This window comes from Betaproteobacteria bacterium (genome assembly GCA_016720925.1).
Lineage (GTDB): Bacteria > Pseudomonadota > Gammaproteobacteria > Burkholderiales > Usitatibacteraceae > UKL13-2.
The window spans coordinates 115,343-173,013 of the sequence record JADKJR010000003.1 but is presented as its reverse complement, the minus strand read 5'-3'; the positions used below and the strand labels follow the sequence as shown (position 1 = coordinate 173,013).

Annotated in this window: 50 protein-coding genes and 3 pseudogenes (2 of these 53 running past the window's edge); 29 read left to right on the top strand and 24 right to left on the bottom strand. The window is 57.2% G+C overall.

The window, feature by feature from the left end:
• A protein-coding gene (locus tag IPP88_04915; GenBank protein MBL0122081.1) for a ribonucleoside-diphosphate reductase, adenosylcobalamin-dependent crosses the window boundary here: on the top strand, window positions 1–3,900 show its 3' portion. It extends 81 nt beyond the left edge of the window; only the last 3,900 of its 3,981 coding nucleotides appear in the window; its start codon lies beyond the left edge, outside the window; the stop codon is at window positions 3,898–3,900.
• 266 nt (window positions 3,901–4,166) lie between these two features.
• Complete coding sequence (locus tag IPP88_04910) at window positions 4,167–4,508, top strand: hypothetical protein (protein MBL0122080.1); 342 nt, start codon at window positions 4,167–4,169, stop codon at window positions 4,506–4,508.
• 171 nt (window positions 4,509–4,679) lie between these two features.
• On the opposite strand, the pseudogene IPP88_04905 reads toward IPP88_04910, so the two are convergent.
• The 3 genes and pseudogenes from IPP88_04905 to IPP88_04895 all read right to left on the bottom strand — a co-directional run bounded on the left by IPP88_04905 (window position 4,680) and on the right by IPP88_04895 (window position 6,856).
• Window positions 4,680–5,038: pseudogene (locus tag IPP88_04905) on the bottom strand (ATP-binding protein).
• A gap of 38 nt (window positions 5,039–5,076) precedes the next feature.
• Complete coding sequence (locus tag IPP88_04900; GenBank protein MBL0122079.1) at window positions 5,077–5,340, bottom strand: hypothetical protein; 264 nt, start codon at window positions 5,338–5,340, stop codon at window positions 5,077–5,079.
• A gap of 81 nt (window positions 5,341–5,421) precedes the next feature.
• A pseudogene (locus tag IPP88_04895) lies at window positions 5,422–6,856 on the bottom strand (IS21 family transposase).
• A 589-nt stretch (window positions 6,857–7,445) separates the two neighbouring features.
• Between IPP88_04895 and IPP88_04890 the strand changes: the two are divergent.
• Complete coding sequence (locus IPP88_04890) at window positions 7,446–7,952, top strand: hypothetical protein (protein ID MBL0122078.1); 507 nt, start codon at window positions 7,446–7,448, stop codon at window positions 7,950–7,952.
• Between the two features lie 146 nt (window positions 7,953–8,098).
• On the opposite strand, the gene IPP88_04885 is transcribed toward IPP88_04890, so the two are convergent.
• From IPP88_04885 to IPP88_04840, 10 genes and pseudogenes are all read right to left on the bottom strand, one after another.
• On the bottom strand, window positions 8,099–8,497 hold the full coding sequence (locus IPP88_04885) for a VapC toxin family PIN domain ribonuclease (GenBank protein MBL0122077.1): 399 nt from the start codon (window positions 8,495–8,497) through the stop codon (window positions 8,099–8,101).
• Between the two features lie 57 nt (window positions 8,498–8,554).
• The gene (locus tag IPP88_04880; protein ID MBL0122076.1) at window positions 8,555–8,773 is read right to left on the bottom strand and encodes a CopG family transcriptional regulator; all 219 of its coding nucleotides are present in this window, start codon (window positions 8,771–8,773) and stop codon (window positions 8,555–8,557) included.
• 135 nt (window positions 8,774–8,908) lie between these two features.
• On the bottom strand, window positions 8,909–9,466 hold the full coding sequence (locus IPP88_04875; protein MBL0122075.1) for a hypothetical protein: 558 nt from the start codon (window positions 9,464–9,466) through the stop codon (window positions 8,909–8,911).
• Window positions 9,467–9,553: 87 nt separating this feature from the next.
• Window positions 9,554–9,821, bottom strand: a pseudogene (locus tag IPP88_04870) (GlsB/YeaQ/YmgE family stress response membrane protein).
• A gap of 292 nt (window positions 9,822–10,113) precedes the next feature.
• Complete coding sequence (locus IPP88_04865) at window positions 10,114–10,719, bottom strand: hypothetical protein (GenBank protein MBL0122074.1); 606 nt, start codon at window positions 10,717–10,719, stop codon at window positions 10,114–10,116.
• Window positions 10,720–10,738: 19 nt separating this feature from the next.
• A complete protein-coding gene (locus IPP88_04860; GenBank protein ID MBL0122073.1) occupies window positions 10,739–11,704 on the bottom strand; it encodes a Tim44 domain-containing protein in 966 nt (321 codons plus the stop codon).
• 121 nt (window positions 11,705–11,825) lie between these two features.
• Entirely contained in the window at window positions 11,826–12,179 is a 354-nt protein-coding gene (locus tag IPP88_04855; protein MBL0122072.1) for a hypothetical protein, read from the bottom strand.
• Entirely contained in the window at window positions 12,176–12,946 is a 771-nt protein-coding gene (gene ubiE, locus IPP88_04850; GenBank protein MBL0122071.1) for a bifunctional demethylmenaquinone methyltransferase/2-methoxy-6-polyprenyl-1,4-benzoquinol methylase UbiE, read from the bottom strand. The genes IPP88_04855 and ubiE overlap by 4 nt, the downstream gene beginning before the upstream one ends.
• Entirely contained in the window at window positions 12,939–13,337 is a 399-nt protein-coding gene (locus IPP88_04845) for a nuclear transport factor 2 family protein (protein MBL0122070.1), read from the bottom strand. The genes ubiE and IPP88_04845 overlap by 8 nt, the downstream gene beginning before the upstream one ends.
• Complete coding sequence (locus IPP88_04840) at window positions 13,252–13,722, bottom strand: DUF971 domain-containing protein (GenBank protein MBL0122069.1); 471 nt, start codon at window positions 13,720–13,722, stop codon at window positions 13,252–13,254. Before IPP88_04840 ends, IPP88_04845 begins: the two co-directional genes overlap by 86 nt.
• A 159-nt stretch (window positions 13,723–13,881) precedes the next feature.
• On the opposite strand from IPP88_04840, the gene phoB reads away from it, so the two are divergent.
• The 8 genes from phoB (at window position 13,882) to IPP88_04800 (ending at window position 20,695) form a co-directional block, all read left to right on the top strand.
• On the top strand, window positions 13,882–14,568 hold the full coding sequence (gene phoB / locus IPP88_04835; GenBank protein ID MBL0122068.1) for a phosphate regulon transcriptional regulator PhoB: 687 nt from the start codon (window positions 13,882–13,884) through the stop codon (window positions 14,566–14,568).
• Between the two features lie 51 nt (window positions 14,569–14,619).
• Window positions 14,620–15,984 carry a phosphate regulon sensor histidine kinase PhoR gene (phoR, locus tag IPP88_04830; protein MBL0122067.1) on the top strand — a complete coding sequence of 455 codons (1,365 nt, stop codon included), beginning with the start codon at window positions 14,620–14,622 and terminating at the stop codon, window positions 15,982–15,984.
• A gap of 72 nt (window positions 15,985–16,056) precedes the next feature.
• On the top strand, window positions 16,057–16,467 hold the full coding sequence (locus IPP88_04825; GenBank protein ID MBL0122066.1) for a PTS fructose transporter subunit IIA: 411 nt from the start codon (window positions 16,057–16,059) through the stop codon (window positions 16,465–16,467).
• Window positions 16,461–16,730, top strand: a complete 270-nt coding sequence (locus IPP88_04820; protein MBL0122065.1) for an HPr family phosphocarrier protein — start codon at window positions 16,461–16,463, stop codon at window positions 16,728–16,730. The genes IPP88_04825 and IPP88_04820 overlap by 7 nt, the downstream gene beginning before the upstream one ends.
• A 114-nt stretch (window positions 16,731–16,844) precedes the next feature.
• Window positions 16,845–18,584, top strand: a complete 1,740-nt coding sequence (gene ptsP, locus IPP88_04815) for a phosphoenolpyruvate--protein phosphotransferase (GenBank protein MBL0122064.1) — start codon at window positions 16,845–16,847, stop codon at window positions 18,582–18,584.
• 89 nt (window positions 18,585–18,673) lie between these two features.
• Window positions 18,674–19,042, top strand: coding sequence for a hypothetical protein (locus IPP88_04810; GenBank protein MBL0122063.1), 369 nt, complete (start codon window positions 18,674–18,676; stop codon window positions 19,040–19,042).
• Window positions 19,043–19,249: 207 nt separating this feature from the next.
• Window positions 19,250–19,789, top strand: coding sequence for a DUF1439 domain-containing protein (locus IPP88_04805; GenBank protein MBL0122062.1), 540 nt, complete (start codon window positions 19,250–19,252; stop codon window positions 19,787–19,789).
• 60 nt (window positions 19,790–19,849) lie between these two features.
• Window positions 19,850–20,695 (top strand): undecaprenyl-diphosphate phosphatase, encoded by an 846-nt coding sequence (locus tag IPP88_04800; GenBank protein MBL0122061.1) that lies wholly within the window; start codon window positions 19,850–19,852, stop codon window positions 20,693–20,695.
• Window positions 20,696–20,715: 20 nt separating this feature from the next.
• On the opposite strand, the gene IPP88_04795 is transcribed toward IPP88_04800, so the two are convergent.
• From IPP88_04795 to IPP88_04770, 6 genes are all read right to left on the bottom strand, one after another.
• Window positions 20,716–26,766 carry an Hpt domain-containing protein gene (locus IPP88_04795; protein ID MBL0122060.1) on the bottom strand — a complete coding sequence of 2,017 codons (6,051 nt, stop codon included), beginning with the start codon at window positions 26,764–26,766 and terminating at the stop codon, window positions 20,716–20,718.
• A gap of 57 nt (window positions 26,767–26,823) precedes the next feature.
• Window positions 26,824–29,136 carry a type IV pili methyl-accepting chemotaxis transducer N-terminal domain-containing protein gene (locus IPP88_04790; GenBank protein ID MBL0122059.1) on the bottom strand — a complete coding sequence of 771 codons (2,313 nt, stop codon included), beginning with the start codon at window positions 29,134–29,136 and terminating at the stop codon, window positions 26,824–26,826.
• 42 nt (window positions 29,137–29,178) lie between these two features.
• Window positions 29,179–29,757 (bottom strand): chemotaxis protein CheW, encoded by a 579-nt coding sequence (locus IPP88_04785; protein MBL0122058.1) that lies wholly within the window; start codon window positions 29,755–29,757, stop codon window positions 29,179–29,181.
• A 12-nt stretch (window positions 29,758–29,769) separates the two neighbouring features.
• A complete protein-coding gene (locus IPP88_04780; protein MBL0122057.1) occupies window positions 29,770–30,135 on the bottom strand; it encodes a response regulator in 366 nt (121 codons plus the stop codon).
• Window positions 30,136–30,187: 52 nt separating this feature from the next.
• Window positions 30,188–30,574, bottom strand: a complete 387-nt coding sequence (locus tag IPP88_04775; GenBank protein ID MBL0122056.1) for a response regulator — start codon at window positions 30,572–30,574, stop codon at window positions 30,188–30,190.
• 260 nt (window positions 30,575–30,834) lie between these two features.
• Window positions 30,835–31,017, bottom strand: coding sequence for a rubredoxin (locus IPP88_04770; protein MBL0122055.1), 183 nt, complete (start codon window positions 31,015–31,017; stop codon window positions 30,835–30,837).
• A 118-nt stretch (window positions 31,018–31,135) separates the two neighbouring features.
• Between IPP88_04770 and IPP88_04765 the strand changes: the two genes are divergently transcribed.
• From IPP88_04765 to IPP88_04750, 4 genes are all read left to right on the top strand, one after another.
• Window positions 31,136–32,005, top strand: coding sequence for a hydroxymethylpyrimidine/phosphomethylpyrimidine kinase (locus IPP88_04765; protein MBL0122054.1), 870 nt, complete (start codon window positions 31,136–31,138; stop codon window positions 32,003–32,005).
• A gap of 78 nt (window positions 32,006–32,083) precedes the next feature.
• On the top strand, window positions 32,084–32,752 hold the full coding sequence (locus tag IPP88_04760; protein MBL0122053.1) for a thiamine phosphate synthase: 669 nt from the start codon (window positions 32,084–32,086) through the stop codon (window positions 32,750–32,752).
• Complete coding sequence (gene hemL / locus IPP88_04755) at window positions 32,745–34,034, top strand: glutamate-1-semialdehyde 2,1-aminomutase (GenBank protein ID MBL0122052.1); 1,290 nt, start codon at window positions 32,745–32,747, stop codon at window positions 34,032–34,034. The genes IPP88_04760 and hemL overlap by 8 nt, the downstream gene beginning before the upstream one ends.
• A gap of 62 nt (window positions 34,035–34,096) precedes the next feature.
• Window positions 34,097–35,281, top strand: a complete 1,185-nt coding sequence (locus IPP88_04750; protein ID MBL0122051.1) for a diguanylate cyclase — start codon at window positions 34,097–34,099, stop codon at window positions 35,279–35,281.
• 25 nt (window positions 35,282–35,306) lie between these two features.
• On the opposite strand, the gene IPP88_04745 is transcribed toward IPP88_04750, so the two are convergent.
• On the bottom strand, window positions 35,307–35,918 hold the full coding sequence (locus tag IPP88_04745; GenBank protein MBL0122050.1) for a cytochrome c4: 612 nt from the start codon (window positions 35,916–35,918) through the stop codon (window positions 35,307–35,309).
• A 110-nt stretch (window positions 35,919–36,028) separates the two neighbouring features.
• Between IPP88_04745 and IPP88_04740 the strand changes: the two genes are divergently transcribed.
• The gene (locus tag IPP88_04740) at window positions 36,029–36,631 is read left to right on the top strand and encodes a YihA family ribosome biogenesis GTP-binding protein (GenBank protein MBL0122049.1); all 603 of its coding nucleotides are present in this window, start codon (window positions 36,029–36,031) and stop codon (window positions 36,629–36,631) included.
• Window positions 36,632–36,969: 338 nt separating this feature from the next.
• On the top strand, window positions 36,970–37,971 hold the full coding sequence (hemB, locus tag IPP88_04735) for a porphobilinogen synthase (GenBank protein MBL0122048.1): 1,002 nt from the start codon (window positions 36,970–36,972) through the stop codon (window positions 37,969–37,971).
• Between the two features lie 60 nt (window positions 37,972–38,031).
• On the opposite strand, the gene IPP88_04730 is transcribed toward hemB, so the two are convergent.
• Window positions 38,032–38,718, bottom strand: a complete 687-nt coding sequence (locus tag IPP88_04730; protein MBL0122047.1) for a hypothetical protein — start codon at window positions 38,716–38,718, stop codon at window positions 38,032–38,034.
• A gap of 8 nt (window positions 38,719–38,726) precedes the next feature.
• The gene (locus IPP88_04725; GenBank protein MBL0122046.1) at window positions 38,727–41,072 is read right to left on the bottom strand and encodes a penicillin-binding protein 1A; all 2,346 of its coding nucleotides are present in this window, start codon (window positions 41,070–41,072) and stop codon (window positions 38,727–38,729) included.
• A 269-nt stretch (window positions 41,073–41,341) separates the two neighbouring features.
• Between IPP88_04725 and IPP88_04720 the strand changes: the two genes are divergently transcribed.
• The 7 genes from IPP88_04720 to aroB all read left to right on the top strand — a co-directional run bounded on the left by IPP88_04720 (window position 41,342) and on the right by aroB (window position 48,269).
• Window positions 41,342–42,439, top strand: coding sequence for a pilus assembly protein PilM (locus tag IPP88_04720; GenBank protein ID MBL0122045.1), 1,098 nt, complete (start codon window positions 41,342–41,344; stop codon window positions 42,437–42,439).
• Window positions 42,436–43,044, top strand: a complete 609-nt coding sequence (locus tag IPP88_04715; GenBank protein MBL0122044.1) for a PilN domain-containing protein — start codon at window positions 42,436–42,438, stop codon at window positions 43,042–43,044. The genes IPP88_04720 and IPP88_04715 overlap by 4 nt, the downstream gene beginning before the upstream one ends.
• Window positions 43,041–43,703, top strand: a complete 663-nt coding sequence (locus IPP88_04710) for a type 4a pilus biogenesis protein PilO (protein ID MBL0122043.1) — start codon at window positions 43,041–43,043, stop codon at window positions 43,701–43,703. The genes IPP88_04715 and IPP88_04710 overlap by 4 nt, the downstream gene beginning before the upstream one ends.
• A complete protein-coding gene (locus IPP88_04705; GenBank protein MBL0122042.1) occupies window positions 43,703–44,233 on the top strand; it encodes a pilus assembly protein PilP in 531 nt (176 codons plus the stop codon). The genes IPP88_04710 and IPP88_04705 overlap by 1 nt, the downstream gene beginning before the upstream one ends.
• A gap of 74 nt (window positions 44,234–44,307) precedes the next feature.
• Window positions 44,308–46,347, top strand: a complete 2,040-nt coding sequence (locus IPP88_04700; GenBank protein ID MBL0122041.1) for a type IV pilus secretin PilQ — start codon at window positions 44,308–44,310, stop codon at window positions 46,345–46,347.
• Between the two features lie 202 nt (window positions 46,348–46,549).
• Window positions 46,550–47,131, top strand: coding sequence for a shikimate kinase (locus IPP88_04695; GenBank protein ID MBL0122040.1), 582 nt, complete (start codon window positions 46,550–46,552; stop codon window positions 47,129–47,131).
• Between the two features lie 19 nt (window positions 47,132–47,150).
• Window positions 47,151–48,269 carry a 3-dehydroquinate synthase gene (gene aroB, locus IPP88_04690; GenBank protein ID MBL0122039.1) on the top strand — a complete coding sequence of 373 codons (1,119 nt, stop codon included), beginning with the start codon at window positions 47,151–47,153 and terminating at the stop codon, window positions 48,267–48,269.
• Between the two features lie 209 nt (window positions 48,270–48,478).
• On the opposite strand, the gene IPP88_04685 is transcribed toward aroB, so the two are convergent.
• Entirely contained in the window at window positions 48,479–48,790 is a 312-nt protein-coding gene (locus IPP88_04685; GenBank protein MBL0122038.1) for a hypothetical protein, read from the bottom strand.
• 113 nt (window positions 48,791–48,903) lie between these two features.
• Between IPP88_04685 and IPP88_04680 the strand changes: the two genes are divergently transcribed.
• Window positions 48,904–50,511, top strand: a complete 1,608-nt coding sequence (locus IPP88_04680) for an ABC transporter substrate-binding protein (GenBank protein ID MBL0122037.1) — start codon at window positions 48,904–48,906, stop codon at window positions 50,509–50,511.
• A gap of 64 nt (window positions 50,512–50,575) precedes the next feature.
• Here the strand turns inward: IPP88_04680 and IPP88_04675 are convergent, their stop codons facing one another.
• Window positions 50,576–52,117: a M81 family metallopeptidase gene (locus tag IPP88_04675; protein MBL0122036.1), complete on the bottom strand. Its 1,542-nt coding sequence runs from the start codon at window positions 52,115–52,117 to the stop codon at window positions 50,576–50,578.
• An 81-nt stretch (window positions 52,118–52,198) separates the two neighbouring features.
• On the opposite strand from IPP88_04675, the gene IPP88_04670 reads away from it, so the two are divergent.
• The 4 genes from IPP88_04670 to IPP88_04655 form a co-directional block, all read left to right on the top strand.
• Entirely contained in the window at window positions 52,199–53,758 is a 1,560-nt protein-coding gene (locus tag IPP88_04670; GenBank protein ID MBL0122035.1) for an ABC transporter substrate-binding protein, read from the top strand.
• Window positions 53,759–53,990: 232 nt separating this feature from the next.
• The gene (locus IPP88_04665; protein MBL0122034.1) at window positions 53,991–55,640 is read left to right on the top strand and encodes a SulP family inorganic anion transporter; all 1,650 of its coding nucleotides are present in this window, start codon (window positions 53,991–53,993) and stop codon (window positions 55,638–55,640) included.
• A gap of 353 nt (window positions 55,641–55,993) precedes the next feature.
• Complete coding sequence (locus IPP88_04660; protein ID MBL0122033.1) at window positions 55,994–56,476, top strand: hypothetical protein; 483 nt, start codon at window positions 55,994–55,996, stop codon at window positions 56,474–56,476.
• A 68-nt stretch (window positions 56,477–56,544) separates the two neighbouring features.
• Window positions 56,545–57,671, top strand: the 5' portion of a protein-coding gene (locus tag IPP88_04655) for a hypothetical protein (protein MBL0122032.1). Its footprint extends 76 nt past the window's final position; the window shows 1,127 of its 1,203 coding nt (coding positions 1–1,127); the start codon lies at window positions 56,545–56,547; the stop codon falls past the right edge of the window.

Here is a 57,671-nt window from a genome sequence, read left to right as displayed (position 1 = left end):
TCGATACGCGACGTACAACTCCGCGTCGCACGCGCGCTCGCGGCCAACGAACCGGTCGAGCGCCGCGCGCACTGGGAGCAGCAATTCCTGCGTGCCCAGGAGCGCGGCTTCATTCCTGCCGGCCGCATCAATTCCGCAGCGGGCACGCCGCTGACGGCAACACTGATCAATTGCTTCGTCCAACCTGTCGGCGACTCGATCACCGAGGTGGTCGATGGCTGCCCGGGTATCTACACTGCGCTGGCGGAGGCGGCCGAGACCATGCGGCGAGGCGGCGGCGTCGGCTATGACTTTTCGGCGATCCGTCCGGAAGGCGCGATGGTGCGTGGCACCCAATCGCGCGCCAGCGGGCCGGTGTCGTACATGAAAGTGTTCGACCGCTCCTGCGAGACCGTGGAATCAGCGGGTGCCCGGCGCGGCGCACAGATGGGCGTGCTGCGTTGCGATCACCCTGACATCGAGGCATTCATCCACGCCAAGGACAAGGGCGGGCTCACCAATTTCAATATTTCGGTGGGCGTCACGGATGCCTTCATGCAAGCCGTGGAGAACGACACCGCCATTGAACTGGTGCATCGCGCCCAGCCGGCACCGGATATTGTCGGCGTTGGCAGCAGCGCCGGCGGGTACCAGCGCGACGATGGGCTGTGGGTCTATCGCAAGCCACCCGCTCGCGAACTGTGGGCACAGATCATGGGTTCGACCTACGATCACGCCGAGCCGGGCATCCTGTTTCTGGATCGCATCAATCGCGACAACAATCTCAATTACTGCGAAACGATTGCGGCGACCAATCCATGCGTCACCGCCGACACCTGGGTCATGACCACAACGGGCGCGCGGCAAGTCGCGGAACTGATCGGCAAACCCTTCGACGCGGTCGTCGATGGCAAGCCCTATCCGACCACCCGCGCGGGTTTCTTCCCGACTGGAACGAAGCCCGTACTTCGTTTGACGACGCGCCAAGGCCGGCAGCTCCGATTGACGGCGAATCACCTCGTACGCCGCGTGGCGAAGCAGACCCGCTGGATCCAGGAATTCGAGTGGGTCGCCGCCGGAGAATTGAAATGCGGCGATAGCGTCGTCCTTAACAACCATCGTGCGTTGGCCGCATGGGCGGGGCAGAAGACTGAAGCCGAAGGCTATCTGATCGGCCTGCTGCTCGGCGATGGCACATTAAAAACCGACAAAGCGGTACTCAGTGTCTGGGGAAGTGCCCGGCAAATGAACGGCACGGATAGTGCCTGCTGCACGACCGGTGCAGATGGCATCATGGCGAACGCGGAGGCCGCTGCGCGCACACTTCCGCACCGCCGCGATTTCGATGGCTGGATGCACGTCGCGGGCCGCAATGAGTGGCGTCTCGTTACCGCCGCCGTGCGCGATCTGGCGCTTGAGCTCGGCATGGCGCCGGGTGCGAAGACGCTGACGCCCGCCATCGAGCGCACGTCGAGTAACTTCTACGTGGGCTTTCTGCGCGGCCTGTTCGATGCCGATGGATCGATTCAGGGCAGCCAGGAAAAGGGCGTTAGCGTGCGGCTCAGCCAATCAAGCCTCGACACGCTGCAAGCCGTTCAACGCATGCTGCTGCGGCTTGGAATCGACTCGACAATCTATCAGGAGCGTCGGCCCGCAGGAACCCAACTCCTGCCAAACGGGCGTGGTGGCCACCAGCACTATCCGACACAGGCCAACCACGAGCTGGTGATTGCCGGCGCCGACATCGCCATATTTTCCGAGCGCATTGGCTTTGCGGACACCGACAAAGCGCGGCGCCTCGACGTGAGTCTGAAGAATTTCCGCCGTGCGCTGAATCGCAGCCGGTTTACGGATACGGTCGAAGCCATTGAAATCGGTGGTGACGAAGCCGTCTATGACGTCACCGTCGCGGACGTGCACGCGTTCGACGCCAACGGCTTGTACGTTCACAATTGCGGCGAACAGCCACTTCCGCCGTACGGCTGTTGTTGCCTTGGCTCGATCGATCTCACGCATTTTGTCAGTGCGCCGTTTTCGACCGGTGCTGCGTTCGATTTCGGGGACTTCGGCGAAGTCGTGGCCGTCGCCGTACGAATGCTCGATAATGTTCTCGACGTCACGCAATGGCCGCTGCCCGCGCAGCAGGCCGAAGCCAACGCCAAGCGCCGTATCGGTCTCGGTTTCACCGGACTCGGCGATGCGCTGGCGATGCTGACGCTGCGCTACGACGCGCAGCCGGCCCGCGATATGGCCGGAAAGATTTCCGCCTGCCTGCGCGATGCGGCCTATGCCGCCTCGACGGCGCTCGCGAAAGAGCGCGGTGCGTTTCCGTTGTTCAACGCCGACCTGTATCTCTCCGGTGGCAATTTCGCCTCGCGCCTGCCCGATGCGCTGCGCAAGTCGATACGCGAACACGGCATCCGCAATTCGCACCTGCTGTCGATCGCGCCGACCGGCACGATTTCGCTGGCGTTCGCCGACAACGCCTCGAACGGCATCGAGCCGCCGTTCTCGTACACCTATACGCGCAAGAAACGCACCGCCGACGGCATGCACAAGGAATATGCGGTCGAGGATCACGCGTGGCGCCTTTACCGGCATCAGGGTGGCGACGTAAGCAATTTGCCCGACTACTTTGTCACGGCGCTGAACATCTCCGCCGACGCGCATCTGCAAATGGTCGCGGCCGTCGCGCCGTACATCGACACCAGCATATCCAAGACGGTGAATGTCCCGGAGGATTATCCGTACGCCGATTTCGAGAGCCTCTATTTCAACGCCTGGAAATCGCAGCTCAAGGGCCTCGCTACCTACCGGCCGAATAGCGTGCTGGGTTCGGTGCTGTCGGTCGAACCGGCGCAATCAACACCCACGCGCCAGCCCGAGGCCCCCACGCTCAGCCACAATACGCGCCTGTTGCTGGATACATTGCCCGCGCCGGTGCTCGCCTCGCTGCGCTGGCCCGGCCGTCCCGAACTGCCCGACGGCAACGACGCCTGGACCTACATGATCGAGTCCCCGCAAGGGCGCTTTGCCTTGTTCGTCGGCCACATTGCCGAGAATGGAAAAGCATTTCCGTTTGAGGTCTGGGTGAACGGCACCGAGCAGCCGCGCGGTCTCGGCGCGGTGGCCAAGACGCTATCGATGGACATGCGCACCAACGATCGCGGCTGGCTCGCGTTGAAGCTCGATGCCATGACCCGCACCGTCGGCGAAGAAGCCTTCGACATGCGCTTCCCGCCCAGCGGTGAGACGCGGCGCATGCCGAGCGTGGTCTCGGCTATCGCGCAGATCATCCGCTATCGCTGCGACCGGCTGCATGTGTTCGACGATGCCGGCGGCACCTCGGTGATCGATGCCATGTTCAGCGTCGATGAGCCGCGTACCGGTTCAGATGGCACGCTGTCGTGGACCGTTGATGTGGTGAATCCCGCCGCCGGCGATGAATTTGTCGTGGGCTTGAAAGAAATCACCCTGCCCGACGGGGTGACACGGCCGTATTCGCTTTGGCTGTCCGGCCACTATCCGCGCGCGCTCGACGGCCTCTCGCGCATCCTTTCGCTGGACATGCGGGTGATGGACCCGGCATGGATCGGCATGAAATTGCGCAAGCTTCTCAACTACGCCGAACCGCTGGGCGATTTCATGGCTTTCGTCCCCGGCGAACGCCGCCAGCAGAACTGGCCCTCCACCGTCGCCTACGTCGCGCGACTGTTGATCCATCGCTACATGATGCTCGGCGTACTGGACAAGGACGGCTATCCGATTCGCGACATGGGCATCCTGGAAGCACCGCGGCAGCGCGAGGAGCCGCGGCTGATGAAGGGCAAGCTCTGTCGCGAATGCGGCAATCACACGGTGATTCGCAAGGATGGCTGCGATTTTTGCAGCGCGTGCGGGTGGGTGGGGATGTGTGGGTAGCCGTCGATTCCCACAGTTAACTCCTACCTTTTCTAAAGGAAGGCCGGGAGGGATTTTCGCTGGTACATGTTGCGATCATTCGGTCGGACACGACCCGCCGCGATTGAAATCAAACGTAAGCACTGGCGAGGCGTTCCGGACGCTTTCAGTCGGTGAGGCTCGCCAATTGACGATCTACGATATGCTGCATTGGGTAAATTGAAGAAAATGAATCGTTTCTACATCTGACGCGCTGTGTTTACAGATCAATCTAATTGAGGGTGTCCATGACAATTTCACAAATCCGCCGGAAAAATCTAAGCTTCATAGTTAGCAATTACGGTACCGAAACCGAAGTTGGCCGCCAGCTAAAAACATCTCATCTCACCCAGCAGCATATTAGTGCTCTACTTAATAAGCGCTACATGAGAGGTGACGAAGCACGGATTATTGAAACTAAATTGGGAATTCCCAATGGATGGATGGACCAGCTCGGCTGGGTTAACGCCGGCTGGCCATTGATTGAGCGAGTGAGACTACTTGACGCCAATGCTAAATCTCTTATCAATGAAGTTGTGACATTTATGCATAGTCGTTATCCAAATCCCAAAAGTCAACCAAGCTCGTGAAACAGTAGTTTTTTTCTTCTGCTTCGCGTCAGAAGCAGCGGGGCCAAAATAACCGGGCTGCGCCTTGCATACTGACACCCGTTGGTTAGCATGCGTCAAAGAGAGCTTGTCAAAGTGTCGGAAAAGCACTTTCGTGTTGATTTCAACGTCGGACGCTGCCACGGTTTTCATTTAAAACGAGGCCACCCTATTTTGGCATAGGGGACTACGCTGTGGATAAGTCGTTGGCCGAATTGGCTTAGCCTTTCGCTTTGGTGTTGGCCTTGCGTTTTTGATCCTGCCGCATCGAGCTAGGCTGAACCGCCAGGACTCGTTGCCGGTTTCGACGATAGCAGTGGGAGTGAGTCGGTCGAGCAGTGCCGTCGTCATCTTGGCATCGACGAACACGCTGCTCCACTCGCCGAAACTCAGATTGGTCGAATCATCACGCTGGTGCGTTCATAGAGTTTCGACAACAGGTGGAACAATAGTGCGCCACCCGCTTGGCTAAACGGCAGGTAGCCCACTTCGTCCAGGATCACCAGATCAACGTGCAGGGCGGGGCAACAGCACTGTTTTTCCAGCTGCGCTACCGTTCACGTGAAAGAACCCACCCTTGGATGGCGGGCACACTTCTTCCAAACGTAGCTGGTGCGTTGCACTTCGACTGAAGTAAGCCGTGCCGGAACCCACGCCCATCTGGTGACCACCCAAGGCACCATCCGCTCGCCTCTCGGCGTTGTTTCATGAACTGGTTTGAATCGGTGGCGGACTTCGCCACCAGTTCTGGATAGCAGGAGGCCATGCCATTGAGCTTCAGTTGCTTCAGTTCGGCGATGATCTCAGCGGACATGCGCGCCTCCATTCATCATCAGCGACGCCAATACCGGCTTGCGAGCAATACCGATTGAATCGCCGGGGTCAGGCGCATGGTCTAGCGATCGACGTCAGCCTTGGGTTCTTCGGTGAGCGTCAGGCCGTTTCCACCATTGGGGCCTGGGCCGCCTGGTCCCTTCAATTGCGCCAGGAGGTACAGCACATGCTCGGCACTGGGCTTGCCGACAGCCAGCTGCCTCGGTGGCGGCAAGGATGGAATCAGGCCATGCACGGGAACGGGGCGAGCACCTGTCATCACCCGGTCACCCGCCCGGCCGATGGATCAACGGTGTTGCAGCAGGCGCAGCGGTTTCCGGCATGGCATTGAAGGGCGCGCCGTTACGGAGCGCCCCGGCTTCTGGACGACCGGATCGATAATGGCGCCAGTCATAGAATGTCTGGTCACGTCAAACGAGCGGACGTGGCTGGCCACCTTCACGTCATCGACGACGATGTCGATGGTGGCGATGGTGGACCCGCACACTGACGATGCGGTGCGCATGTTCGGTTGGCACGCCAGCGGTTGCTCCAGATGAATCAACCCAGTCGACGATACGCGTGGGGATGCTCGACGTAACCATCGAAAGGCTTTGGGGGGGCATTAGCTTGGGCAACTCGTCCTGCAGCAGTTCCGGCCTGACTGTTTCCGGCCACTCGGATGCTTCGTCTCCGTCCACACCATCCGGCATTGTTGCCGAGCCATTCGTTGGGCGACTCAAGATCCGTCCAGCGGGTTTCCATCGCCTCGCGCCAGATGTTGCTCGCGATCAGGTTCTTCTCCACGATCCCTTTCTCCCAGCCCGAGCGACATTGCAGAACCGGGTTCGAACAGGTAATGGAGGCCATGGCCTCGAAGCGTGCGTTGATGGTCCGCCTTGCCCGCGACCGGCCTATCCAACGCCGTCTTCATGTTGTCGTAGATGCCACGCGTGGGGATGCCGCCAGGGCGGCGAAGGCGCGGGCATGGGCGTCGAACAGCATCTTGGGGTCTGGGTGGGATAGGCGGTGAGCCAGAAGCACGGCTCGCACAGAGCTTGGTGTGGGCCAGATCCAGCCGTCGACGCAGGCCGCCCACAAAGGCGTACTCGGTGCTCCAGTCGAACTGGAAGGCTTCGCCCACTGAAACTTGAGCGGCACAAAGGCGCGGCCACTGCCTGCGATGACAGCTCCTGTCGAAACCGACGAACGTAGGCGGCGACACGGCCATAGCCGCCGCGATAACCCATCGCCGTGAGCTCCTGGTACATTGAGTGCGCCGTCCGCCGGTCGCGCTTGCCGCGATGTTGAGTGCTCTTCAGCCAGCCAGACAACGTTTCGGCATAGGCATCGAGCTTGGTCTCCACGCGACGGCCCGGGTACTTCGGCTCCAGTACATCAGGACGCTGATCCCCACCGATCAATGGTGCTGCGGCAAGACCTGTTCTTCTCGCGATCTCTCGCTTGGGCAGGCGCTCCCGATAAAACATCCGCCTGACTTTGGCTAACATGGCCACTGTAATCACTCCTCAGTTCTCCCCGCCTAAAAAATAAGCAGGGTAGTTGATTCATGTGGCCTCGTTTTGGTGAAAAACCCTTCAGAATTGGTAGCGATTTACGCGGAAATCAACAACTTTCGAGATGATCCAACGTAGCCTTCATTTTCTTGTTTGCGTACAAGTCCGCAAATGGCGCCAATGAAACCAACTCAGGTGGTTCATTCAATTGCTGGAAATAGTCAACAATCCAGACAAATGTTGCAGCCATCGGAGAAATATTGAGACTATGTGGCCACAGTGTCGCTGGTGTTCTTACTGCTGATGCGTAAACAGTGACGAACAGTTGAAAATTATTGAAATAGGACTCGCCCCGCTTTTTTTATGTGCGGCCACCCAGTGCGCCCTCGAACCTTAGTGGGTTCCGCTGAGACGTGATCTGCCGACTATTCGAGCAGCCGTCTTACTCCCGCTCGCAGGCGAAGTGCCGCAAGGGAGAGCTAAAAGGGTCAAGATGAATAGTTTTGAAATAGTCGAGCATTGCGAAAGACAATTCACGCGGACCCTTTGAATTCTCAAATATGAACATCGGCGAAGAACTCGTTTCTGCATCTTCAGCACAAACTCAAGTGAGTTTGTACAACAGCACCTGTACACAGTTGAGGTGCAGGGAGAGATTGATGTGGTCGGCATCAGTCTAGCCGGCCCCAAGCTCTACGTTTGCGAAGTCGCGATTCACCTTTCAACGGGGCTGCAGTATACGAAGGAGAAGCGGCCGAACAATATTCAGAAGCTAACCGAGAAGTTCTCCAAGGACATCGAGTACGCGCGAGCACGATTCAAGGACTACGAACACCATTTCATGCTTTGGAGTCCGATTGTCAAACGACGATCAAACCCGGTGTATGACCAAATGGGCCACTTGGAGCAAGTGTCCAAGGTGATCGAAGGCAAGTACGGAGTAAAGCTAGATTTGGTGGTGAACAAGCGATTCCAGGATTGCCTCGAAGAGCTAAGAGACTTGGCGGCAGTCGCTGGTGCCGAGCTGAAATCTCCGGTGATGCGTCTGCTCCAGATCGAGGAACAACTTGAGCGCCATCTTGCGAAGCAAGTATAAAGGGCCGGGTTTCCATGGCAATACCGTAAGCATAAGTTGAACGGGCGCGCCTTATCTCGGTACGGGCCACGTCCCGAGGCACAATGAAGAACCTCGCGGCAAGCCGAATGTGGCGAATGGGGTCAAGTCTTGCCTTTTGCCTACGATCATCGCAGAACAGCAAGATGTTTATCCGTTGCGCCCTTCACCGCCGTCAAGGCGATGTGCTGATCGAACGTGACAAGCGCCCCACGATGCGCAACCGCAAGCGCCAGTAGATAGACATCGGATATCTGGCTGTGCCCGAAGATCTTGCTGAAGTCGATGCGTTTGTCATCGAGCATGGAGACATCGTCTGGCCAGAATTCGTGGTCAAGTTCGGTGGTCGCGTGCTTTAGTTGCTGTCGAACCTGGTCAATGCCGACGGCGCCGCGCATGGCGTAGTTCGGCAGGTTCAGCACGCGAATGACCCCGTTCTCCACCAACGGACAGGTCGCTATCTTGATGCCACGCTTGCCGATGAAAGCATTGGCGCGCACTGAGTGCGTGTGCGCATCGTCGAACAATGCAATCCAGACATTTATGTCAGTAAATGGCGCATGCGCTCATGCTTTCCTGTTCCATCAGCTTTCGAACATGCTCGGGAGTAATGATTTCATCACGGGGCGGAAGAATGGCGGGCGCCCGATGGTCGCTGCCGGCCGTGCCGAAACGTCGGTTCCCGCACGCAAACCGGCACGGATCAGATCGGTGGCGACCTCGCTTAGGGACGCGTTTCTTCGCAGCGCCTCATGTTTGGCCGCATTGAGCACATCGTCATCGATGCTAAGAGTGGTGCGCATAGAATTTTGGCTGTTTGATGTTAATGCATCATTTTAACATCTTTGCATCAAATGCAAGGGGGGCAGAAGATAGAGGGAAATGGTGCACGCTTTTGGCGCTTCGGTGCGAGCAACAGCAAATGCGTAAGCCGACTGCTACCCCGCCCCGCCAAACATCTCCCGCCATTTTGCCTTGATCGCAACCTTCATCGCCCGCGCCAGTTCGCGAATGCGCTGATACGCAGGCAGCGCGCGCACGTAGGCGTATAGCCGTTCTTTCCAGCCGGTGATCGCGAGATACGCGCGGTTGAACCAGCCGATGGTGAGCAGCGCCGGTTTGGTCAGTGAAAAAATGCGCGCGAGGAACGCGGTGCCAATGACTTTCGCGATCACGAATACCCACAGGCCGTACACGCCGTGACCGTGCGCGATCAGCCAGAACGCGGCGAGTTTGAACGGCAGCAGGATGGCGCCGGGAATGACAAACGCGATCAACGCGGCATAGGGCGGCAATTTCGCGATCTGCGTCTCGGCCCAGTGGATCGGCGGCAGCTTGCCCAGCCACGCCATGAAGGCGAGGATTTCATCCCACACCCACTCTTCGAGAAAGATCCACAGCGCGAGGGGAATGGTGACGAGGGTGCGCAGGACGCGGCGGTGCCAGGTCGGCACCGTGCCGGGAGTTGGTTCGTCGGGTTCAGAAGGAGAAGACATACCCGGATCGGATGACGATGGTGGGTGCGAGTTCAATCATGCGCGGGTCGCGGCATTGGCAAGGCGCGGGACGATGTGTGTAGCCGATTACGATCCGCCTTCACTGCCACCAGGCTTCTTCGCCACCATGCCGTAGATGACCAGCAGCACCACCGCGCCGATCACCGACATGATGAATCCTGCGCTTTCGCCTTCCTTATAGAAACCAACCAGCCCGCCAAGAAAAGTTGCGAGCAATGAGCCGGCAATACCGATCACGCGTCAGCAAAAAGCCCATGTTGTCCTTGCCGGGGTGAAAAAATTTGGCGATGACGCCGACGATCAGGCCGATGATGACCATCCAGACATAGTGCATATATGTTCCTTTGTGAGCGCGGTGGTGCGTCAGTCTAGCATCGGGGTTCAAGAGGGCGCTGCGTGACGACAAACGCACGCGTCGATAGTGAACGTTTAAAAAAACGTCATTCCCGCGCCGGCGGGAATCCAAGGTTTCCTGAGTTAGCGTATCGCGACGAAATTGGATTCCCGCCTATGCGGGAATGACGGTGATTTGAGGATTCGAGCAATTGCCGATGCGGAAGTCCAGCACTGGCGCGGCGTTCAAAGCAAAAATGCCCTGAAAGGCGCGCCGAATGGCGATCTTCGTGTTACGGCGCGGTAGCTTTGGCCACCAGATTGGCGACGCGCGCTTCAAGCCGCGCGACATCATCGCGCAGCGTTTCATTGGCACGCGCCAGCGTTTCCAGATCATGCCTGGTCATGAACACGCGTTTTTCTTCGGTGAGATACTCGGCCACGTTTTCGGTGAATCGCTGTGTGGCATCCAACCGCCATTCATGCGTGCGCTTGACGGTATCGACGACGCGGTGCGCGGCGATGTCGCCGATCCATTTGCTCAAGTCTTCCTCGATATCCCATTCGACTTCACGGGCGAGACTGGCGAGCAGCGCGGCGAATTCGCTGTCGCCGGTGAACACGACTTCGCGGAAGGCGGCTTCTTCCTTTTGCGCGAGTCGCGGGAGTAACGAGAGCGGGATTTGGAAGGAGACATCGGGTTGGATATCGGCGCCCTCGCCGATCATCTCGGTCGCGCCGTCCGCTGTCACGCGCACGCGGCTGTCGATAGGCCCGACGCTGGCCGCCACGACTTTGCCGGCGTGTGCGGCCAGTTGTTCGCGCGCCATCGGGTAATCCGACAGCACGCGATTGAACAACTTGACGAGCGGATAATTCAGCGCGGTGGCGACGTTCAATTCACACGCTCAAATCACACTACTCGACTTGCTGGATACCAGCCAACAGCCAGGTCGATTGCGGATCATCGAGCCGCTTGGTGACATGCCAGACTTCATCGAGCGATTCGACCGGGCCTTGCGTATCGCGGAAGGTGCCGGTGAATCGCACGCTGGCGATCATCTTTGTACCTTCGGTGACGACTTCCAGCAGCTTCGCGTCCATCGTGACGATTTCGGTGCGCTGCGCGACATTGCCGCGTTCCTGGATCTGCATCGCGAGTTCGGCGTACATTTCGGGCGTGGTGAAATCGCGGATGTCGTTCAAGTCGCGCGCATCGTTGGCGGCTTGCAGGCGCGTGAAGGCAACGCGACCCTGGCGCAGGAACGGCTCAATTTCAAAATCTGCGGGGATGCGCGGTGCGACGGTAGCGGCTTCGATGGTCGCGACCGAGGCATGGCCATCGGCGAGGCGGCTGCCGATTTCCGGTGTGACCACTGAACCGGACGATGCGGGAAAGCCTGCGCTCGGCGGTGTGTATGCAGGCGCGGTGGCCGGCGCGGCACCCGTGCCGGCATATTGCATGGTGTTCGCGCCAGCGCCGCCCTCAGCAGCCTTGCGGCGCGACATCGCACGCCAGATCATGAAGGCACCGAAGGCGAGCCCGGCGAACAGGAGGATATCGAACATCTTGATGCCGCCGAATCCGCCGCCGCCCATGAACATGGATGCGAGCAATCCGCCTGCCGCCAGGCCCGCCAGCGGGCCGAGCCACTTGCTCATGCCGGAAGGTGCGGCGGCCGGCGTTGCCGGCGTCGCGGCGGGGGCGGCCGATTTGGCGGGGGCCACGGCATTCTGCGATGGAGGCGTCGCGGGAGTCTGTTGCGCGGCGTCGCGCTTCATGCCAATGGATCTTTTTCCACCCAGCGGCCGGGCGTCGGCGTCAGCCACAAACAGAATGGTCGACGTGAATGCAATAAGGATGCTGATCGCAAGGGATTTCATGGAAGCCTCAACTTTCGGTGCGGATAAGGTGCGGATGTTGCAAAAGGAAACACGGAACAATGTCAGCAAATGGGGACGAAACGGCAATTTACACCACTTGTGAGCCAACTTTCTTACCAGCTCATTTGCCCACTTTGTACGAGTAATTCAGTTCGACGTCGGCATCGGTACGGTTTTCCCACACCAGGCAATATTTTTCGCGCGATTTGGCTTCGTACAAACCGGATTCCCCTTTGGTGCGATCGAGCTTTACCGGGAAGTACATCGCATCACCTTTGTTGTAATGCAGGTTGAAATTTACCTTGGCGCTGGATTCAAAGCGGTACTCGATCTTTTGCGCGGAATCGAGAACCATGCACTTTTCATGGGGCTTGCCGGGCTTGAGGATAACCGGCTTCGCGGCCGATTGCGCACCCGCGAGCGACGCGGACAGCAGCAATGTGCCCAATGCGCTGAACACGATCAGGCGCTTCATAGCTTGACCCCTTTGTGTACAGCCACCACACCAGCCGTGAGGTTGAAATACTCGACCCGCGACAGGCCGGCGGTTTCCATCATGCGTTTCAGCGTTTCCTGATCGGGGTGCATGCGGATCGATTCGGCAAGATATTGGTAACTGGCTTCGTCTTTGGCGACGTATTTGCCGAGGAACGGCAGCAAGTTGAACGAATAGACGTCGTAGGCTTTACGCAGCGATGGATGAACCTGCGAAAACTCCACCACCAGCAGGCGGCCGCCGGGTTTCAGCACCCGCGTCATTTCCGCGAGCGCCTGATCTTTGTGCGTCATGTTGCGCAAACCGAACGCGACCGTCACCAGATTGAAGGAGTCATTCGCGAACGGTAATTTTTCGGCGTCGCACAGCGCGCCCGGCAACATCAGTCCCGCATTGATCAGGCGGTCGCGGCCGACTCTCAGCATCGCTTCGTTGATATCGGTTTGCCAGACCTGGCCTTTCGGGCCGGCGGCCCGGGCAAACGCCAGCGCCAGATCACCCGAGCCCGACGCGACGTCCAGCACCTTTTCACCGGGCCGCACATTCGCCAGATCCACCGCGAATTTCTTCCACAGGCGGTGCATGCCGCCGGACATCAGGTCGTTCATCAAGTCATAAGAAGGCGCGACCGACTTGAACACGTCCCGCACGCGCGAGGCTTTTTCTTCCTCGCGTACTTCCTGGAAGCCGAAGTGGGTGGTTTTGTCCGCGGCTTGTTTCGATGTCTTTTCTGTTGCGCTATCCATGTTCGCTCCACGGTCGGCGTTCTTCGTAGGCGGTAACTGCCGCCACTTTCCATGTTCCATTGCGCTTTGCCAGCGAGTATGCGGTATTGAACTGCTGCGGCGCCTGATTGCGACGCTCTATGTTCCACGTCAGATCGACGATACAGAAATCTTCTCCCTGCGGCAGGTACGCGCGTTCTTCAAAATCGGCATGCAAAAAACCGCTCTTTTGATACTGTTCACACAACGCAATGTTGTTGGCATCAAGTGCCGCTTCATCGGCGAACACGCCATTGCCACCCGCGTGAATGATCATCGCCGGCTGGTCATAATGCGCCGACACCGCGCGGCCATCCAGCCGATTGAATGCATCGCGGTAAGTATCGAAAAAAGCCAGGACGTCTGTGGGCATGGTGCGTTATTCGTTCACTCGCGGGAAGCGGCGGCGCTTGCATGCGCGCGAGATAAGTCTTCCAGTATTCGTCCTGCTTTACACCGAGGTCGTGCAAATAGTCCCACGAATAGATGCCGGTATTGTGACCATCGGAAAACACCAGCGTCACGGCATACGTCCCGACCGGCTCGATGGCGGAAATCTGCACGTTCTTCTTGCCGATTTGCAGCACTTCCTGCCCCGGACCATGTCCGCGCACTTCCGCGGAGGGCGAATACACGCGCAGATACTCGCAACTGAAACGAAACTGCCGATTGTCATCGAACGCGACTTCGAGTTCGCGCGATTTCTGGTGCAGCTTGATCTCGGTGGGGCGGGGAGATTGCGGGGTAAGGCCGGCCATGTTTGCGATCGCGATGAGGGGGAGCCGGGTATTTTACTCTTACCCCCCGGCTGGATTGTGATGGGGTGTCATATAACCTTCACAATCCTGAAATATGATGCTGACATGCCGCCGCCTCCCTGATTCCACGGAAGCGTCCACATTCACCTTGAGCCCGCCATGAACCCCACGATTCTCGTCGTCGAAGACGAACCCGCGATCCAGGAACTTATCCAGATCAACCTGCAGATGGCGGGCTATCGTGTACTGACCCACGACAATGCGGAAGATGCGCTGAAGGGCATCCAGCACGAGCTGCCGGACCTGGCCTTGCTGGACTGGATGCTGCCGGGCATGAGCGGCGTGGATCTGGCGCGGCGATTGCGTGGCGATTCGCGCACCAAGTCGCTGCCCATCATCCTGCTCACCGCGCGGGGCGAGGAAGAAGACAAGCTGAAAGGCCTCGAAAGCGGCGCCGACGATTACATTACCAAGCCGTTCTCCGTCAAGGAACTCGAAGCGCGTATCAAGGCGGTCCTGCGGCGGCGCGCGCCCGAGCTTACGCAAGACGTGATCGAATACCATGGCCTGCGATTGGATCCGGCCTCGCACAAGGTGAGTGGCCATGGCGAAACGCTATCGATGGGGCCGACCGAATTTCGGCTGCTGCATTTTTTTCTGACCCATCTCGAACGCGTCTACAGCCGCACCCAGTTGCTGGATTTCGTCTGGGGCGATCACGTGTTTATCGAAGAACGCACCGTGGATGTTCACATTCGCCGGCTGCGGTCCGCGCTGACGCCGTCGCAGCACGATGATTTCATTCATACCGTGCGCGGCAGTGGTTACCGGTTCGCGAAGGATTGATAGCGGCACGGCACGTTTGTGAAAGCCTTCTGACGGCGTAACATGGCAAGCATGTTGTCCCCCGCCCATAAATCTTTCCTGATCATCGTCCTGCGAGTGGCGACAATCGCGCTGGTGGCCGGTGGCATTGCGGCGCTGATCGGCGGCACAACGGCCGCGCTTGCGGTCGTGGCGGCGGTGGTATTGCTGGCGTTTTCATATTACGCCTGGAAGCTTGCCCAGTTGTTTCACTGGCTGAACAATCCGCAGGCCGCGACCCTGCCCGACGCGAATGGCATGTGGGGCGATGTGCTGGGCAAGCTCTATCGCCTGATCAAACAGGAACGCGTCAGCCATCAATCGCTGTCCGACGCACTTTCGCGGTTCCAGCAGGCGGCCACCGCACTGCCGGACGGCGCGCTGATGCTCGATGACCAGAACAACATCGTCTGGCTCAATCCCGTGGCGGAATCGCACTGGGGCATTTCGATTGCCCATGACCGCATGCAGAACGTAACGTATTTCATCCGCTATCCGGAATTCATCGATTATCTCAATCAACGCAACTATGGTGAACCGCTGTCGCTGAAGGTAAATCGCAAGGATGTCGCGGGTGTGCCAAAAGAGATTTCACTCACGGTTCAATTGATTCCCTTTGGCGAGGATCAGATGTTGCTGCTGTCGCGCGACATCAGCGAGCGCGAACGCCTGGAAACCATGCGCCGCGATTTCGTCGCCAATGTTTCGCACGAATTACGCACGCCCATCACGGTAATGGTGGGGTTCCTCGAAACCATCAGCAATGTGGGCGCCGGCAATCCCGAGGTTCTGGAAAAATCACTGGCGCACATGACCACGCAGGCGTTGCGCATGCAGCGGCTGGTGGAGGATCTGCTCACGCTTTCGCGCCTGGAAGATAACAGTCACCGGCCGTCACAGGCGCCCATCAACGTGCCTGAGCTGATCGCCTCACTTCTCGTGGATGCCGCGCAGCTTTCCGCCGCCCGCCACCGGATCACCAGCGACATCGCGCCTGACTGGCTACTGGGTAACCGTGATGAGATCGCCAGCGCCTTCAGCAATCTCATCAGCAATGCCGTGCGCTATACGCCTGAAGCCGGACACATCGAGGTCATCTGGAAAGCGGAAGCGGGATCGCCGACGTTCCGTGTCCGCGATAACGGTGATGGTATTGCGCCTGAACATCTGCCGCGCTTGACGGAGCGCTTCTACCGCGTCGATCGCGGCCGCTCGCAGGCGACCGGCGGTACCGGGCTGGGACTGGCGATCGTGAAACATGTCCTGATCCGCCACGGTGCGCGTCTGGACGTGCAAAGCACACAGGATGTGGAACGGCATGGCACGCAGTTTTCCATTCTGTTTCCGGTGGAGCGCACTTGCGCGCCGGAACCTAAACCGCAGGCGGTGGCCGCGTAGCTGGCTGCCCCATACTCCGTCGTGGTGGAGTATCCGGGCTAAAATGCGGTTATCGCATTCTGGTTCTCGACAATGATCGGTCTTCTTATTGTCGCCCACGGCACGCTGGGCGAAAGTTTGATTCACTGTGCCAGCCACGTCATGGGCAAACGCCCCCTTTATTTGCGGCAGCTTGGCGTCACCATGCACGATGAGCCGGACGCCATCCTCCCGCAAGGCCGCGATCTGGTGCGGTTTCTCGATCAGGGCGCCGGCGTGCTGGTGCTCACAGACATTTTTGGCGCGACGCCTTCCAACATCGCCTGCAAGCTGCTGGAGCCGGGCCGCGTTCTCGGCGTGTCCGGGGTCAACATGCCAATGCTGATCAAGGCGCTTTCCTATCGCGATCAACCGATGGATGTACTGATTGAAAAGGCCCTCAGTGGCGCGCAGGAAGGCATGATTCGCATGCCCTGCGGCAACACGGACAAATCGTCATGCTGACGCGTGAAATCGAGATCATCAATAAACTCGGCTTGCACGCGCGTGCGTCCGCCAAGCTCACGCAAACGGCCGGGCAATTTCAAAGTGCAGTGTTCATCATGAAAGCCGGGCGCCGCGTGAACGCGAAGTCGATCATGGGCGTGATGATGCTGGCCGCCGCCAAGGGAACCAAGGTCGGGCTGGAAGTCAGCGGCACCGATGAAGTTGAAGCAATGGCTGCGGTGGTGAATCTGATCGACGACAAGTTCGGCGAAGGCGAGTAGCGTGGCCTCGATGCCAAAGTCAAGCACTGGAGCGCTTTCCATGGCACAAATGGCTGAAACACCCCGCCAGTGCTTGACTTTTGCATTAGCGCCCCGGTCCCTCAGGGCGGCGGCGTGAGCTTCACCATCCATGGCCTGGGCGTGTCCGGCGGCATCGCCATTGGCCACGCGCATCTCGTCACCAGCGCGTCGCTGGAGGTCGATCACTATCAAATTCCCGAAGAATTCATCGCGAAGGAAGTGAAGCGTTTCGACAAGGCCGTGAAGCAGGTACGCACGGAACTCGATTGGCTTGAAACCGACGTCAATACCACCCACAAGGGCGACGCCAGCGCGGACATGGCGGCGTTCGTCACGGTGCACCGCATGATTCTGCAGGACCCGTCTTTCAGCGACGTGCCGCGCGAGATCATCCGGCGCGAATCATGCAACGCCGAGTGGGCGCTGAAACTGCAGCTCGATGAATTGCTCGCGCACTTTGCCGATGTGCAGGACGAATACCTGCGCGAGCGCAAAACCGATGTGCGCCAGGTGGCGGAGCGGGTGATTGCCGCGCTTGGCGGGCAAGACAGCGCGGTGCCTGAAAAGCTGCGCGAGCGCGCCGAGGATACGATCCTGGTCGCGCACGATCTTTCGCCGGCGGACGTTATTCTCTTCAAGGATCATAAAGTCGCGGCGTTTGTCACCGACGTCGGCGGCGCGACCTCTCATACGGCGATTTTGGCGCGCAGCCTGGCCATTCCCGCCATCGTGGCGCTGCATACCTCGCGCGAATTGCTCCGGGAAGACGAAGTCATCATCGTCGATGGCACCCAGGGCGTAGTCATCGTCGACCCGGACGAGACCGTGTTATCCGAATACCGGCTGAAGCAGCACCAGTGGAAACTTGAACGCCAGAAACTCTCGCGCATCAAGACCGCGTCGGCCGAAACGCTCGATGGCGTGCATATCGAGTTGCACGCGAATATCGAATTGCCTATCGATCTCGATGCCGTCAAACATTCAGGCGCCACCGGTGTGGGACTGTTCCGCAGCGAGTTCCTGTTCATGAACCGCAAGGATCTGCCCACGGAAGACGAACAGTTCGAGGCTTACAAGGCGGTGGCGGAAGGCTTGAAAGGCAAGCCGGTCGTCATTCGTACCCTCGACCTGGGCGCGGACAAAACGGCAAACGGTCCCGATCAGGCATCCTCGCACTCCGCGCTGGGATTGCGGGCGATCCGCTATTGCCTGGCGGATCCGCTGCTGTTCAACACCCAGCTGCGCGCCATTTTGCGCGCTGCCCGCCATGGCGATGTGCGCATCCTCATTCCGATGCTGGCGGGCTATAACGAAATCAAGCAAACCCTGGCCGCCATCGCGCGCGCGAAGGAACAGCTCAGGGACGAGGGCCGCAAGTTCGCCGACAAGATTCTGGTGGGCGGGATGATTGAGATACCCGCCGCCGCAATCGCGTTGCCGATGTTCCTGCGGCATCTGGTTTTTCTGTCGATCGGCACCAACGATTTGATCCAGTACACGCTGGCGATCGATCGTACCGACGATAGCGTGGCGCATCTCTACGATCCGCTGCACCCGGCGGTGCTGCAGTTGGTATCCAGCGTGATTCGTCAGGCGAATGCGGCCAATGTACCGGTGGCGGTGTGCGGCGAGATGGCGGGCGACGTGAATATGACGCGAATGCTGCTCGGTTTCGGGCTGCGTGACTTTTCCATGCACCCGGCCAACGTGCTGACCGTAAAGCAACGGGTACTGATGTCGAGCGTGGCCGACATTGAACCAGCCGTCGCCAAAATTCTCAAGGCCGACGACCCCGACAAACTCCGCAGCCTGGTCGAGAAATTGAATGCGTAGTAGCCGATCTCCCTTAATTCCGACAGGCTGCTAGAGCAACAAATCGCTTTGGTGTACGATAATTTCGTTCTTTCCAGGCCACGCCTATCATGCTCAACGAAGTAAAAGATGTCACCCAGTACGAATCCGGCAAAAACCGCCGCTGGTTTCACGACGAGTATTTCGATTTGTACACGTGGGAATCCTATAGCGGCGATTTGATCGGTTTCCAGCTTTGCTATGCAAAACTGGGCAAGGAACGCGCGTTGCGCTGGTCGCCGGAATCCGGCTATCGCCATGAAGGCGTCGATGCGCCGGAAGACAAGCCCGGACGCGCCATGAGCGCGCTGTTCGTCGCCGACGGCGTTTTCGATCCCAATGGTATCGGCGCACGATTTGAAAGCGCGGCGATCGAAATGCCGGTACGAGTCAAGGAGTTTGTGCTCGTCAAGATTCGAGCTTATTCGGCGCCGGATTAAAGCAAACCCGAGTGCTGGTGCGGCTTTCCGGCCACTAATATCCCGGAAGCCGCACCAATGCTGGGGTTTGAAATGTACGTACCCTGCTCGTGCGTTGCCTGAGAATAGCTTGAGAACATATGGTGGCGCGCGCGGTCTATCAGCACAACCGCAATCTCGCCGTTCCACTTTCGAGCCCGCGCATCTTCATTGATCGGAAAAGTACTCATGCAAAAAAAACTGTTCGCATTTCTCACCGCCGTCCTGCTCGCCGCCTGCGGTTCGGTGCCGTTTGTCTCCGGCGAAGTCCGCATGTCCGCGGATGAACTCTCGCAGAAAATGGCGCGGCGCTTTCCGCTGGATAAAAGCGTCGGCGGGCTGCTGGACATTACGCTTGCCAATCCACGCGTTGATCTTTCGGAAGCCGACAATCGCATCACGACGAATTTTCAGGCGATGGTAAAACTGCCTCTGACGAGAAAGACGCTTAGCGGCACGCTGAAAGTCTCGGGCCGGCCTGAATATGTGCCGGAAACGCGCGCCCTTTTCCTGCGCGATGCGCGAGTCGATCAAATCCGTATCGATAACATGCCAGACGGCCTTTCTGCCGCGCTGGCGAAAGTCGCCTCCACCGTGGCGCGTGACGCGCTGGAAGACAAGCCGCTGCATACCTTCAGGGCCGAGGACTTCACAAAGTATGGAATTCAATACGTGCCAGAACGGATTGTCGTGCGCGGCGATCATTTGGTGCTGGCGTTGAAACAGTAACGATCCGCGCGGCAACCCCTATAATTCGACGGTCTTCATTCACCGACACCCGGACATTTCTTGGATATCCTCCTGCTGGTCAAAGCCCTGATTCAAGGCGTCGTCGAAGGTCTAACTGAATTCCTGCCCATCTCTTCAACCGGCCATCTGATTGTTACCGGCACTTTGCTGAATTTCCACGACGAGAAAGGCAAGGTTTTTGAAATCGTTATCCAGGCCGGCGCAATTCTCGCCGTCTGCTGGGAATATCGCGAACGCATCGCCTCGACCTTTGCCGGATTGACGAGTGATGCCAAGGCGCAAAAGTTCACGCTCAATCTTGCGATTGCCTTCATGCCGCTCGCGGTGCTGGGCCTGGTCTTTCAGCATGCCATCAAGGCTGTCCTTTTCAAGCCCATGCCGGTTGCGTTGGCGTTTATCATTGGCGGTGTGATTATCCTGTTCGCCGAGCGCTGGTACAAAGAGCGCGCGGCACAATCATCCCGGCCGATGATTGATTCGGTCGATGAGCTGACGCCGATGGATGCGCTAAAGCTCGGGTTCGCGCAATGCGCCGCCTTGATTCCCGGCACGTCGCGATCAGGCGCCACCATTATCGGCGGCCTGTTCTTCGGCCTTTCGCGCAAATGCGCCACCGAGTTTTCATTCTTCCTGGCGATTCCGACGCTGCTGGCGGCGACAGTTTATTCGCTGTGGAAGGAACGGGCGCTATTGTCCGCCGCGGATATTCCGATGTTTGGCGTCGGCTTCATCGCCGCGTTCATCTCGGCATTCCTGTGCGTGCGCTGGCTGTTGCGCTACATCAGCAGCCACGATTTCACGCCCTTCGCGTGGTATCGCATCGTGTTCGGACTGCTGGTGCTGGTGACGGCGTATAGCGGCGTGGTGGATTGGCAGTCTCACTGAACGCGTGCGCCATACTATCGTTACATGGCTGCTCGCTGCCGCGTGAATTGCCGGATCATCGTCAACAACTGCTCTTCCTGATAGGGCTTGCCCATGTACTCATTCACGCCGAGTTCGAGCGCGCGGCTGCGATGTTTTTCCGCCGTACGCGAGGTGATCATGATGATCGGAATGCCCTTGGTCTTGGCATCGGCGCGCACATTGCGGGCGAACTCGAAGCCATCCATGCGCGGCATTTCGATATCCAGCAGGATGATGTCCGGTTCAATCTCCTGCAATTGCTGAAGGCCATCGACGCCGTCCTTGGCAGTGGCGACTTCAAAGCCTTCGCGGGTCAGCATACGGCTGGTGATCTTGCGCACCGTCAACGAATCATCGACCACCATCACCAGCGGCGCGGTGCGTTTCAGCAGCGCAGCGATGGCCGGCTCGCCACCCACCGTATCCGTGGCGGCAATGGCCGCGGCCAGTGATTGACCTTGCGCGACTTCGCGCTCGGGCTCGGCGGTTGTCTCAAATGTAACGGGCGCGCCGGCCCCTGACGGTATCGCCGGATTTGCGACTTCAACGCCGACGGAACCACGCGCACCCGTTTCCACATTCACCTTGGTGCTATCGCGGAATACCAATTGCACCGGATTCATGATCAACACAATCTGTCCGGAACCCAGCATGGTTGCGCCGGAGACACCGACCAGACGGGCCAATTGCGGCCCGATCGTTTTCACCACAATTTCGCGGTTGCCGATGATCGAGTCGACCTGTACCGCCGCGCGCTGCTGGCCGCTCTTGGCAAGAATCACCGACGCTTTGCGCACCGCCGACAACGATGGTTTGCCGCCCAGTAGCCCCTGCATGGAGCGTAGTGGATATTTGTTGCCTTTCCATTCGATCTCGCTCATTTCGAGGAATGGCGCGTAACGCTTGCCTTTGTATTCCTGCACCTGCTCGATCATCACCGACGGAATGGCGTACATGGTGTCACCCACCATCACCATCACCGCCTGTGTCACCGCCAAAGTCAGCGGCAGCGCAATGGTGAAGGTGGTGCCACGGCCGGGTGTCGACGAAATATCGATTCGCCCGCCCAACGACGTGATTTCATTGCGCACCACATCCATGCCGACGCCGCGGCCGGCAATTTGCGAGATATCCTCCACGGTCGAAAAACCGGAAAGGAAAATGAATTGCGTAAGCTGTGTTTCATTGACTTCCGCATGGCTGTCGAGCAGCCCTTTCTGGATGGCCTTTTCGCGGATGCGTGCAAAGTCGAGGCCGTTACCATCGTCGGCCAGCGTCAGAATGACCTCATTGCCGACTTGCTGGGCGTCGATGGTAATTTCGCCAATTTCCGACTTCCCTTTTGCCACTCGCTCGGCGGGCGATTCGATACCATGCGCGACGGCATTGCGCAGCAGATGCTCAAACGGCGCGGTGATTTTTTCCAGTACCGACCGGTCAATCTCGACGCGCACGCCACGGAATTCGAGATTGGCTTTCTTGTTGAGTTCCTTCGCTGTCTGGCGCAACAGCCGGTAGAAGCGATCCTGCAGGTTGCCCAGGGGCACCAGGCGCACGCCCATCAGGCCTTGCTGCAAATCGCGATTCAGGCGCGCTTGCTGCAATAACGCGGCTTCCGATTCATCGATGTTCTTTTGCAGCGACAGCTGCAGGGTGATGACGTCGTTCAGACTTTCAGCAAGGAATCGCGTCAGCTCCTGCGTGCGTGAGAATCGGTCGAACTCCAGTGGGTCGAAATTTCCACCTTGCTCTTCCGCATCGCGAATACGCGACTGAATCTGCGACTCGGCCTGAATCTCGATTTCGCGCAACTGCGTTTTCATGCGGCCGATGTTATCGGTCAGTTCCACCAGGGACTGCCTGAAAGTCAGCATTTCCTGATCGATACGCGAACGCGCAATGGACAATTCGCCTGCCTCGTTGACGAAGCGATCGATGATGTCGGCATTCACACGCAGTAATGACTGGCGTTCGCGGCCTTCGAGTTTCTCGCCTTCGGCGATGATCTCGGCACGTGCCGCCGCCATGACGGCGAGTGGCGCCGGCAGATCCTGCGAAACATCGGAAATGGCCGGAAGCTCAACGGCGATTGGGGAGAAATCACCGGCGGCGAGACGATCGATGGCGGCGTTCAGCCGATCGACACTTTCATCCACGAGATCAAACTCGTTCTTCGCCGGTTCCGCCGTCTGGTCCATCGCAATAATGCGCGACTCAATCACATGCGCCAGTTCGCCCAGACGCATCAGGCCCGCCATGCGCGCTGAACCTTTCAGCGTGTGTAAATGACGTGCGAGTTCGGTAACCGGAACGTGATTGATCGGCGCGACCCGCCAGCGGCGCATGGAATTGCCGACGAGCGGAATGATTTCCTTGGCTTCTTCGAGAAAGATCGGCAACAAATCGTGATCGACGTCGTCGACCATCGCGCGCCGGTCCTTGCCGGTTTCCATGCCGGCAGCTTTGGTGTCGACAGATGCGCGAACTTCCGCCGCGGCAGGCGGCAAATCCGCGGCAACAGGTATTGGCGCAGGGGCCGGCTCAAGTGGTTCGGGCGGTATATGCTGCTCGGCGCCGGGAGCGGGTATTTCCGGCACCGCGGTTTTGCCGGGCGCTGCAAACGCAGCTACCGCCGTAGCCAAGCCCGTGGCTGACGCCACACCAAATACCAGGTCAGGGTCGAATGAATGCGTCGGTGTCTCAGGAAGCTCCGCGGGTACCTGCACGGCGGCGGGTTCCGTTTCGAAACTCCCGAAATCATTCTCTTCCGCGATCGATGGCGCGTCTATCAATGGCACTACGGGCGGGGTCGGCAGTCCGGACGCCATGTCATGCATCTTGAATTGCGCCCCTTCACCGGTACGCCTGGACTCCTTCAGCGCCTCGCGCAATTTGAACAAATCCTGCACGATATCCGGGCGTGGGTTGGGCGGTTCGTGGGTATGCAAGCCGAGCACCATGCTGGAGAGTGCATCTACCGCACTACGGGTGACTGCCAGGCGATGCAGATCGAATTCCGGCGGAAACTCGATGGCTTCTTGCAGCCATTTTTCAAGTTCAAACGCAACGCTGGCAATCATGTCCATGCCGGTCGTGCGGGACGAGCTGGTCAGTGTGTGCGCGGCACGCATGAAGGCATGCGTCACCGGCTGCCGGGGATTGGCTTCCAGCGCGGATATTTCGTTGTCGAGCGTGGCAATATGCTGATCCGCTTCGCCCAGATAAATGTAGAAAAGCGTGTGCGGAACGGAAATTGTTCCGACGCGAACATCATCGGGCTCGGTGGGCTCCAACGCAGGTTCTTCCGACTTGCCGCTATCGCCAATGAATTCTTCCATCGGCGCCGCAGGAATGTCTTCTACTGCGGGGATGAGCGCTGGCAGCTCGGCAAAGATATCCGCTGTCGGCTGTTCTGCTTCGGTCGCGCGGGTTTCAACCTCATGCTCTGACATTTCGACAATTGGCGTCGCGATCGATACCTCGGGCCGATGATCCACGGAGAATGCGCCGAGGGGTTCCGGAGTCGTTTCTGCGATCGCAGCGGACTCCACTGCCGCGGGTTTGGTGGTCTTGACCGGCCATTCCGCGAAGTCGGGTTCCTTGTCGTTTTTCAGGCGTTCGGCGATGCGGTTCAGCTCGGTGGCGTCAATTTGCGCAGTGCCGTTGGCCTGTAAATCGTCGACCCAGGCCTGAAATGCGCTCGACGATCGATCGATGAACTCTGCGAGACCTGGACTGGCGGGCTTTTCATCCTTGAGCCACTTGCTCCTGACCTGTTCGCAATTCCATCCTCCTTCACCAAGGTCGTTCAGACCAACCATGCGGCCACTGCCCTTGAGCGTGTGGTAGCCGCGACGGATGGTGGTCAATGCATCCTTGTCATGCAAATTCGTACGAATGTCCGCCAGACTTGCGCGAATCGTCGCCACCACTTCGTTTGCCTCTTCAAGGAAAATCTCCAGCAATTCCCGATCGATTTCGGATGCCGGCGCATCGATCAACTGTACAACTTGCGGCGTTGGCGCTTCGGTGCGTTTTTCCGGCACTATTTCGGAGATCGCCTCGCTGACACCGATCTTCATCGGGTCGAAGGTGGCGTCAATTTCCTTCAGTGCCTGTTCGCTTTGCTCGGCGGACTTGCTGTCTGCCATCAACTCTGCATCCTGCTTCAGCTCCTTGACCGCTTCACGCAACTGGTCGCGGGTGCTGGTCTGCTCGGGCTGCTGCTTCCAGTCTGCGTACAAACCCTGCACTTTTTGCTTGGCAACATCCACATCGCCTTTGGTGATTGGCGTCTTGATCAGCGACTTCTCAGGCTCGGCAGGCGCTTGCGCGAGGCCAAACCGGATCAACGCTGGCAGCAGCACTTCGCGCGGATGCGTAGTGCCTTGCTGCAGCGCCGTAATATACAAACCCAGCGCGGACACACCTTCTGCCACCACTTCAGCGTCTTCGCCAGCGCCTTTCAGTGCACCAGACGCAAACTGTCCAACACGCTCACGCAATAGCTGATTCAGGGCGGCGGCTTCGTCGAGTTCCAAAATAGTCAGTGCACCCTGTACTTGCGAAAACAGCGGAGGCAGCGACGGAAGTTCGGCGGTCTTCTGCGCGTCGCGGAAAAATGCGTCAAGTGCGCTTTCGATCGTGGTGAGGTTTACCTGGACTTCCTGTCCCACCTGGAACATCAGCATGCGCTCCTGCGCGCGCTTGGTCATGTCGTCCATCAGAGCATTGGCGCCACCCCCGATGGCGGGCAGCGCTGTCCCGCTCATCACCGCATTCACGCGAGATGCGATGTTATTCGCCTGTGCTGGAAATTCGGCGGTAAGGCGGAAGTAGTTTTCCAGGGAGGACTCGAGGAACAAAAATGCGGTAGCCACTTCAAGCGCCTGCGCTTCAGTCGCCGCGCTCTGCGCTTTGCGCAAATGAGTTCCGACTGCGCTGAGCGCCTGTATCAGATGTGCAATGTCTTTGTTGGGTTGCTGCTGCGCGGTCCTGACCAGTGCCTCGGCCTGCGAGACGTATGTTTCCAGGGCCGAATGATTTCCACCGGCAAATTTGAGCCAATTTTCCTTTTGCGCCTGCACCTGTTCGCGAAGGCCGCGAATTGCGCCTTTCACCTGCTCGTCCGCCTGCGATTCATCCACCGCCTCGGGCAACGCCAGAAGTTCATCAAGCTGGTAAAGCTCGCGGATTTTTCGTAGCCGCTCGGTCTGCGCCTTGGATTTGCCGATCACAAGCAGGATGTCGCGGAATAATTTCTCCGGCACCCGCTGGACACCGTCAATCAGCAACTTGATCTGCTGGTCGATCTTGCCGAATAACTGCACGGCGAGCGTCGCGGCTTCCCCGGGATTGGCTGCGACCGCATCAAAAAATCCCCCGGTTGCGTACCAGAATGAACGCGAGGGGGAGGCTGCTTGCAAGGCCTCGATGGCGAGCGTCGCATTGCGCATCTCACGCGCACCCCCAACCATATCCTTGTCGCGAAGCAGTTTCAGCAGTCCGGCCTGGTACATGCCGCGCCGCTGCTTGACAGCCTCTGAAAGCATGGCGGATTTGGGCAACGCCACAGTATCTTCCGGCAACGCGATAGAGCGGCTCAGATCCGGTGAGAACAGGTCGCTCTCCGAAGCATCTGTCGCACCGCGGGCGCGATTCACCTGCAGATATGCGGGCGCCAACATCATCGGTCGATCGGTTTCCCCCGACATCAATGTATCAAGGTAGGACGAAAGTGCAATCGTGCCTTTTCGGGCGGCGGCGATCCGTTGGGGCGCACTGGCGCGGGCGTCCGGATCACTTTCCAAGGACTCGACGAGTTTCTCGATTTCTTCATTGAATCGCGTGGCCGCGCCCAATCCGACCATCGATAACGCGCCCGTCACCTGATGTAAATGCGTCGCGACATACTTGGCCGCCTTGTCGTCCCCGGGATCGGTAGCAAGACGGTCGAGATGTGATCGAGCCTCGGTAAGCGAGTGCTCGATCTCCGCCTTGACCCAGGAAAGCGGGCCAATGTCAAACGTCGAAGTTGGAATGGCTGGCATTTAGATTGAAGGACGAAAACGCATGTACAAAGTCACCACTGGGAGAGCCGCGTCCGGCTACAGTTTGAAACCCGAGACGGACGCCTTCAGATCGCTGGCTACATCCGCAAGCTCTTTAATTGAAGTCGCCGTCTGCTGCGTACCCGCCGTGGTCTGGCGATTAATTTCCAGAATTTCTTGCATACTGCGCGCCACCTTGTTGGCCGACGAAGCCTGCGCCTGTGTGTCGGTGGAAATCTTCTGAATCAGCGAGGCCAGATTCTTTGTCACGGAGTCGATTTCTGTCAGCGCCTGACCAGCCGCATCGGAAAGCTTTGCTCCTTCCACCACACCCGTGGTGGACTTTTCCATCGCGGCCACCGCGTCCTGCGTATCGGCCTGAATTGTTTTCACGATGGCGCCAATCTGCTTCGTCGCCTCGCCAGATCGTTCAGCCAGCCGCTGCACTTCTTCCGCAACCACTGAAAAGCCCCGCCCGGCCTCGCCGGCCGACGCGGCCTGGATGGCGGCGTTCAGCGCAAGCACGTTTGTTTGTTCGGTAATGTCGGAAATAAGCTCGACTATTTCACCAATTTCCTGCGAACTCTCGCCGAGGCGCTTGATACGCTTGGATGTTTCCTGAATTTGATCGCGAATATCATTCATGCCTGAAATGGAGTTCTGTACCGCCAAGCGCCCTTTGTCCGCGGCGGCGAGTGAACGCATGGCAACCTGCGAAGACTCTTCGGCGTTTGACGAAACTTTGGTCAGCGTCTCGGCCACGTTCAACACCTCTTGCGTGGTACCTTGAATTTCTTTCGACTGCTTTTCCGCCGCATCAAGCAGTTGCACCGAGACCGCCTGGGCCTGCAGGGATTTGGCCGATACCTGTGTGGAAGCGTTGTTGACTCCGCTTACCAAGGTACGTAACTCATCAATGGTGTAATTCATCGAATCCGCGATCGCGCCGGTAATGTCTTCGGTCACCTTGGCACGTATGGTCAAGTCGCCGTCGGCGAGATCGCCCATTTCATTGAGCAAACGCAAAATAGCTTCCTGGTTACGCTTATTTTCCGCTTCGGACGCCGCCGCGCGTTTGCGCGCGTCGGCGAGAAACACGACCGCAATCAGCGCAAGAAATATCAACGAAATCGCGCCAAACAAAATCGCCAGGTACAGCGCAGCAGATTTCCTTTCGGCGGCGAACGAAACCTGCAATTGCTCCACATTGGAAAGCAGTTGCTCTGATCCTTGCTGCAGTGCGCGCCCGGACTGACGCGCGGAAACCAGCTTTTGCACGTTACCGAGTATCGGCCCGACGTTTTTTTCAAACCCGGCGAATTGCTCGCGCAATTTGACCACCTTGGATCGGGCATCTCCGTCACGCAGCGAGGAAATGCCCAACGCGTCGGAGCCAGACTCCAGTGCTTTGATCAACTCGCGAAAGTCGTTGGTGTCTTTCCCCATCAGAAACGGTACTTCCGGATCAATAACGTCGGCACCCAGAATTTCCGCCGAACCGCGACCGAGCCGTTCAGCAAGGAAGGTCAGGCGATTCGCCTTCAACACCTGTGTTGGCGGAATACCGGACTGCTGCATCAATCCGGTCAAATCCTGCGAAAGTGCGGCAAGCTCCTCGGCGCCGGCACGGACTTGCGCGATGTTGCGCGACAAATCGACCAAGTCGGTCTTGGCGGAGAGTATGGAGGTTGCCGCACTCGAGCCATCGACAAATCGCTTGGTCAGCTCTTCAAGGCGAGAGGTTAGCTCCTCGCTGATTTTGGCCGATGGAACACTTGTCGAGAATGCCTCGCCCCCGTTATTCAGCACCTCAAGATAGCGCTGAAATTCGTCGCGACTATCCTGCAGTTGCGGGAAAGAGATCGGATCACCACGCGCCGCCAGACCAGCGGATTTCGCCAGCCGCTGGGTGTGAAACTGAAGCTGCGACGTGATGTTGGTATAGGCGGCCATATTTCCGCGATTGATAGCATCCAGAATGCTGGAGCCAATAGCCAGTGCACCGAAAATGCCCGCCGCAATCAACAAAATTGGTAGTTGCTGCTCAGCCGGACGGTCGCCGATCAACGGGAGCTTGAATACGCCGCCATATTTCTTGGATTTGCCTAGCTGGTTGGCGGCAACTTCCGCCTTGATCTTGCGCGTCTGATCACCGGTCTGCCCGAATCCGGACGTAGCGGGAGATGCCGCCGGCGCCAGGCTCTTGCCCTGCGTCTTGGTGCCGCCAGCAGAGGTTTTGCCGCGGTTCAGAAAACTGAAAAACGAGAAGGTGGATTTTTCGCGCCGCGCCGGTTTGGCCGCTGGTGCCGTCGTTCCTGCTGCCGGCTTCTTATCCTTGTTTGTCAAGGATGATGGAAATTTGAGTGCCATGTGACTTCTCCGTTACTTTCTTATTGCAACTGGATTTGCACGCTATCGTGAAGACGACGCTGCGGAAACGGCTAAGGACGCCGCACGTTGTTCGCCTGCCCGGCTACCCACTTCCAGGAATTGGCTGTGGCTGACCAGTACCGGAACATCCAACTCATGCCAAAGGGTACCGCCCGGGTCGCAATATGTTGCTTTGATCCACGGTCGCCGGTCGAGTGCGCCACTTTGAACAGGCTCCATGGCGAATTGGTCAGGATTTCGCAGCCCGAGCATTCTGGTGACCATCAGACCAGAGCCTTCAATCAACCGGTCAGTAATCAGAACGACCCGCCTTTCCGTGCCTGGCCCGATTGCGCTTTCACCCTGGAACGCGGCAAAATCCACCACCGAGTAAAGTTTTCCGCGGATGTTTGCTACACCGCGGAACCACGGACACGTCATGGGGACGGCAACCGTATTGGGCACCGGGATCACCTCGGAGACATCCGACAGCGTGACCAGCCAGTTCTCCGTGCCCACCTGAAAGCCGAGCTTGGATGCGGCGGTCTTCTGCGATGCCAGATCGCGAATGCGCTGCGCTACATTCTGCTGAAATTCACGAAGACTGGTTTTACGTGCCATGGTGGATGGTGGCTAACCCAACGCCTTGATCTTGGCGATTAGCTCGGGTCCGTTAACTGGTTTGACAATGTAATCTTTTGCGCCCTGACGCATGCCCCAAATCTTGTCGGTTTCCTGATCCTTCGTTGTGCAGATAAATACAGGAATATTCTTGGTCGTTTCTTCGCGCGTGATCGCGCGCGTGGCCTGGAAGCCATTGAGACCCGGCATCACAACATCCATCAGGATCAGGTCCGGAACCTCCGCCTTGGCTCGCTCCACACCCTCCTCACCACTAATGGCCAGCACCACGGTGTAGCCTGCTTTCGTCAACACCCCTTCAAGGAATGCGCGTTCTGTCGGGGAATCATCAACGATGAGAATTTTCTTGATGGCCATGTTTACTCCAATCGGTTACAGGTGATACGGAAATTAGGATGAAGTTGAGCCGCTATACGGCATTGGATGGTGATAATCCGCCCACTCGATCGCCGCGATGGACTTCCACGGTCCTAAGCAAGCTTTCCTTCGAAAAGGGCTTGGTCAGGTATTCGTCTGACCCGACCATGCGACCGCGCGCACGATCGAACAAGCTGTCTTTTGAGGACAGCATAATGACTGGCGTGGATTTATGTTTGGCATTTTTTTTGATTAGCGCACAAGTCTGATACCCATCGAGCCTCGGCATCATGATGTCCACAAAAATCAAATCTGGCTGGTGATCGGCGATCTTTGCAAGCGCATCAAAGCCGTTCTCGGCCAAGATCACCTGACAGCCGGCCTGCATCAGGAATATCTCGGCCGATCGACGAATCGTATTGGAATCGTCTATCACCATCACTCGTACGCCTGATAAAGGTTTCGCGTCTGCCACGTCCCGTTTTCCTGGCGGCTCTTTACGTGCTGGAGGTCCGCTTTGTCTCGCAAGTTGCCATCGTACCCGCTAAATGGCTGCATCGTCAGCAAAATCACCGCGCCAAGCGCTGGCGGTTGGCGATTTTCGCAACAGCAGGAGATTATCGTGTTTTTCTTTTAGTATCAATGAGCAAACGCATATTTATCAACAAGTTTGATAACTTTGAATCCTGCCAATTGTTGCTAAATTTCGACCAATTCAAAATCTTCCTTGCGTGCGCCGCATTCGGGACAACACCAACTGATTGGCACGTCTTCCCACCTCGTGCCGGGGGGAATTCCATCATCGGGCCATCCTGCCGATTCTTCGTAAATCAGGCCGCAGACGAGGCACATCCAGGTTTTGTATTCTGTCGCTGCCGTCATGACTGCCTTTCAAGGCTACAATGCATCATCAAGTCTTCCAGAAATTGCACTTAAGGGCTGGCATCATATCGGTTGTCGTTTGAAATCGCTAACTGACTTCGACATCCACATATTTCTCATGCCCGACTTTCACAAAGCCCCCCCAGCCGTACTCAGCTTTGCTGCCACCGACCCCTCCGGCGGCGCCGGGATTCAGGCAGATATTCTCACACTTGCGAGCATGGGATGTCACCCGCTGTCAGTCATAACGGCCATTACCGTGCAAGACACATCCGGCGTGGAAGATATCCTGCCGATCGATGCCGACTGGGTCGCCGATCAGGCACGCTCGATTCTCGAAGATATCCCGGTGGCCGCGTTCAAGATCGGCGTATTGGGCAGTGTTGAGAACGTCTCTGCCATCGCCGAGATTGTCTCCGATTATCCTGAAATTCCGCTGATACTGGACCCTGTTCTTGCGTCCACTCGTGGTGATGAATTCGCCAGTGAAGATACTCTTTCTGCGATCCGCGAACTGCTCATTCCGCAGTGCACCGTCATCACGCCCAACACACCCGAATTGAGGCGGCTCGTACTGGAAGACGACGACGAAGACGAAGGGGGAATTGAAAAGCTGGCAATGCGGCTGATAGGAATGGGCGCGGAATTCGTGCTTGTGACCGGAACGCATGAGTCAACACCCGACGTCATCAATACGCTGTTTTGCGAAAAGGGTCTGCTGCGAAGCGACAACTGGCATAGATTGCCCGGCAGCTACCATGGCTCCGGATGCACGCTTGCTTCCGCCGTCGCCGCCACCGTTGCCCGTGGCATGGATATTTCCGAAGCGGTGCGCGAAGCGCAGGACTACACGTGGCAAACCCTTAAGTTTGGCTTTCGTCCGGGGATGGGGCAATTCATACCAGATCGCCTTTTCTGGGCGCGGGATGACGACAACGAAGGCGACACGGGTATTCCGGAATCCATGTCGCGCGGCGTGCGGCATTGATCTTTTTGCCTGGGCCACCAACTGCTCTTTGCGGTGACTTTGCGATCGCAAGCCACACAAGTATCAAGGGCAAATAGAGTGGATCCGCGCATTCGGGGTGTCTATGCCATTACCCCTGACGAGGCACGTACTCCTCTACTGATTTCCCAAGTCAGCGAGGCGCTTTCCGGCGGCGTGCGCCTGCTGCAATATCGAAACAAGCGAGCCGACAAAATCCTAGCGCTCGAACAAGCTTCGGCGTTGCGCAATCTGACGGGCGAGTTCGCGACGCGGTTAATCATCAATGATGATATCGAGCTCGCGCTGGCGGTGTCGGCAGATGGGGTTCATCTTGGTCGCGACGACAGTTCGATTGGCAGGACTTTCGTCAATTTCGACCCTCTTCGTCAACGAGCGTCAAATTCCAGCCCGCGAAACGGTCGGTTTCTGGTGGGAATATCCTGCTACAACGACATGGACGTTGCCAGGGCTGCAGTGGATGCTGACGCGGATTACATCGCCTTCGGTAGCGTCTTTCCTTCAACGAGCAAGCCTTTCGCCACCCGCGCTGAGTTATTCTTGATCGGCCAGGCAAAACGTGAACTTTCACTCCCCGTGGTGGCAATTGGCGGCATCACGGTGGAAAATACGCCACAATTGATTGCCGCAGGCGCAGATGCCGTTGCAGTTATTTCGTCGCTGTTTGGCGCCGGCAACATTCGCGCGCAGGCTCAACTCCTCTCCTCACTTTTTGCCGACCATGTTTAAGAACAGTCAAAAACTATTTGAGCAGTCACAACGCTTTATCCCGGGTGGCGTGAATTCACCTGTACGCGCCTTCCAGGCGGTAGGCGGCACACCCATTTTCTTTCGGGAAGGCAAAGGCGCCTACCTGTGGGATGCCGATGGCAACCGTTTCATCGACTATGTGGGATCTTGGGGGCCCGCCATACTCGGTCATGCGCATCCAGAGGTCGTTCGAGCGGTGCAGGAGCGCGCGGCAAAGGGCATGTCCTTTGGCGCCCCGACGGAGCTGGAACTGGAAATCGCCGAGCGTCTTTGTGGCCTGTTGCCTTCGCTTGAGCAGGTGCGGCTGGTCAGTTCCGGTACCGAGGCGACCATGAGCGCCATCCGGCTGGCGCGAGGATTTACCGGACGCAGCAAGATTGTCAAATTTGAAGGCTGCTATCACGGGCACGGCGATGCTCTGCTCGTCAAGGCGGGATCTGGCGCGTTGACTTTCGGCAATCCCAGCTCGGCGGGCGTACCCGCCGAAGTCGTGGCACATACCCTTGTGCTCACGTACAACAATGGTGAAGAACTGGAAAGTACGTTCAACAGGATCGGCGCTGAAATTGCCTGCGTCATCATTGAGCCGGTCGCCGGTAACATGAATTTCGTCATGCCAACCCCGGAATACATGGCGCTGCTTCGCGAGCTTTGCACGCGACACGGAGCGGTGCTGATTTTTGACGAGGTGATGACTGGTTTTCGCGTCGGCCTGCATGGGGCGCAGGGTCATTTCAATATCACTCCGGACCTCACGACATTGGGCAAAGTCATCGGAGGCGGCATGCCGGTCGGTGCATTTGGCGGCCGGCGCGACATCATGGCGCATCTCGCGCCGCTTGGGCCGGTCTATCAGGCGGGCACACTGTCCGGCAATCCTGTGGCAGTCGCCGCAGGACTGAAAACGCTGGATCTGATTTCCCAACCGGGGTTTTTCGACAGGCTTGGGGCACGCACCACGGAATTGACCGCTGGTTTGGTCGGCGCCGCGCGCGACGCCGGTGTGGCGTTTTCGGCTGCATCGCTGGGCGGCATGTTTGGCCTTTACTTTGCCAACGCAGCACCAAGAAGCTATGCGGATGTCATGCTGTGCGATCGTACCCGATTCAACCGGTTTTTCCACGCCATGTTACGGCGTGATATCTATCTTGCACCCTCCGCGTTTGAGGCTGGATTTGTCTCGTCCGCGCATACATCCGCGGATATTGCGGCGACCGTCGATGCAGCACGTGCGGCGTTCAGCGAGTCGCCTCCCACCTGACGGCAGACGTGAAGCTCAAGGCGACCATCGACAATATTGCGCTCGCTGCACTGGTATTCGCGGTGGTCGCGATCGCGGCGGTATCCACGGTCGCCGTCGTCTCCGCCGAAAGTTTGATCCTCACTAACGAAAAAATTCTGCGCGCGCAACGCATTATCTCCAGCCTTGAGCTGATTCGGTTCAATGCCTTCGCGCTAGACATCGGCGAAAAGCAATTCACGATCACCGGAGACGAGCGAGATCTTGGAGGTTATCGCGCAGGCACGACAGAAATTGAACGCGAACTAGTCTACTTGTCTGGCAAGCATGAGGGACATGCGGCATTGACTGCCCACTTTGCCGAGCTTTATCACGCAGCGCACCAATTTATTGCTCGTGAGCAAAAAATTGTTGATGCCAGAAAAGCGCAGGGATTTTCGGCGGCCCAGTCACTGGTTCGCGCACTTATTGTTGATAAGCCGCTGGACCAGTTGGTCGTCATTTCGAACGAGTTGCTGGCACAGTCACGCCTGATGCAAGACGGTCTGGAAACTGAACAGATCGTGTATGGAAACAAGGTCAGGCGTCTGATACTTGCGCTAATTTCCTCATCCGCTTTCATTCTCATATTTCTCTATGGAACATTGCGTCGGCTGAACAAAGAGCAGCACGCCTCCCAGACCCGCATCGCTCATCAGGCAACACACGACTCGCTGACCGACCTGTTTAATCGCCCGGCTGTGATGGAACACATATCAGCGCGCCTGGATGACGCGGACGGCGAAGCTGCGCTGGGTGGATTCGCCTTGCTCCTGCTCGATCTCGACGGTTTCAAGGCAGTTAACGATCGCCTTGGACATGACGCCGGGGATGCGCTGCTCAAAGAGGTTGCCCGCCGTGCCAAGCACGAGCTCCGAGATTCGGACTATATCGCCCGCTTGGGGGGCGACGAATTTCTGCTTGTCATCCCTCAGGTGTCCGATCAGAACACTGCGGGACGTGTCGCAAAAAAACTACTCAGCGCCTTAAGTCAGGACTATTTGTTGGCAACTGATCGGGCAAAGGTAACTGCTAGCATCGGCATCAGCCTCTTTCCGCGCGATGCGCGCGATCGCGAATCATTGATGAAATGCGCAGACCTTGCGTTATATCGGGCCAAGCATGTCGGCAGGAACTGCGCACAGTTCTTTGAGCCGAGCATGAGTGGCAATTCGCGATCCTCATGGCGGCTCGACGATTCCGGGCAAGGCAAAAAAAATCCGGCGTAAGCCGGATTCTTTGTTTGTTCCCCGCTTACCGGCTTCGCATTCCGGCGACATATTCGGCAACCGCCGCCATATCGTTGTCGCGCATGCGGCTGGTAATCGTGTTCATCTGTGCATTCTTTCGCGTCCCGTCGGTATATTGCTTCAATTGCGCAAGCGTGTACTCGGGCCATTGTCCAGCCAAGCGCGGGTAAATCGCCGGGATTCCAGCACCGGCGCCCCCATGGCAGCCCGCACAGGCCGGCACCTTAAGCTCAGGGATACCTGCGCGGTAGATTTTCTGGCCTTTGGCGGCGAGAGTCGCGTCTCGCGCAACGGCATTGACCTTAGCTCGTTGCGAAAAAAAATAAATTCCCAGCGCTTGCATGTCTTCTGGCGACAGATTTGCGGACATGCCCAGCATGATCGGATTGTTTCGAACACCCGTTTTGAAGAGCTCCAACTGCCTCGCGATATACTGCCCGGGCATTCCGGCAATATTCGGGTTGGCTGAAATGGCACTCATGCCATCGAGGCCATGGCAGGCGACACAAACAGTACCGACAATTTGCTGCCCGCGTGCCATCATGTCGGCTTTGGAGGGCGCGATCTTTGCTGAATCCGCCACTTTTGCCGTATCGGTGTTCGCGTGTGACATCATCGCGCCGAGGGACAGAGCACCTGCCATAAGAATCCGCTTCATTGCCAACCTTTGATTGTTTTGACGATTCGAACCCATGATTTTATCTGAACCCGCCCTAAGAGGAAACCATGGGCCTGTTTGACCGCGCTGTCTATACGGCGTCTGCCCACGATCTTGAGCAATTACTGCCGGACGTTGGCCGTGAAGTCGCATTTGTGGGCCGGTCCAATTCCGGCAAATCCAGTGCGATCAACACGCTTGCCAATCACAAGCGTCTCGCATACGTCTCGAAAACACCTGGGCGCACCCAGTTGATCAATTTTTTCTCCTTGGGCGACGACCGTACGCTGGTTGATCTGCCCGGCTACGGCTATGCGGAAGTCCCTGCGCGGGTAAAAGCGCATTGGCAAAGTGTGATGGCAGCCTATGTCAGCACCCGTGTCGCGCTGAAGGGGTTGGTTCTCATTATGGATGCCCGTCATCCCCTGAAATCACTCGATGTCAAACTGCTGGATTGGTACCTGCCCACAGGGAAACCGGTGCATTGCCTGCTGACGAAGTCGGACAAGCTATCCAGAAGCGAGCAAGCACTCACGCTGCGCAAGGTCATCAAACAAATGCAGGCCGCAAATCACCATGTGACAGCACAGCTTTTTTCCAGCCTCAAGAAAGAAGGTATCGAAGAAGCTGAGAAAGCAATTGAGCGATTGTTCGACGGCGGAATCGAATAATAATGTTGCGCTTGATGCGAATGGCTGCACGTCCGTGAAATACGTCGCCGTACGCGCGTAATAAGGCCCCATATCCAACCTATTCCGGTCAGAAAGAAGAAAAGGGCACGGGAAAAGGGGTATCCCGTGCCCTTGGAACAGCCTAGATCAAGTTTTACCCCGATATAAGCACCCGCTCAGGGAGGTGAAGCGGGGAGGAGCGAACCCCTCATACGATATGATGGCGACGTAATGCAAAAGTTCAATATCAATATTTTGCCCGCACGGCGACGCTGTTCTTCAGCGCGTTTTCCAGCGCGGGCGTAGAACTAGACGATCAGGACGATTCGGAACCTCTCATGAATATTGGCCAATTCCCTGCCCGCAGGATGCGACGTTTGCGCCGTACGGGCTTTCTCCGCGACATGGTGCGCGAGTCTTCTTTGTCATCCGCGGATTTCATCTATCCCGTTTTTGTTCTTGACGGTAAGAAACAGCGCCAGGCGGTCGCATCCATGCCGGGGATTGAACGTATGTCTGTAGACATGCTATTTCCGGTCTGCGAAGAGGCCGTCGGACTTGGTATTCCTGCGATCGCCCTGTTTCCGGTCATCGACGTATCGCTAAAAACCGCTGACGGCGCGGAAGCCTTCAATTCGCGTGGTCTCGTGCCACGCGCTGTGCGCGAGCTGAAGCAGCGCTTTCCTCAACTGGGCGTGATCTGTGACGTGGCGCTCGATCCCTATACGTCCCACGGGCAGGACGGTCTGATCGACAATTCGGGCTACATCCTCAATGACGAAACGATCACGGTTCTGCAGAAGCAGGCGCTCTGCCAAGCCGAGGCGGGCGTTGACATCGTCGCACCTTCGGACATGATGGACGGGCGCATTGGCGCAATCCGGGGGGCTTTCGACACCCAAGGCTACATTCATACCGCGATCATGGCCTATTCCGCCAAGTATGCCAGCGCGTTTTACGGGCCTTTCCGCGACGCGGTCGGCTCCGCCGGCAGTCTCGGCAAGAGTGACAAAAAGAATTATCAGATGGACCCGGGCAATTCTGATGAAGCCTTACGGGAAATTGCGCTCGATTTGCAGGAGGGCGCTGATATGGTGATGGTGAAACCGGGCATGCCGTACCTGGATATTGTGGCACGCTGCAAAACCACGTTCGGTGCACCCACCTTCGTGTACCAAGTCTCGGGCGAATACGCGATGCTGAAAGCCGCCGCACAAAACGGGTGGCTCGATGGTGAGGCGTGCATGATGGAATCACTACTTGGATTCAAGCGCGCCGGTGCCGACGGAATCCTCACCTACTTTGCACTTGAGGCTTCACGTTTGCTCAAGCGGCCATAAGCCAAACTCCTTTACAGGCGGTCGTTTCCAGCCATTTGTGTCCTGTGAGCCGCGCCGGTTCTAGGGTTTGGCTTTTTCTTGCAGGAATCGATTTTCTGCCTCCACACGTTGCGCGCGATTGTTCTTGATGGGGTCGCCGGCATTTGCCGACAATCTGGCAGCGTGATGTTCATATAACGTGACAGTGACGGGTGCTTCGTCGAATTCCATGCAATATTTTCCGTGGGTCTTTTGAGCCGCCGATACTCGCCGCGGGCGGGGTGGGTCACATAGTTCATACTCGACGCCAGCATTCAGGAGATAGATCTCGAAATCTTTTGGCTCAATGCCGACTAATTCAAGCTCGATTTCGCTGAATGCATTGGCGGTGCCGTTCAGCACCGCACCGACCAACCAGGGCGAAAACTGTTCCAGCCGCGACATCAGGCGAATCGCCGTTTCGCGCAATGCAGCCAGTGCCTGCGATTGGGCGTCAGCGGAAAACAATGCGAAGTGTTCCCGCAACGCCAATTCGACATCATGGTTATCCGGCAATGCGTGGCGATCCGTTACGCCGTGCTGCCGGGCAGCCTTCCGCTTCGCCGCCTGGTAGTCAGTCTGGCCTTCAGCGATTAGCCTCGCAGCCGATTGCGCAATGCGTGCCTTTGTGTTGTCTCGAGTATTTGTTTGCCGTTCCCGATCGCCTTGTAGCCGGACATGATTGGGTTTTGCCGCGGGCTTGTCGGCCGGTCTGTTGCGGTGCGTCATCAGAGAAATCAGAAAATCTGGTTTTTAACTTCTTCGGAGGGTTTGTTGGCTTCGCGCAAACCTGTCGGCCCCTCATGCAGACTCGACTGCGATTCAGCATAGATGAATTCCATCACCTGTCTTCCATCCTTGGTTACTTCGCCCGGCAACGGAACCGTGACGATGCCGGCAGGCGGCTCGAAGGGAAGCTCCTTGGTTCCTTTTAGTGCCTTCGCCATATAGTTCATCCATATAGGCAGGGCAGCGCGACCGCCGGTCTCTTTGTCACCCAGATCCGTCGGGTTGTCGTAACCAATCCACGCAATCGCCACCAAGCCAGGATTGAATCCGGCGAACCACGCGTCATAGTGATCGTTGGTGGTGCCGGTTTTGCCGGCGAGGTCGTTTCGACCGAGTGCCATCGCGCCCGCGCCGGTGCCATAGCGCACAACGTCACGCATAAGACTGGACATGATGAACGCATTACGCGGATCTATGACGCGTTCGGCCACTTTTTGCCCGCTTGGGGGCACTGTTTCTCCCTCAATGCCCGCGCGCTCCGGTGATGCTTCGAACAGGATGCCGCCCTTGTCATCCGTGATCTTGCTGATGAAGTACGGTTTGATTCGATAACCGCCGTTGGCAAAAATCGAATACGCACCCGCCATTTGCAGCGGAGTGGTGGCGCCCGCACCCAGCGCCAGAGTCAGATAGGGCGGATGCTGCTTTGGGTCAAAGCCAAAGCGCGTGATGTAGTCCTGGGCATAATTCGGGCTGATCGCCTGAAGCACGCGGATCGAAACCATATTTTTCGACTTGGCCAAAGCGGTTCGCAGCCGCATCGGGCCATCGTATTTACCGTCGTAGTTCTTCGGTTCCCAAATCTGCCCGCCATTTCGACCCGGGTCAAAAACGACCGGCGCGTCGTTGACAATCGTGGCGGGCGTAAACCCTTTTTCGAGCGCCGCCGAATAAATGAAAGGCTTGAAACTGGAGCCCGGCTGCCGGAGCGCCTGTGTGACATGATTGAATTTGTTGGCCGTGAAATCAAATCCGCCAGCCAGCGCCCGAATTGCGCCATCAGCGGATTCGACCGAGACAAGCGCTGCCTCGACTTTGGGCAGTTGTGTAATGACCCGCACGCCTTTTTCATCCAGGCCGAGCCGGATAACGGACCCACGGACCGGCTTGAGCGGCGATGATTTTTCACCTAATGACCGTGCGATAAACTTGATGGCGTCACCGCTTAACTTCACGGTTTCGCCGCGCTTTGTGTAAGCGGTCACTTGCTTCGTATCGGCCTCCAGTACTACCGCTGGCATTAGTTCACCGACCATGTCTTTTTCCTGCAACGCCTCGTCCGCCGACTCTTCCGCTTCCTCTTTTTCGGCGCTCAGCTTGATGAAACCCTCCGGTCCTCGAAAGCCGTGCCGATGGTCGTATTCCGTGACACCGCGCCGCAAGCTCAAGTTGGCTGCTTCCTGGTCAGCCCTACGAATGGTGGTGTAAATGCGGATGCCGCTTACATAGGCTTTCTCGCCGTATTGCTCGAACACTTCCTGTCGCGCCATTTCCGCAACGTGCTCGGCGTTTACCGCATACATTTGCCGCTCGCGGTTCAATTTGATCGTTTCCGCCCTCGCCTGATTGGTCGCGTCATCACTGAGATAACGCAGTTCATTCATGCGCCGCAAAACATAATTCTGACGAAGGGTCGCGCGTTTGAGATTGTTAAACGGGTTGTACTGGGATGGTGCTTTCGGTATGCCAGCAAGCATTGCCGCTTCCCCGGGCGACAATTGGCCCAGGTCTTTCCCGTAATACACGCGGCTTGCAGCCGCAAAACCAAACGCGCGATTACCCAGAAAAATGTGATTGAGATAAATCTCCAAAATTTGATCTTTGCTCAGGCTGCGCTCAATTTTGAAAGCGAGTAGCCACTCTGAAACCTTGCGCGTCAACGTTTGCTCGTTGGTCAAAAAGAAATTGCGGGCAACTTGCTGAGTAATCGTACTTGCTCCGCCCTTGATTTTCCCAGCCATCACGTTCGTAACCGCAGCGCGCGCCAAACCCAGGTAGTCGACGCCACCGTGATCGTAAAAGCGCTCATCTTCCGCAGCGATAACCGCCTGCTTCATCACAAGGGGAATATCCTGAACACGGACAAAAGTACGTTTTTCCTCACCAAATTCGCCAATGACTTCGCCTTCGACCGTGTACACTCGCAGAGGGAGTTTTGGGCGATAGTCGGTTACCGCTTCGATGGAGGGCAGATTCGGGTAGAGCAGAATCACGGTCAAGGTGACAATGCCGACCGCAACGAGTACCAGCGAAACAAGCAAGATAGCGGGATATAACCACCAGCGAAAGGTCATGTGGGCCTGTGAGTGTACTTTTGAGGGACCATTATATCGGTCGGAAGCCACTAGTTCGCTGAAGGAAGCGACCGTAATGTGTTGAAATGGTGGCCCAATGGTGGCCCTCAAGAATGTTGCAGCGCAATTAAAGTCTTTTCTAGCTTTGAAAGAAATTGCTTTACACGTCCACGGCTTGTTGCTAGGATTTAATGTAATTTGTGCGTAATAGGCCGTAAGTTTCACAAAAGGCCGTAAGTTCAAATCACTCCAAGGGCCAGGCAACCACCATGTTTAAAGAAAAACTGGCATCTCAGTTCGACTTTCTGAGGGCAAAGACACCGCCGTTAATTGGTGTTGATATCAGCTCGTCCTTTATCAAGATGGTCGAAATTGCAGAAGCGGGCAAGGGCCTCTATCGCGTTGAGCGGTATGTTATCGAGCCCTTGCCAAAAGATACCGTCACCGACGGCAACATCGCCAATATCGAAGCGGCGGGCGAAGTCATGAAGCGAGCCCACAAGCAAATGGCGACGCGCATCAAGAACATTGCCTTGGCGTTGCCTTCTTCCGCGGTCATCACCAAGAAAGTGTTGCTGAACGGCAATCAGCGTGACGAAGACATGGAATATCAAGTCCAGTCCGAAGCAAACCAGTACATCCCTTTCAGTCTGGACGAGGTCAATCTCGATTTTCAGGTGATCGGCCCGGCACCGAACAGCGAAGAGGAAGTTGAAGTGCTGATTGCTGCGTCGCGCAAGGAAAAGATTGAGGATCGGGTTGCCGTTGCGGAAGCCGCAGGATTGAAAACCACGGTCATGGATGTGGAATCCTACGCCTCGCTGGCCGCTTTTGAAATGATCAAGGGTTCTGCCACCGGCATTGAAAGCAAAGACGTCACGGCCATTGTCGATATCGGCGCCCTGACCACGCGTGTGACCGTCATGCACGAGGATCAGCAGGTATACTCGCGAGAACAGCAATTGGGTGGCTATCAGCTGACACAGGACATCTCTCGCCAGTTCGGGATGCCCATGGAAGAAGCCGAGGTTGCCAAGAAGAGTGGTGGGCTTCCGGACAACTACCACACTGATGTGCTGCAGCCGTTCAATGAAAAAGTTGTGCTTGAAGTTTCGAGAGCACTGCAATTTTTCTTTACGTCCACGCAATTCAACAAAGTTGATCACATCCTGCTTTGCGGCGGAAGTGCGGCGCTGGATGGTCTCGAGGAAATGATCGACCAACGCACCCAGGTACACACCATGGTGGCAAATCCCTTTGCCAATATGGCGTTGTCCTCAAAAATCAAGCCCCGCCAGTTAACCATAGACGCCCCGGCGCTGATGGTCGCGTGTGGCCTCGCCATGCGGAGGTTTGACCCAGCATGATGCGCATAAATCTACTTCCACACCGCGAAGAAAGACGCAAGGAGCGCCAGAAGCAGTTCGCGGTTCTGGCCGGCGGCATCGCCGTTCTCGGACTGGCCGTGGCAGCGCTGCTCTGGGTATTGTTCGACGGTCAGGTTGAAAACCAGATGGGCCGTAACAAGTACCTTAACGACGAAATCGCCAAACTGGAAAAACAGATCGACGAGATCAAGAAAATCCGCGAGGAAACAGCATCGCTACTGGGCAAGAAGCAAGTTGTCGAGGGGCTGCAGAGCAATCGCTCGGAACCTGTCTACTTGCTCGACCAGCTGTTACGGCAGCTTCCAGAGGGGCTTTATCTGAAGTCGATCAAACAGACCGGCACCAAGATCAATGTCACGGGCTACGCGCAATCGAATGCGCGGGTATCCGCATTCATGCGCAACATTGAGGCCTCCCCTTACCTCGAGAATCCGAATCTCATCGAAATCAAGGCCGTCACGGTAAACAGTCAACGCGCCAATGAATTCAGCCTCGATTTCGGCATCAGGCGAGCCAAAGCTGAAGATAGCAAAGGGGCGCCCAAGAAGGCTGATCCCGCAAAAACTGCGGAGAAAAAAGCATGAACAAGTGGCTTGAGGAACTCAAACAACTTGATACCAAGAATCCGGGAAATTGGCCATGGCCGTTCAAGGTGGCCGCGTTTCTCCTGATTTTTGTGCTCATTCTGGTGGCGGGCTACTTTGTTTTTTACAAGGACCAGCTGGACAATCTCGAGGCGCAGGAAAAAAAGGAAACCGAGCTCAAAACAACTTTCCTTGAAAAGAAAAAATTGGCCGTTAACCTTGAGGCTTATCAGCAGCAACGTGCCGAGATTGAGCAGTCCTTTGGTGCGCTTTTGAAACAGTTGCCGACTCGTTCTGAAATGGATGCCTTACTTATCGACATCAATCAGGCCGGATTGGGCCGCGGCCTGCAATTCGATCTTTTCAAGCCGGCGGCGGCGGAAACCACCACCGAGTTTTATGCCGAGCGTCCCATCAACCTGAAAGTCGTCGGCAATTATCATGACCTGGGCGCTTTTGCCAGCGACGTGGCGAAGCTGCCGCGTATTGTGCTGCTAAATGACCTCAAGGTTGACCTTGGCAAGGAAGGCGCTTTGAGCATGGAAGCGGTAGCCAAGACATATCGGTATTTGGACCCGGATGAAGTCGCCGCGCAACGAAAAGTGGCAAAGGGCGCGGCCAAACCCGGCGCGCCAGCCAAACCGGCGGGAGGCAAATGATGAAGCGCCACGCCAAATATGCGTTGATCTTCACCCCGCTTCTGATGCTCGCCGCGTGCGGCGAAGGGTTTTCCGATCTGCGCCAGTTCGTCAAGGAATCAGACAAGAGCGTCGTACGCAAGATCGATCCCTTGCCGCAGGTAAAACCGTTTGCGCCATTCGCCTACGAAGGCTTCGACCTGCCCGACCCGTTCAAGCCGCGCAAGCTTGCGATCAAGCAAAACGACAGCAGCGGCTTGGCGCCGGACATGAACCGCCGGAAGGAGCCGCTCGAAGCGTACCCGCTGGAACAGTTGAAGATGGTTGGTACGTTATCGCAGGCAGGTGTGACCTACGCGTTGGTCCGTGCAGAAAAAACGTTGTATCGCGTGAAAAAAGGCAATTATCTGGGTCAGAATTTTGGTCTTATCACCGAAATCACCGACACCGAAGTTAAATTGAAAGAAATCGTTCAAGACACCGCCGGAGACTGGACGGAGCGCCAAAGTGTGCTGCCGCTGCTCGAAGGAACTGTGGGAGGCAAATCGTGATTCAAACAAACCGGACAAACACTGCTCGATCGCTTGCGGGACGCTTGTTCGCGTATGCCGCCATTTTGGCGGGGATGGTATTCAGTGCCACCGCACATGCTCAAGCGGCTCAGGCCAACCTTCTTCAATCCATCGATACCTCCACGCTCCAAGGCGGCAAAGTGGTCATTCGCGTCAATTTCAAGGATGCTTTGCCCGCTGCTCCTCCCGGTTTTACCGTCACAAACCCTGCGCGTATCGCCATAGACCTTCCCGGCGTCTCCAATGGGCTCGGCAAGAATACGGTTGACATCGGTGAGGGAGATATCCGTTCCGTCAGCGTCGTCGAAGTCCCGGGACGCACGCGGCTGGTGGTGAATCTTTCCCGTTCGCTCAGCTACACCTCGGTGCTGGACGGCAATTCGCTGGTCGTGACGCTGGACAATACCCTGCAAAGCGCCGTCAAGGAATCCGCGGCGGTCACCAAGTTTGCGGAACCTTCGGCAACACTGGGTGTACAGAAACAAAGCCTGCGCGATATCGATTTCCGTCGTGGTGCGAATGGTGAGGGCCGCGTAATCGTGGATCTTTCCTCGGCCAGCACCGGCATTGATATTCGCCAGCAAGGCAAGAGCATCCTGGTTGACTTCATCAACACCACCATTCCGCGTAATCTGGTGCGGCGTCTGGATGTCATTGACTTCGCCACACCCGTTCGATTTGTCGACGTCATTGATCAGGGCGCGAACACCCGCCTCATCATTGAACCAAAAGGACTTTGGGAATATTCTGCCTACCAGACCGATACCCAGTTCATTGTCGAGATCAAGCAGCTCAAGGAAGATCCGAACAAGATGGTTCAGGGCGTGATTGGCTACGGCGGCGAAAAGCTCTCGCTCAATTTCCAGAACGTCGAAGTGCGCGCGGTATTGCAGGTGATCGCCGATTTCACGGGCTTGAATATCATTACCAGTGACACGGTTGGCGGCAGTTTGACGTTACGCTTGAAGGATGTGCCATGGGATCAGGCGCTGGATATCATCTTGCAAGCGAAGGGACTGTCGAAGCGCAAGAACGGAAACGTCGTACTGATTGCGCCATCGGATGAATTAGCCACCAAGGAAAAGCTGGCACTGGAGGCGAGCCAACAGATTTCCGAACTGGAACCGCTGCGCACCGAAAGCTTCCAGCTTTCATACACAAAAGCGGACGACGTAAAGAAGCTGGTTTCGGACAAGGATCAACGCATTCTTTCCAAACGCGGTAGTGCAACGTCGGATGCACGTACCAATACGATTTTCATCAATGACACCGGCTCAAAGCTTGATGAAGTGCGGCGTTTGATTGCACAACTGGACGTTCCGGTTCGGCAGGTGCTGATTGAAGCGCGCATTGTCATCGCCGATGATAAGTGGGGATCGCAGCTCGGCGCGAAGTTCAATTTTGCGGCAGGGTCCACGCAGCAAGGACGCAACATCGGCGTCGCCGGCAATATCGATAACGCCCACAACATTTCCAGCGGCGTCAAACCACTGAACACGGACACGCCAATCGCCGTTAATTTGCCCGTCATCGGCGCGGCAGGCTCGCTGGGTATCAATATCCTGAATATTGCGAACAGCAATTTGATCGAGCTTGAGTTGTCCGCACTTGAATCGGATGGACGCGGCAAGGTGGTCTCGAATCCACGCATCGTTGCGCCTGACAAGAAGAAAGCCACGATTACCCAAGGCACGGAAATCCCCTATGCGACCCAATCGGCGAGCGGCGGTACGACGATTCAGTTCAAGCCGGCAATCCTGTCGCTTGACGTAACGCCACAAATAACGCCTGACGACAAGATTCTGATGGAGTTGGAAATCAAGAAGGATTCTGTTGGACAGATTTTTGCTGGCATCCCGTCCATTGACACCAAGACGCTGAAAACATCGGTACTCGTCGACAACGGTGACACGGCTGTACTCGGCGGCATTTTTGAAACCGTGACGCGTACCGACGTCACCAAGGTACCGTTGCTGGGTGATATTCCGGTGATCGGAAACTTTTTCAAGAAGACCATCAAACAATCGGACAAGACCGAACTGCTGATTTTCATCACGCCGCGCATTATCAAGGAATCGTTGACCGTCCGTTAGGCGGCGTCGAATTGGAGCGTATTCTGATTAATTATTAAGATAATCTCCTGCTAACTGAACGGGGCGCTCGCAAGGGCGCCCCGTTTTGTTTGATAATTGGCCATCGTCAACGCAGCGCCCAAACGGGATTGCACGTCTTGTATCTGGCAAAGCACGGCGTCTGAAGCCTTTGATCAAATGCAAACAAAACTGTTGATGAATCATGCCGCCTAGCGAAAAACACAACCTCTATCTGGTGGGCATGCCTGGCTCCGGGAAGAGCACCATCGGCAAAGCGCTGGCGCGAAAACTGAAACTGCCATTTGTCGATGCCGACCACGAAATGCTCCAGCACACCGGCGTCTCCATCGCGACGATTTTCGAACTGGAGGGCGAGGCCGGGTTTCGCGCGCGCGAGGCTCAATTAATGGGCGAACTGTGCCGTCGCGAGGGCATCCTGCTCGCCACCGGTGGTGGCGCTGTATTACGCGAAGAGAATCGCCGTGCGCTCCGACAGACTGGCGTCGTCGTCTATCTTCACGCCAGCCTGGACCATCTCTGGCAGCGCACCAGGCATGATTCACGGCGCCCACTGCTGCAAGCCGACAATCCACGCGAGATCCTGAAGGCGCTACTCGAGACGCGCGACCCGCTCTATCGCCAAACGGCTAACGTGGTCGTTGAAACCGGACGCCAAAGTGCGAGCAAACTGGTCCATGATATTGCTGAAGAGCTGGCCCGTCGTCAGCTTTGGCCACCTGCAGAACCCGCGCCGGAAGCATCGACGAACACAACAACCACCTGACAATTATCGACATTAGCCAATGAATATCGCATCCTCAGCACCAACCACGCTGCAAGTGGCGTTAGGCGATCGTGCCTACCCGATCGTCATTGGTCCGCGATTGCTGAATGATGTCGCGCGCCTCCAGACATTCCTTCCCCAGCCGCGCGTTGCCATGGTCACCAATGAGACACTGATGCCCTTATACGGGGAGCGCTTTTTGCTGGCGCTTGCCGATGCCGGCGTCGCAGTCGTGCCGATCATTCTCCCGGATGGCGAAGTCTTCAAGGATTGGCCGACGCTGAATCGTATCTTCGACGCGTTGCTTTCAAACCGCTGCGATCGCAAAACCACGATCATCGCCCTGGGTGGCGGCGTCATCGGCGACATTGCCGGCTTTGCCGCCGCGACCTACCAGCGCGGCGTGCCATTTATCCAGATTCCCACCACGCTGCTTGCGCAAGTCGATTCCTCGGTCGGCGGCAAGACCGCCATCAATCACCCGTTGGGCAAGAACATGATCGGCGCCTTCTACCAGCCGCAGCTGGTACTGGCCGACACTGACACGCTCGCGACATTGCCCGAGCGCGAACTTCGTTCCGGCCTGGCGGAAGTACTCAAGTACGGCTTGATCCTCGACGCGGCGTTCTTTGAATGGCTGGAAGCAAACATGGAGGCGCTGCTGAAGCGCGATGGTGATGCGCTGGCTTATGCGATCAGGCGCTCGTGCGAGATCAAGGCGCAGGTCGTTGCGGAGGATGAGCGTGAAACCGCCGTGGAGGGTGGGCGCGCGCTGCTAAACCTTGGCCATACGTTTGGCCACGCCATTGAGTCGGCGCTTGGCTATGGCGTCTGGTTGCACGGGGAAGCCGTCGGCTGCGGCATGGCGCTCGCAGCACGTTTTTCAAATGAACTCGGCATGCTCGACAGAGCTTCGTGTGATCGCGCGCTGAAATTGATCGCGCGCGCGGGGTTGGTCGCCGACTTTCCGGATCGCATCTCACCCGACGAAATGCTCGATCACATGGGCCGCGACAAGAAAAATGAAGGCGGCGCGATTCGGCTGATTCTATTGAAACGCATTGGCGAAGCGGTTGTCGATGGCACCATCAGCGCGCCGCGCATTCGCGAGTTTCTTTCCAGGACGATGATCGCCTGAAAGGGAACTTCTATTTACCCCCTCCGTGGTGAGCCTGTCGAACCACACTTACTCTAAGTGCTTGTTTTACCATGCACCACGAGACCCTTCGACAAGCTCAGGGTGAACGGGGATGTGGTTAATAGAAGTTCCCGAAACGTAAACTCAAGCACTGGTGCGCCTTTCCAGCCATTAGTGCCCGGAAAGGCGCACCAGTGCTTGAGTTTGTGTCACTCAACCGAGTCCAGCCGCTTCAAGAAAACCGCCATCTCCTTCGCCGCCTGCTTGTCGCCTTTTGCAGTCGCCGCCGCAATACCAGATTTGTATGCGCCTTGGGCACCTTCTCTATCGCCCGCCTGCGCAAGCGCCTTGCCGAGCAACTTCCAGGCAGCCGAATAGCCGGCATCCTGCGCGACCGCCGCGCGTAAATGCTCGACAGCCCGAACGGCATCCTGCGCCTTTAGATATTCATTGCCGAGCGAAAACCTCAGCAAGGGATTGTCCTTCCCGCTCGCCAGCATTTTTTCAAAACTGTCGATCATGATCATGGCTTTCACCTATCCTCCGTGACACCGCATGCAACGCGGATTCCGCTATTATCACTATTCGGCACACGCGCAGCTCGCCATGCAACATTACAACAATGGAGAACCACATGATTCGCGCATCTCGTTTTCTACTTTCCCGCTTGTTCATTTCCGGCTTTCTGGCGCTACTGCTCACCACCGCGCTGCCCGCCGCCGCGCAAAGCAAGCCGCGCGATATCAATATCGGCCTGCAGGCGGCCATCACCTCGATGGATCCGCACTATCACAACCTGTCGCCGAACAATTCAATGATGCTGCATTTGTTCGAGCCGCTCATCAAGCGCGACGAGAATCAGAAACTGGTGCCGGGGCTGGCCACATCTTGGAAGGCCATCGACGACCTGACGTGGGAATTCAAGCTGCGCAAGAATGTGCGCTTTCACGATGGCTCACCTTTCACCGCCGAGGACGTGGCGTTCACGCTGAAGCGCGCACCCAATGTACCGAACAGCCCGTCATCGTTCGGCACCTTCGTCAAACCGATCGTCGACGTGAAGATCGTCGATCCCTACACCATCGTTTTCAAGACGGCCACGCCGCACGTTTTGCTGCCATCCGACCTGGCCTCGGTAATGATCATTTCCAAATTGCACGGCGACAAAGCTACAACCGAAGATTACAACTCCGGCAAGGCGGCCATTGGTACCGGACCCTACAAGTTCGTCGAGTACATACCCAACCAGCGGATCGTCGTGAAAGCCAACTATGGCTATTGGGGCGGCGAAGAGCCGTGGGACAAGGTCACATTCAAGATCCTCACCAGTCCGGCCGGACGGGTTGCCGCGTTGTTATCTAACGGCGTCGAGTTCATCGAGACCGTGCCCACCGCGGACATCACCAAACTCTCGGCCGACAAAAACTACTCGCTGGTCGACAAAGTGTCCAACCGCGTGATCTACGTGCACCTGAACCAGAGCACCGATAAATCGCCGCCGTTTGTGACTGCCAAGGATGGCAAGCCGCTCGACAAAAATCCGTTCCGCGACGTGCGCGTGCGCAAGGCCTTGTCGATGGCGATCAATCGCGATGCCATCGTCGATCGTGTGATGGAAAAGAAAGCCGTTGCCGCCGGGCAACTGTTGCCGGATTTTTTCTACGGCACCAGCAAAAAATTGAAGCCGGCAAAGTTTGATCCGGAAGGTGCAAAGAAGCTGCTCGCCGAAGCCGGTTACCCGAACGGTTTCGCGATGACCCTGCATGGCCCGAACAATCGCTACATCAACGATGCCAACGTCCTGCAGGCGATCGCGCAGTTCTATTCGCGCGTCGGCATCGACACCAAAGTCGAGACGATGCCATCTAACGTGTATTTCACCCGCGCCACCAAACTGGAGTTCGGTTACATGCTGCTGGGCTGGGGCACCGAATCGGGCGAACAGGGTTCGTCAATGCGTTCGCTGCTGGCAACGTATGACAAGGACAAGGGCATGGGCGTGACCAATCGGGGGCGTTACTCCAACCCGGCGTTCGACAAGGTGCTGTCCGCTGCGCTGGTCACCATGGACGACAAAAAGCGCGAATCCATGATCCAGCAGGCGGCGGAAATGGTGATGGGCGATGTCGGACTTATCCCATTGCATTACGAGGTCTCGACCTGGGCGGCGGTGAAAGGTGTGAAATACATCGCGCGCACCGATCAGTACACGCTGGCAATGGGCTTGAAGCCGGCGAAGTGACAAGCAGGAATTTCTTCTGGTAACACCAGGAAAAAGGCGCACTTGGTTGCGCCTTTTTCTTTTTTCATCCGGCGGAAGCCACCCACTCGGTATCCGCGTCGAGCGGAAATATCGGCCGCGGCACATTCTTGTAAGGTACGCGCGACAAGATCGGTGTGGTGAGGCCGGGCACATCGACTTCGATGATGCGTTCGTCGGGAAACAGTAAATCGAACGCCGCGCGAAAATGGCCGCGCGATTTGACAATCACCGCTCTTGCTTTCGCGATGTCGATGCCAAAGACTTCGAACATCGCCGTGTCCTTGCATTGCTGGCGCACGCTGATGACAACGACACGAATGCCGCCAACTTTCAGCAACGCCATCGGCCCGAGAATGATCTGGTGCCCAGCGGAGATGCCGCGCCGGCCAACAATGTTGCCGTCGTGCAATGCTTCAACCACCACGTCGGCGGCAAATTTGCCGGACAGCAGATGAGTTTCGTTGCGGTTGAATTGCGCGTGGAATGTTGCGCCCTTGCCTAGATCGTGCGCTTCCTTTGCGAGTTCCGGATCGAAGAACACACCTAATAACGCACCCTCCACGCCTGCCTCATGAAACGCCTTCAGAATCCACACCGTATTACCTCGTCCGCCGCCACCGGGATTGTCCGCGACGTCGGCAAACAGCAATGCGGGGCGCGATGATTCGCGGCCGCACGTAAGCGCCATGCGCGTTGCTTCGTCAATGGTGGTGAGTTTCGGGATGTAGCGATGGCGTTCGTCCCAAGTGCGTTGCGCGATATTCGTCGCGAGCGATTTCGCCAGTGCCGCATCATTGCGGGTAGTAACAATCACCGACATACCGTTCTTGACCGTATCGCCCAACGAAAAACCACTCACCACCGAGACGTTCATCACTCGTGAATCAACCTTCGATTGCCCGTAGGCGATGATGTCGGCATACGGCCCGGACTTGGTGTTTTGCGTGACCGAGGGCGGAATGAACGGCAGTTTCACGAATGCCGCCGTCGCCTTTTCACCCGCGAATATTTCGCGCATCAGCGCCGCGGATTCCTGGCCACGCTCAAACATGTCGATGTGCGGATTGGTCCGGTACACCACCAGCACATCGGCATTCGCCACCATTTTGGCCGACACGTTGGCATGCAGGTCGAGCGTGGCGATTATCGGAATATCCGGGCCGACGATCTTTCTGATTGCTTCCAGCAGCACACCATCCGGGTCAACCTCCACCGTGCCAATGGCGGCGCCATGCAGCGACAGGAACACGCCGTCCACCGGCATCACCGCTTTCAGGCGCGCGGTCATTTCGCGCACGACTTCATCGAAGAATGTCTGGTCGATCGGCCCGCTGGCGCCGACCATGGTGCCGATTAAGGGCAGCGGCGCCCATTCACCGCTTGCGTTCATGCCGTCGACGAAGCCGGACATGCATGTGGCGCCGCGCGGGTGTTCGGCCTGCCAGTCATCAGCCATCTCGTCACCGAACATCAAATAATTTTGCGCGAACTCTTCGCGTGTCGCCACGGGCGAGTGCGCGTTGGATTCGAGCATGAAGGTGCCCACGGCAATGCGGGGCTTTTGGGAATTTCGTGAAGTATTCATTGCGCCATGATAACCGCCGCGCATTGACCCCGCCACCACCCAACCGCGATAATCATCGCACTACTCACAAAGGGGCAGATCATGACGATACGACGAATCCTCATCGCGGCAATGCTGATCTGTTCCACGCCGCTTTCCGCGCAGACGCTGACGCTCGGCACCAAGCTCGAACTGAATACGCTGGACCCGCATTTCTTCTCCGCCTTTCCTACCGGTTCATCGCACGAGATGATTTACGAAAAACTCGCGGTGCTTGACGAAAAGCTGGTACCGCGCCCGCAGCTCGCTGAGTCATGGAAGAACCTTGACAATCTCACCTGGGAAATCAAGCTGCGCAAGGGTGTGGTATTTCATAACGGCGCGCCTTTTACTGCCGACGACGTGATCTTCACCTGGGAGCGCGTGCCCAATGTGCCGAACTCGCCCAACTCCTTTTCCCAGTTCACCCGCAGCGTCGAGAAGATCGTCAAGCTCGACGACCATACGATCCAGATGAAGACCGTGGCGCCATCACCGATGCTGCCGAACGATCTCGCCAACGTGCTCATCGTCTCCGCCACTGCCGCCAAGGGCATGACCACGCAGGACTTCAATTCCGGGAAAGCCGCCATCGGCACCGGTCAATACAAACTGGTTGAGTGGAAAAATGGCGAGCAACTCGTGGTCGAGCGATTCGACAAATACTGGGGGCCGAAGCCGACATGGGCGAAGGTCACCGAACGCGTCATCGCCAAAGACCCGACGCGCCTTGCGGCCCTGCTGTCCGGGCAGGTTGATGCCATCGACGCGGTGCCCAGTGCCGATCTGGCGCGAATCAAGGGCGACGGCAAATTTTCGTTATTCCATGGCCCGGCCGCACTGGTGCACTACATCGGACTCGATTCCGCACGCGCGGTTTCGCCTTTCGTTACCGCCAAGGATGGCAAAGCATTGGACAAGAATCCGTTACAGGATCCGCGCGTGCGAAAAGCGCTCTCACTGGCCATCAACCGCGCCCTGATCGTGACACGCATGATGGATGGCAGCGGCATTCCCGCGTCGCAATTACTCGATGAGCGGTTTCCCGGCTCACTGAAAGGCTTGAAACCGGATCCCTTCGATCTCGTCAAGGCGCAGGCGCTGCTCAAGGAAGCCGGCTGGGCGGACGGTTTTCGCATCGTCCTGCACGCCACCAATGACCGCTATCCCAATGACGCCTCGGTCGCGCAAGCTGTCGCGCAGATGTGGACGCGCCTGGGCCTGAAAGCGGAAGTTGAAACCCTCCCGGGGAGCCTGTTCTTCTCGCGCGCGTCCAAACAGGATTTCAGCGCCTTCACAGCACAGTACGGTGCGGAAGAAGCCGCCAACAGCCTGCGCGCGCTGGTCGCCACTTCCATCCCCGCCAAGGGTTTCGGCACCGCCAATCGCACGCGCTACACCAATCCCGTTGTCGATCAGTTGCTCACCGATGCGCTGCAGACCATGGATAACGAACTTCGCAACGAATTGCTGGGTCGCGCCATCCGTTTCGCGATGGCGGACCAGCCGCTGATTCCGGTGTTCTATCCGATCTTTGATTTTGCGACAAAAAAAGGCCTGACGGTGACGCCTCGTGCGCAGCGCCGCTTCAACGCGCTGATGATCAAGCCTTTGGGAAAGTAAGTGAATTATTGCAATCTTGTGTGGATTTCCGGCGGCGCGGTGAGATCGGCGCCGGCCAGTTTTCCGCATGCCGTTTTCGTTGGGTCGCTGACAACATTTTTCAAATACGCCCGCCTTTCGCTTGAGTAACGTGCCCGCGCCTTCAGTCACTCCTCCCACAGTGGCGCCGCGCTTCTTGCGGCGCTGGGCACCGGGACTTGCCACGCTGCTCGAATACCGGCGCGCCTGGCTCATGCATGACGTGGTTGCCGGGCTGGTACTCACCGCCATTCTGGTGCCGGTGGGAATGGGTTATGCGGAGGCATCCGGCGTGCCGGCGATTCACGGCCTTTACGCAACCATCATTCCCCTGATCGCCTACGCGATCTTTGGCCCGAGCCGCATCATGGTGCTGGGGCCCGATTCCACCCTGGCCGCGGTGATTGCCGCGCTGATCCTGCCGCTTGCGGGCGGCGGCGTTGAGCATGCCATTGCACTCGCGGGTATGCTGGCGATTCTGTCCGGCGCTTGCTCATTGCTGATCGGCTTCGCGCGCCTGGGAATGATCGCCGACTTGCTGTCGAAACCGATACGCCTCGGTTTCCTGAACGCCATTGCGCTCACGGTCATCATCGGACAGTTGCCGAAAGTGTTCGGCTTCGCGATCAAGGCCGAGACCTTGCCGGAGAAAGCCATGCTGTTGATTGAAGGCATCGCGGGTGGCCGGACAAATTCCGTCGCGCTCATGATCGGCACTACCTGCCTTGCGGTGATCTTGCTGGTCCGACGCTTTCGCCCGCAATGGCCCGGCATCCTGATTGCGGTGGTTCTGGCTACCCTGGTATCAGCGTGGTTCGATCTCTCGCAGACGACACAACTCTCCGTGGTCGGTGGACTGCCGCATGGGCTGCCGAATTTTCGCTTTCCCGACGTGACGTTGGACGAAGTCATGCAGTTGCTGCCGGGCGCGCTCATCATTTCTTTACTGTCGTTCGCCGATACCAGCTTGCTGTCGCGCGCGCTTGCGCAACGCGGCGGCTATCAGGTCAGCCAGAATCAGGAAATGATCGCGATCGGCGCCGCCAATATTGCCACCGGTGTGTTCCAGGGTTTTTCCATCAGCAGCAGCGCGTCGCGCACGCCGGTGGCGGAATCGGCCGGCGCCAGGACGCAGGTGACGGGACTGGTGGGGGCATTGGCGATCGCAATATTGCTGCTGTTCGCACCGACGCTTTTGCAAAGCTTGCCGAGCGCCGCGCTGGGCGCGGTGGTGATTGCCGCGTGCGTGTCGTTCGCGGACATTCCCGGCATGTGGGAGCTGGCGCGCTTGCGCCGCATCGAATTTGCGCTGTCGGTCATCAGCTTTCTGGGCGTCGCCTTTGTGGGTGTGATCGAGGGCATCTTCATCACCATCGCGCTCGCCATGCTGGTGCTGGTGTGGAACGCATGGCACCCGCACTTCGCGGTGCTCGCGCGTGTCGATGGCGCCAAGGGCTACCACGATGTCACCCGTCATCCGGAAGGCCGCGTGGTGCCGGGCCTAGTGCTATTTCGCTGGGACGCGCAACTCTTCTTCGCCAACGCGGAAATTTTTCGCGAGCAGGTGCATCGCGCGGTCGCGGTCGCACCCACACCCACGCAACGGGTCGTGGTCGCGGCCGACGCTATTTCCGATGTGGACTTAACCGCCGCCGAAGTCCTGACCACGTTGCATGGCGAGTTGACGCAGCAGGGGATCGAGCTGTGGTTTGCCGGCATGAAGGGGCCGGTCAAGGACCGCTTGAACCACTACGGCACCCTCGACATCATCGGCCACAATATTTTTTGCCCCACGGTCGGTCGGGCCGTTAACCTCTATCGCGAGGCGCACAAGGTGGATTGGAAAGACTGGGATGAAGAGTAGGCGTACTTGTGAAGCTACATATTAAACTCAAGCACTGGTGCGGCTCACAGGCCGAAAATGGCTGGTGAAGCGCGCCAGTGCTGGAGTTTGTATACTGGGAACTTCTCAAAACCCAATTTCTGTCGCCCCGGATTTTGTCCGGGGGTGAAGCGGGGAATTCGCAGAGCGGGCTCTGCGCCCGCTGAACGCCAAGCCAATGCAATGGCTTGGCCCAATTTTCGCTAATGCATCATATGCTTACAAAAACTTGGATCCTTGCCCGGCGCAACCCTTGTGATTGTGCGCCGGGATGACAGGATTAATAGAAGTTCCCACTGGGACCGGCTCATAGTCAAAATGATGAGGGGTGAAACATGAAGATCGATCGTGCGTTTGTCCGAAGACTCGCGGGCTGCATCATGGTTGCGTTCTGCGTGCTGGCCTTCAGCGGCTGCAACTTCAAGGTGCCGATTACACCCAGCGCAACGCGTAAAGTCGACGACCGCCTATTGGGTAACTGGGTCACGAACGACGGGCAGGAAAAGATGAAGGTGCGAAAGCTGAATGACTCGATCTACATCTGTTCCTACAACGGCGATCTGTTTCAGGCATTCCATTCCGACGTCGGCAACACCGCGTTCATCAGTGTTCAGGACATCGACTCTTCCGAGCGCAAGTATGCCTACCTGATTTACACGCTCTCCGCGGATGCCAGGAGCCTCGTCATGCGCGCCGTCAATCCCGAGGCCATTCCGAAGGAGACGAATGACTCCGCCGTGATGCAGAAATTACTGAAGGACAATTTGCGCAATCCTGCATTGTTTGGCGATGAGGTTCGGTTTGTGAAGAAGAATTGATGAGAGAGATAGGTCGAATAATCACAATGTTTCGTATTTGCAGCTGCTTCATCATTTGTACGCTTTCCTTGGGTGAGGTTGGCTGTGCCGCAATTGCGCGCGATGAGCCTCTCGATGAAGAGGCCGCTACTTTTTTTGCAACTGCTCAAAAACCAAATGATCAAAATAATGCCTCGATTGGGCTGCTGGGGTTGAGTGCGCCAGCGGGACAGGACTTCATGGCCTATGGGCGCACTTTTGCAGCGATGTGGGGAATGAATAGCGACGCCAGCCCTGAAAAGCGAACGGAAGAATCGAATTCGCTGAAAATCAAGTGGGATCAAATGCGCATGGATTGTTGGACGGATGACTACGAGCCATTCGATCAAGATCCAAAATGCGCGCCTATCGAGGAGGCAACGCAAACTCTTCGCGATAACGCCGAATTACTGTCCCGCTATCGACAAATACAGAAAATGGCGACTGCGCCGGGATATTCTCTGGGTCGGGCTACCCCGTTCATGGTCGCAGCCAAATTAGCGGCAGTAGAGATCAAGGTAGATCGTACCGAGGGACGCGCAACCCAAGCCTATCGCAAATGGGCAGATCAACACGTATTTTTGCGAAACATGAACTCTACGGGCGGCATTTGGTTGGAGGTAGCAGTTAACTTGGTAAACGAAGGCATCAGCCTTTCTGTCATTGAGTCGCTGCTATTTCGTGCGCCCCATCTGATTGACAACCACTACGATGAACTCATCACGCTACTCGCGGCAGGAAACATTGCGCGCTTTAATATTCCTGGAATCATGCGCTCCGAGCATGCCCTTTTTATGCAGTCCTATGAATTCAAAGAGGGTAGAAAAGCGATATTCCCAAACTACATAACCAATCGACATTACCGACATGCGAAGCGGGTGATAGAAATCGCTAGCGGACCTGCGAGCTTGCTGGACGACGGCGCCGTGAACACATACAAATGTTTCAAAGAAATGGAGAAAAACGAAACTGATCCACGTTTCTCGGCAAGCGCCGAGTATATTCAACCAAGCATGTCATTTGAGCTAATCAAATCCATGCATGCCAAGAACCGGCTGATGAATCTGTTGACGATGCGAGTCAGAATCTTCAAAGATAGAGTGCCGGATTCGCAAATCGCAGCCTACCTGAAGGCGAATACTGCGGACATGCGCGAACCATTCACGAACGGGACAAT

Bases quoted from the DNA above. Each gene is read 5' to 3' on its own strand.
- IPP88_04665 (MBL0122034.1), top strand. From the start codon at position 53,991: ATGCATGACGTGGTTGCCGGGCTGGTACTCACCGCCATTCTGGTGCCG.
- IPP88_04715 (MBL0122044.1), top strand. From the start codon at position 42,436: ATGATGCGCATAAATCTACTTCCACACCGCGAAGAAAGACGCAAGGAG.
- ubiE (MBL0122071.1), bottom strand. From the start codon at position 12,946: ATGGATAGCGCAACAGAAAAGACATCGAAACAAGCCGCGGACAAAACC.
- IPP88_04910 (MBL0122080.1), top strand. From the start codon at position 4,167: ATGACAATTTCACAAATCCGCCGGAAAAATCTAAGCTTCATAGTTAGC.
- hemL (MBL0122052.1), top strand. From the start codon at position 32,745: ATGTTTAAGAACAGTCAAAAACTATTTGAGCAGTCACAACGCTTTATC.
- IPP88_04725 (MBL0122046.1), bottom strand. From the start codon at position 41,072: ATGACCTTTCGCTGGTGGTTATATCCCGCTATCTTGCTTGTTTCGCTG.
- phoB (MBL0122068.1), top strand. From the start codon at position 13,882: ATGAACCCCACGATTCTCGTCGTCGAAGACGAACCCGCGATCCAGGAA.
- IPP88_04680 (MBL0122037.1), top strand. From the start codon at position 48,904: ATGATTCGCGCATCTCGTTTTCTACTTTCCCGCTTGTTCATTTCCGGC.
- IPP88_04775 (MBL0122056.1), bottom strand. From the start codon at position 30,574: ATGGTGATAGACGATTCCAATACGATTCGTCGATCGGCCGAGATATTC.
- IPP88_04780 (MBL0122057.1), bottom strand. From the start codon at position 30,135: ATGGCCATCAAGAAAATTCTCATCGTTGATGATTCCCCGACAGAACGC.
- IPP88_04700 (MBL0122041.1), top strand. From the start codon at position 44,308: ATGGTATTCAGTGCCACCGCACATGCTCAAGCGGCTCAGGCCAACCTT.
- IPP88_04900 (MBL0122079.1), bottom strand. From the start codon at position 5,340: ATGTCCGCTGAGATCATCGCCGAACTGAAGCAACTGAAGCTCAATGGC.
- IPP88_04745 (MBL0122050.1), bottom strand. From the start codon at position 35,918: ATGATGTCACACGCGAACACCGATACGGCAAAAGTGGCGGATTCAGCA.
- IPP88_04675 (MBL0122036.1), bottom strand. From the start codon at position 52,117: ATGAATACTTCACGAAATTCCCAAAAGCCCCGCATTGCCGTGGGCACC.
- IPP88_04875 (MBL0122075.1), bottom strand. From the start codon at position 9,466: ATGTCTTCTCCTTCTGAACCCGACGAACCAACTCCCGGCACGGTGCCG.
- IPP88_04860 (MBL0122073.1), bottom strand. From the start codon at position 11,704: ATGAAATCCCTTGCGATCAGCATCCTTATTGCATTCACGTCGACCATT.
- IPP88_04720 (MBL0122045.1), top strand. From the start codon at position 41,342: ATGTTTAAAGAAAAACTGGCATCTCAGTTCGACTTTCTGAGGGCAAAG.
- IPP88_04685 (MBL0122038.1), bottom strand. From the start codon at position 48,790: ATGATCGACAGTTTTGAAAAAATGCTGGCGAGCGGGAAGGACAATCCC.
- IPP88_04740 (MBL0122049.1), top strand. From the start codon at position 36,029: ATGGGCCTGTTTGACCGCGCTGTCTATACGGCGTCTGCCCACGATCTT.
- IPP88_04820 (MBL0122065.1), top strand. From the start codon at position 16,461: ATGCTGACGCGTGAAATCGAGATCATCAATAAACTCGGCTTGCACGCG.
- IPP88_04855 (MBL0122072.1), bottom strand. From the start codon at position 12,179: ATGAAGCGCCTGATCGTGTTCAGCGCATTGGGCACATTGCTGCTGTCC.
- IPP88_04660 (MBL0122033.1), top strand. From the start codon at position 55,994: ATGAAGATCGATCGTGCGTTTGTCCGAAGACTCGCGGGCTGCATCATG.
- IPP88_04845 (MBL0122070.1), bottom strand. From the start codon at position 13,337: ATGCCCACAGACGTCCTGGCTTTTTTCGATACTTACCGCGATGCATTC.
- IPP88_04730 (MBL0122047.1), bottom strand. From the start codon at position 38,718: ATGACGCACCGCAACAGACCGGCCGACAAGCCCGCGGCAAAACCCAAT.
- IPP88_04705 (MBL0122042.1), top strand. From the start codon at position 43,703: ATGAAGCGCCACGCCAAATATGCGTTGATCTTCACCCCGCTTCTGATG.
- IPP88_04710 (MBL0122043.1), top strand. From the start codon at position 43,041: ATGAACAAGTGGCTTGAGGAACTCAAACAACTTGATACCAAGAATCCG.
- hemB (MBL0122048.1), top strand. From the start codon at position 36,970: ATGAATATTGGCCAATTCCCTGCCCGCAGGATGCGACGTTTGCGCCGT.
- IPP88_04770 (MBL0122055.1), bottom strand. From the start codon at position 31,017: ATGACGGCAGCGACAGAATACAAAACCTGGATGTGCCTCGTCTGCGGC.
- phoR (MBL0122067.1), top strand. From the start codon at position 14,620: ATGTTGTCCCCCGCCCATAAATCTTTCCTGATCATCGTCCTGCGAGTG.
- IPP88_04670 (MBL0122035.1), top strand. From the start codon at position 52,199: ATGACGATACGACGAATCCTCATCGCGGCAATGCTGATCTGTTCCACG.
- IPP88_04805 (MBL0122062.1), top strand. From the start codon at position 19,250: ATGCAAAAAAAACTGTTCGCATTTCTCACCGCCGTCCTGCTCGCCGCC.
- IPP88_04880 (MBL0122076.1), bottom strand. From the start codon at position 8,773: ATGCGCACCACTCTTAGCATCGATGACGATGTGCTCAATGCGGCCAAA.
- IPP88_04840 (MBL0122069.1), bottom strand. From the start codon at position 13,722: ATGGCCGGCCTTACCCCGCAATCTCCCCGCCCCACCGAGATCAAGCTG.
- IPP88_04785 (MBL0122058.1), bottom strand. From the start codon at position 29,757: ATGGCACGTAAAACCAGTCTTCGTGAATTTCAGCAGAATGTAGCGCAG.
- IPP88_04825 (MBL0122066.1), top strand. From the start codon at position 16,057: ATGATCGGTCTTCTTATTGTCGCCCACGGCACGCTGGGCGAAAGTTTG.
- IPP88_04695 (MBL0122040.1), top strand. From the start codon at position 46,550: ATGCCGCCTAGCGAAAAACACAACCTCTATCTGGTGGGCATGCCTGGC.
- IPP88_04795 (MBL0122060.1), bottom strand. From the start codon at position 26,766: ATGCCAGCCATTCCAACTTCGACGTTTGACATTGGCCCGCTTTCCTGG.
- IPP88_04765 (MBL0122054.1), top strand. From the start codon at position 31,136: ATGCCCGACTTTCACAAAGCCCCCCCAGCCGTACTCAGCTTTGCTGCC.
- IPP88_04810 (MBL0122063.1), top strand. From the start codon at position 18,674: ATGCTCAACGAAGTAAAAGATGTCACCCAGTACGAATCCGGCAAAAAC.
- aroB (MBL0122039.1), top strand. From the start codon at position 47,151: ATGAATATCGCATCCTCAGCACCAACCACGCTGCAAGTGGCGTTAGGC.
- IPP88_04790 (MBL0122059.1), bottom strand. From the start codon at position 29,136: ATGGCACTCAAATTTCCATCATCCTTGACAAACAAGGATAAGAAGCCG.